The sequence below is a fragment of the Alcaligenes aquatilis genome (assembly GCF_003076515.1).
Lineage (GTDB): Bacteria > Pseudomonadota > Gammaproteobacteria > Burkholderiales > Burkholderiaceae_B > Alcaligenes > Alcaligenes aquatilis.
The window spans coordinates 3,675,633-3,719,891 of record NZ_CP022390.1 but is presented as its reverse complement, the minus strand read 5'-3'; the positions used below and the strand labels follow the sequence as shown (position 1 = coordinate 3,719,891).

General features: G+C 56.8%; 32 protein-coding genes (1 of these 32 cut by a window edge). 10 read left to right on the top strand and 22 right to left on the bottom strand.

Features of this window, described 5'->3' with window-relative positions; translation table 11 throughout:
* The coding region (locus CA948_RS16970) for an alpha/beta fold hydrolase (RefSeq protein ID WP_108728622.1) at positions 1-631 on the bottom strand (631 nt) is incomplete at its 3' end.
* A gap of 86 nt (positions 632-717) precedes the next feature.
* Positions 718-2,976 carry a xanthine dehydrogenase family protein molybdopterin-binding subunit gene (locus CA948_RS16965; protein WP_108728621.1) on the bottom strand — a complete coding sequence of 753 codons (2,259 nt, stop codon included), beginning with the start codon at positions 2,974-2,976 and terminating at the stop codon, positions 718-720.
* A 399-nt stretch (positions 2,977-3,375) separates the two neighbouring features.
* On the opposite strand from CA948_RS16965, the gene CA948_RS16960 reads away from it, so the two are divergent.
* Together CA948_RS16960 and CA948_RS16955 are read left to right on the top strand one after the other, a co-directional pair.
* Positions 3,376-3,852 (top strand): (2Fe-2S)-binding protein, encoded by a 477-nt coding sequence (locus CA948_RS16960; RefSeq protein ID WP_094197613.1) that lies wholly within the window; start codon positions 3,376-3,378, stop codon positions 3,850-3,852.
* Positions 3,849-6,689, top strand: a complete 2,841-nt coding sequence (locus tag CA948_RS16955) for a c-type cytochrome (RefSeq protein WP_108728620.1) — start codon at positions 3,849-3,851, stop codon at positions 6,687-6,689. The genes CA948_RS16960 and CA948_RS16955 overlap by 4 nt, the downstream gene beginning before the upstream one ends.
* Positions 6,690-6,978: 289 nt before the next feature.
* Here the strand turns inward: CA948_RS16955 and CA948_RS16950 are convergent, their stop codons facing one another.
* The 5 genes from CA948_RS16950 to CA948_RS16930 all read right to left on the bottom strand — a co-directional run bounded on the left by CA948_RS16950 (position 6,979) and on the right by CA948_RS16930 (position 12,286).
* Positions 6,979-7,527, bottom strand: a complete 549-nt coding sequence (locus CA948_RS16950) for a DUF924 family protein (protein ID WP_108728619.1) — start codon at positions 7,525-7,527, stop codon at positions 6,979-6,981.
* Positions 7,528-7,574: 47 nt separating this feature from the next.
* Entirely contained in the window at positions 7,575-8,345 is a 771-nt protein-coding gene (locus CA948_RS16945; protein WP_108728618.1) for an ABC transporter ATP-binding protein, read from the bottom strand.
* Positions 8,342-9,109 (bottom strand): ABC transporter ATP-binding protein, encoded by a 768-nt coding sequence (locus CA948_RS16940; RefSeq protein WP_108728617.1) that lies wholly within the window; start codon positions 9,107-9,109, stop codon positions 8,342-8,344. The genes CA948_RS16945 and CA948_RS16940 overlap by 4 nt, the downstream gene beginning before the upstream one ends.
* Positions 9,106-11,001 carry an ABC transporter permease gene (locus CA948_RS16935; RefSeq protein ID WP_094197618.1) on the bottom strand — a complete coding sequence of 632 codons (1,896 nt, stop codon included), beginning with the start codon at positions 10,999-11,001 and terminating at the stop codon, positions 9,106-9,108. The genes CA948_RS16940 and CA948_RS16935 overlap by 4 nt, the downstream gene beginning before the upstream one ends.
* A 67-nt stretch (positions 11,002-11,068) precedes the next feature.
* A complete protein-coding gene (locus CA948_RS16930; protein WP_094197619.1) occupies positions 11,069-12,286 on the bottom strand; it encodes an ABC transporter substrate-binding protein in 1,218 nt (405 codons plus the stop codon).
* Positions 12,287-12,759: 473 nt separating this feature from the next.
* Between CA948_RS16930 and CA948_RS16925 the strand changes: the two genes are divergently transcribed.
* Positions 12,760-15,192 carry a penicillin acylase family protein gene (locus tag CA948_RS16925; protein ID WP_094197620.1) on the top strand — a complete coding sequence of 811 codons (2,433 nt, stop codon included), beginning with the start codon at positions 12,760-12,762 and terminating at the stop codon, positions 15,190-15,192.
* Positions 15,193-15,265: 73 nt separating this feature from the next.
* Here the strand turns inward: CA948_RS16925 and CA948_RS16920 are convergent, their stop codons facing one another.
* Positions 15,266-16,378 (bottom strand): GGDEF domain-containing protein, encoded by a 1,113-nt coding sequence (locus CA948_RS16920; RefSeq protein ID WP_108728616.1) that lies wholly within the window; start codon positions 16,376-16,378, stop codon positions 15,266-15,268.
* A gap of 115 nt (positions 16,379-16,493) precedes the next feature.
* Positions 16,494-17,408, bottom strand: coding sequence for a LysR family transcriptional regulator (locus CA948_RS16915; RefSeq protein ID WP_108728615.1), 915 nt, complete (start codon positions 17,406-17,408; stop codon positions 16,494-16,496).
* 106 nt (positions 17,409-17,514) lie between these two features.
* On the opposite strand from CA948_RS16915, the gene CA948_RS16910 reads away from it, so the two are divergent.
* Both CA948_RS16910 and CA948_RS16905 read left to right on the top strand, forming a co-directional pair.
* Positions 17,515-19,104: a sulfatase family protein gene (locus tag CA948_RS16910; RefSeq protein WP_108728614.1), complete on the top strand. Its 1,590-nt coding sequence runs from the start codon at positions 17,515-17,517 to the stop codon at positions 19,102-19,104.
* A gap of 37 nt (positions 19,105-19,141) precedes the next feature.
* Positions 19,142-20,113 (top strand): Bug family tripartite tricarboxylate transporter substrate binding protein, encoded by a 972-nt coding sequence (locus CA948_RS16905; RefSeq protein WP_094197624.1) that lies wholly within the window; start codon positions 19,142-19,144, stop codon positions 20,111-20,113.
* 455 nt (positions 20,114-20,568) lie between these two features.
* Here CA948_RS16905 and CA948_RS17875 read toward each other — a convergent pair whose 3' ends face one another.
* From CA948_RS17875 to CA948_RS16890, 4 genes are all read right to left on the bottom strand, one after another.
* Positions 20,569-20,703, bottom strand: a complete 135-nt coding sequence (locus CA948_RS17875; protein ID WP_275263380.1) for a hypothetical protein — start codon at positions 20,701-20,703, stop codon at positions 20,569-20,571.
* 509 nt (positions 20,704-21,212) lie between these two features.
* Positions 21,213-22,187: a Bug family tripartite tricarboxylate transporter substrate binding protein gene (locus CA948_RS16900; protein WP_094197625.1), complete on the bottom strand. Its 975-nt coding sequence runs from the start codon at positions 22,185-22,187 to the stop codon at positions 21,213-21,215.
* A gap of 22 nt (positions 22,188-22,209) precedes the next feature.
* On the bottom strand, positions 22,210-23,103 hold the full coding sequence (locus tag CA948_RS16895) for an MBL fold metallo-hydrolase (protein ID WP_094197626.1): 894 nt from the start codon (positions 23,101-23,103) through the stop codon (positions 22,210-22,212).
* Between the two features lie 179 nt (positions 23,104-23,282).
* Complete coding sequence (locus tag CA948_RS16890; protein ID WP_108728613.1) at positions 23,283-24,029, bottom strand: GntR family transcriptional regulator; 747 nt, start codon at positions 24,027-24,029, stop codon at positions 23,283-23,285.
* A 195-nt stretch (positions 24,030-24,224) separates the two neighbouring features.
* Here CA948_RS16890 and CA948_RS16885 point away from each other — a divergent pair, with 195 nt between their 5' ends.
* Entirely contained in the window at positions 24,225-27,836 is a 3,612-nt protein-coding gene (locus tag CA948_RS16885; protein ID WP_108728612.1) for an ATP-binding protein, read from the top strand.
* 93 nt (positions 27,837-27,929) lie between these two features.
* On the opposite strand, the gene CA948_RS16880 is transcribed toward CA948_RS16885, so the two are convergent.
* On the bottom strand, positions 27,930-29,534 hold the full coding sequence (locus CA948_RS16880) for a phospholipase D family protein (RefSeq protein ID WP_108728611.1): 1,605 nt from the start codon (positions 29,532-29,534) through the stop codon (positions 27,930-27,932).
* A gap of 152 nt (positions 29,535-29,686) precedes the next feature.
* Between CA948_RS16880 and CA948_RS16875 the strand changes: the two genes are divergently transcribed.
* Positions 29,687-30,610 carry an EamA family transporter gene (locus CA948_RS16875; RefSeq protein WP_094197630.1) on the top strand — a complete coding sequence of 308 codons (924 nt, stop codon included), beginning with the start codon at positions 29,687-29,689 and terminating at the stop codon, positions 30,608-30,610.
* A gap of 3 nt (positions 30,611-30,613) precedes the next feature.
* Here CA948_RS16875 and CA948_RS16870 read toward each other — a convergent pair whose 3' ends face one another.
* From CA948_RS16870 to CA948_RS16835, 8 genes are all read right to left on the bottom strand, one after another.
* Complete coding sequence (locus CA948_RS16870; RefSeq protein ID WP_108728610.1) at positions 30,614-32,098, bottom strand: NAD(P)H-hydrate dehydratase; 1,485 nt, start codon at positions 32,096-32,098, stop codon at positions 30,614-30,616.
* A gap of 188 nt (positions 32,099-32,286) precedes the next feature.
* Positions 32,287-33,309, bottom strand: a complete 1,023-nt coding sequence (locus CA948_RS16865) for an XdhC family protein (protein ID WP_108728609.1) — start codon at positions 33,307-33,309, stop codon at positions 32,287-32,289.
* 15 nt (positions 33,310-33,324) lie between these two features.
* Positions 33,325-35,001 (bottom strand): TRAP transporter large permease, encoded by a 1,677-nt coding sequence (locus tag CA948_RS16860; RefSeq protein WP_094198425.1) that lies wholly within the window; start codon positions 34,999-35,001, stop codon positions 33,325-33,327.
* An 11-nt stretch (positions 35,002-35,012) separates the two neighbouring features.
* Positions 35,013-35,621 carry a TRAP transporter small permease subunit gene (locus CA948_RS16855; RefSeq protein WP_162988186.1) on the bottom strand — a complete coding sequence of 203 codons (609 nt, stop codon included), beginning with the start codon at positions 35,619-35,621 and terminating at the stop codon, positions 35,013-35,015.
* A 255-nt stretch (positions 35,622-35,876) separates the two neighbouring features.
* Positions 35,877-37,064, bottom strand: coding sequence for a xanthine dehydrogenase family Fe-S subunit (locus CA948_RS16850; protein WP_108728607.1), 1,188 nt, complete (start codon positions 37,062-37,064; stop codon positions 35,877-35,879).
* A gap of 3 nt (positions 37,065-37,067) precedes the next feature.
* On the bottom strand, positions 37,068-37,904 hold the full coding sequence (locus CA948_RS16845; protein WP_108728606.1) for an FAD binding domain-containing protein: 837 nt from the start codon (positions 37,902-37,904) through the stop codon (positions 37,068-37,070).
* Entirely contained in the window at positions 37,901-40,303 is a 2,403-nt protein-coding gene (locus CA948_RS16840; RefSeq protein ID WP_108728605.1) for a xanthine dehydrogenase family protein molybdopterin-binding subunit, read from the bottom strand. Before CA948_RS16840 ends, CA948_RS16845 begins: the two co-directional genes overlap by 4 nt.
* Before the next feature lie 24 nt (positions 40,304-40,327).
* Entirely contained in the window at positions 40,328-41,425 is a 1,098-nt protein-coding gene (locus CA948_RS16835) for a TRAP transporter substrate-binding protein (RefSeq protein ID WP_094197637.1), read from the bottom strand.
* A gap of 380 nt (positions 41,426-41,805) precedes the next feature.
* Here CA948_RS16835 and CA948_RS16830 point away from each other — a divergent pair, with 380 nt between their 5' ends.
* From CA948_RS16830 to CA948_RS16820, 3 genes are all read left to right on the top strand, one after another.
* On the top strand, positions 41,806-42,120 hold the full coding sequence (locus CA948_RS16830; RefSeq protein WP_094197638.1) for a non-heme iron oxygenase ferredoxin subunit: 315 nt from the start codon (positions 41,806-41,808) through the stop codon (positions 42,118-42,120).
* A 29-nt stretch (positions 42,121-42,149) separates the two neighbouring features.
* A complete protein-coding gene (locus CA948_RS16825; protein ID WP_094197639.1) occupies positions 42,150-43,427 on the top strand; it encodes an NAD(P)/FAD-dependent oxidoreductase in 1,278 nt (425 codons plus the stop codon).
* Between the two features lie 66 nt (positions 43,428-43,493).
* Positions 43,494-44,259, top strand: the 5' portion of a protein-coding gene (locus tag CA948_RS16820; RefSeq protein ID WP_094197640.1) for an aromatic ring-hydroxylating dioxygenase subunit alpha. 524 nt of this gene lie beyond the right edge of the window; only the first 766 of its 1,290 coding nucleotides appear in the window; the start codon lies at positions 43,494-43,496; its stop codon lies beyond the right edge, outside the window.

The following is a 44,259-nucleotide window of genomic DNA, read 5'->3' as shown; positions in this document are numbered from 1 at the left end:
AATGCGGGAAGTCGACGTGGATATCGTCGGTGTGGAAACCTTCAAAGCTGGCCAGAATCGCAGGCTCGTGGCAGGTGTGCAGCCACTGGGCACGCAATTGCAACTGCTCTTCGGTCCAGGTCGGGCAGAAAGCACGCATGTCCTCTGCGGTGCAGCCTTTGCGAGCCATGGCCATGGAATCCACGTACCAGGGCAACTTGGAGGGATAGGCACGACGATCCGGGCCGGAGACGGGAGGATCAACCATCACCAGACGGTTCAGACCATCGCTGTTCTTGTGAGCCGCACGCAAACCGATACGAGCACCCATGGAGTGACCGACCACGATGTAGTCTTTAAGACCCAAGGCTTGAGCCAGGGCGATCAAATCATCGGCCTGTGCATCCAGGCTGTAATCCATGCCCTCGGCGGCTTCACTCAAACCACGACCACGCACGTCCTGAATGTAGGTGTCAAAGTGCTTGCCGAACTGCTCGCCCACAAAGCCCCAGGTCACCGCCGGGCTGGTAATGCCAGGCACGATGATGACGGCAGGACGCTGATCGCGACCCTGGCTGGAACCGCCGTAGCGCAGGTAATGCTGACGAATGCCATTGGCGTGAACATGGCCGCCGTAAAGAAAGGTACTCATTAATCTGTCCTTGGATTGAAACCGTCAGGTCTAAAGCCTGGTACTACTAAAAGGCCCTGAACCCGACCCATGAAAATTGCTGCTGCCTACGCTGTTTGGGGCGTAGCAGCCAGCGCGGCCCGGACCACATCCGGTGTAAAAGGCACCTGCCGAAAACGTCGGCCAGTTGCATCAAACAAAGCATTGGCAATGGCCGAGGCACAGGGCACGGAGGCAGATTCACCCGACCCCATCGGCGGCTCGGACTGCCTGTCCATCAAAATCACTTCAATGGGCGGGATGCGCGGGAAATCAACAATGGGATAGGCGCCCCACTCCGCACTGACCACACCCTGTGCGTTAAAGCGCACCTGCTCATACAAAGTACGGCTCAAGGACTGGATCACATTGCCGTGAATCTGGTGACGCACGCCCGCCGGGTTCACCATCTGCCCGGTGTCCTGGCCCACATAAATCTGCTGAACCTCAATCACGCCCGTCTCCGCATGGACCCGCAGATCCAGCAGCCAGGCTGACCATGCCGCCCCAAAGCCAGGAAACTTGCTGTGTATATAACGGGCGTACGACAAGCCTCGACCGTAGAGATAGCCTTGCTCATCTGGCTGCCCACGAGAACCTCGATGTCCAATCTGCCATTGCCCCTTGTCCGCCACCGCCTGCAGCAGTTCCTGGGCACGCTCATCCTGATCCAGATAACGCAGGCGATAGCTCAAGGGGTCTACACCCGCTTCCACTGCCAGCTCATCCAGAAAGCAGTCATGCGCAAAAGAGTTAGGCATGGCCGACACACCGCGCAACCAGGAAGCACGCACAATCGCGGGCATGTCCTGACACACAATGCGCTGCTTGGGATAGCTGTAAGGCGGTACTGCCGTGCGATCTCCCATTTCCAGTTGGCGGGGGGCTGCCGACTCCCGCCCCGTCAGCAAGAGCGCCAGGTTCGGCGCATCGTTGGAGGGGTAATGGGTGACAAAATCGTAATGTCGCAGTTGCCCTTGAGCATCAATCGAGCCTTCTACATCCATCAACTGAGCAGCGCCTTTAGGCTCCCAACCGTGTTCTTGCTCACGCGTCAACTGCACACGCACCGGTGCACCAACGGCTCGGGACAACAGCAAGGCATCCGCACACACGTCATCCGCGCAATTACGGCCATAACAACCGGCTGCTTCGTGACGGATGATCTCCAGACCAGCTTCATCTTCGTCCAGCAATTGACTCAAATGGACACGCAACATATGCGGGTTCTGCGTACCTGACCAGATCCGGCTATGGCCGGGTTTGTAATCTGCCAGCGCACAAGACGGGCCAATGGAAGCATGCAACTGAAAAGGCCAGACATAGCTGCGCTTCAAGCGCTTGCCTTCAGGCGGTAGCTCGTCAAAGCCCGGGCCCGTATCAGTTAGCAATCGCTCCGTCATGGGCTGACGACGAATCAGTTGCTCCAGATTGCTCATGTCCTCCAAGGGGGGAATCACTTTCCAGCGCACTTTCAATTCACGGGCGGCACGCATGGCGTGTTCTTCACGTCGCGCGACCACACCGATAAAGTCACCAATCACCACAACACGCACATCATCGGCAATATGACGGATGGACTCCTCATCCACGGACTCCAGGCTGCGACCGATAAAGTCGCCGCTATCACGTCCTATATAAGGAGGACGCACGACACGACCATGCAACATGCCGGGCACGCGCACATCGTGGACATACACCCACTGCCCCGCGACCTTGCCCGGAATATCGACACGCGCCTGGGCTGTCCCTACAAGACGTAATTGCTCGGCCGGTTTGGTGGGGGTTTCCTTATCCAGATAGGCCCGCAGCTCCAGACCTTCCAGCAATTGCCAGTACGTTAGACTGCGTCCGTCCGGGGCAATGATTGTGCCGTCCTCTACTCGTAGTTGATCTGTACGCAACGTCCAGCGCTCTGCGGCTTGTGCCAGCAGTAATTGTCGAGCCTGAGCCGCCGCCTTGCGCAGCGGCACAGCATGAATCTGAATGGACGCACTGGCGATGGTGGGGCCTTGATTGGGCACAGCATCGGTATGGCCCAGCACCATTTGCACACGCGACATCGGCACATCCAACTCGTCGGCCACAATCTGACTGAGCGCCGTCTGAATACCGGTGCCCAGATCCACGTGCCCATGAAAAGCGCGCACCCAGCCCTGTTCGGATACGGCGACAAAGACATCGTCGTGCGCCTGCAAGTACTCGGACACCACGCCGGGCTGGCCGGGCGAAGGCTTGGGAGGCCGTGCCGGTGCCGCTAAAATCAGCAAGGTGCCAGACGCCCTGAGCAAGTCTTGCTGCTGGTGGCGCGGCGCATCATAAGACATCACACTCTCCTGGCTGGGTTCTATATAAGAGGCGGGAAGCCGGCTTCAGGGACTCGTTCCTGAAAACCTGCCTTAAATGCGCCCTGGCAAAACATCGATTACTAGCGTACACACCCCAATAAAATCCAATGCAGTGCGCTGAAACCCATTTATCGCAACTACTATAAAGAGAAAATCAAGGGCTTAATAATCAGTGTAAACCCTATATTAAATAAGATCAGATCGAATTTTCTGCATCTTCCCAAGTAGGCTTTGATTGATACCTCAAGGGAGTAGTAGAATCTATTTACTCTATAAATTAAAGTGTATACACTTAATTTAAGCATATCAATACCGAGCTGATAAAAGCACCGCACACGCTGTCCGACAACAAGGTGCGATCTCCCAAAGGTGAAACCCATGAACCCTTGTACTCGCCCGCATACCTTGCGGGTCAATCAAGAGACCCACATCATCGAGGTGGAACCCGATACGCCACTGCTTTATGTATTGCGTAACGACCTGGAACTGAATGGCCCCAAGTTTGGCTGCGGCCTGGGTGAATGTGGCGCCTGTACGGTGCTGGTCGACGGTGTGGCCGCTCGCTCCTGTGTTGTGCCTGTCAGTCTGGTGGAAAACCGTCAGATCACCACCTTGGAAGGCTTGGCCCAGGACGGGCAACCGAATGATGTACAGCAGGCATTTATAGATTGTCAGGCCGCGCAATGCGGATACTGCCTCAATGGCATGGTCATGACCGTGCAAGCCCTGCTGGAACGCCATCCGCAAGCCACTGAAGAAGAAATTCGGGACGAGCTGCGTTATAACCTGTGCCGTTGCGGCACGCACGTCGAAATCATGCAAGCCGCTGTACGCGTCGCAAAGGCCCGGCAATGAGTCATTCCGTACAAGACCGTTCCCGAGCACAGTGGCCGGACCTGCCTGAAGGCACCCGCTTGCTGCATGGCGCTGTTGTGCGACCGCCTTATTGGCTCTACGAAAACGGCCAGTATCTGGGCGCCGAATTACAGTCAGTAGACCAACAAGCCGCCCTGCAAGTACCCGGCGTCGTGGCCTGTGTGCATATGGGGAATTTTCTGGGTGTGCTGGCGGTACAAGCCGAGCAGGCTCAACAAGGCGCCGCCTTGCTGGATGCGCGCTGGGCCACGCCCGTCGCTGCAAACCAGGCGGCCCTACCAGCCGATGAGACTGTTGCCACTACGCTTAGCGCCCCCGATCAACGCTATGAGTGGCAATCTGCCGCCGAGCATCAGGAAACCGCTTGGGCCCGTGCTTGTTATCACGACAAGCAGCTTTATGTTTGGGCGCACACGCAGCGCCCCGCTGCCCTGCTGATTGAGCTGCAAGCCCTGAGTGGTCTGCCCAGCGAACAAATCCATCTACAAGATATTGCTGGCAATCAGGCCGATGCCTACGACTGCGCCATGGATGCAGCCGTCATGGCCTTTGGCCGCCCCCAGGCTGTGCAGGTTCGTGCCAGCCACAGCGAAGTCACCATTGGCCTGAGCGTCTATAAAGGCAGCACCGAGCGAAACGACCTGAATGCCTATTTGCGAGCAACCCGCTGGCAACTGAACACCTTGTCCGGTGCGCGCCCTTCTCTGGCCGCCATTCTTTGTGGCCAGCAAGACTTGCCCAGCAGCGGCCCAACCGTAAAGAGTGATTACTTTTCTGCACCCACGCCTAACTATGATGGCGCGGCCGCCAGCAGTGACCCCGACAGTCTGGCCCAGGCCACAGTCTTTGCCCAAGAGTCGCAGTTCGATCAGGACTGCCACAACTTGGGGCTGGATCCTTTGGAGGCACGACTGGAACACGTCAGCAGCCCCCAAGGTCGAGAACTGCTGCAACGGGTTGCCGAGCAATCAGACTGGTCCGCGCCCTTGCCCGCCCATCAAGGCCCTTTGCGCAAAGGTCGCGGGCTGGCCTACAGCCATATTGTGGAACACATCCCCGGACAGGCTGCACGTGAGCAGTGGTCCGCCTGGGCCGTGGATGTCAGCGTTGATACCCGTCAAGGCACGCTCAGCATAGACAAGCTGACCATTGGCCACGACAGCACAGAACTGAACAATTCCGAACACGCTCCGGAGTCTGCGCCCGCCTTGGCCGACCGACTGGGCCGTTGGGCCCAGCAACTGCTGAACAATGGCGTGGGCAAAGGCGGCGAAGGTAGTAGCGACAGCCCCGTCCAAGAAACAGGCGACAAGCTAGCCGTCCAACTGGTCAAGCGGGAGTCTGCCGTCGGCCAGCCTTTGGCCTGGAACCAAGGCGTGGAACTGCCAGCCGCAGCCGCCATTGCCAATGCGATTTTCAACGCCAGTGGCATCCGCCTGACCAGTGCCCCTTTTAGTGAACAGTCTCTGGCACTGGGCTATCAGTCCGATAAAACGGCCAGCAACAAAAAACGCAAAGCCTGGTGGGGAGCCTTGGCCGCGGTCGCCACCGGCACAGTCTTGAGTGCCCTGCCCTGGCGGCCCGCCATCGCGCCCGTCGGCCAAGTGGATACGTCCATCTTTTCAGAGCTGGCGATTGAGCGTGGCCGCCTGGTTGCCATTGCTGGCGACTGCATGGTCTGCCACACCGCTGAAGGCGGTACGCCCAATGCGGGCGGTCTGGGCCTGGATACACCGTTTGGCACGATCTACACCACCAACATCACGCCAGACAAAGAAACCGGCATTGGCAGCTGGAGCTACAAAGCCTTTGAACGCGCCATGCGCGAAGGCATCCATCAGGACGGACGCCACCTGTACCCGGCCTTCCCTTACACGGCCTTTGCCAAAATCAGCGACGAGGACATGCAGTCCCTGTACGCCTACCTGATGACGCAAGAGCCGGTGAAGTCTGAGGTGCCTGAAACCAAGCTACCCTTCCCCATGAATATGCGGCCCTTGGTGGCAGGCTGGAATCTGCTGTTTCACCGTGATCCGAATGCCTATGTGCCGGACCCGACGCAAACCGTGCAATGGAACCGGGGTGCCTATCTGGTCAATAGCAGCGGCCACTGTGCGGCCTGCCATAGCCCGCGCAATATGCTGGGCGCAGAAAAAGGCGGTAAAGCGAATTTCCTGGCCGGTGGTTTTGCGGACAACTGGGAAGCGCCTGCGCTCAATAGCTTGTCCAAAGCTCCCATCCCCTGGACCGAACAGGAGCTGTACCAATACCTGCGTACCGGCTACTCGCCCCGTCACGGCGTAGCAGCCGGGCCGATGGGGCCGGTAGTAGCAGGCTTGGCAGAACTGCCTGAATCCGATGTCCGTGCCATGGCGCACTATCTAAGCAGCCTGAACCCGGTCGAAAGCAAGCAAGAGCAAACGCATGCCGCGCAGGCCGCTCGTCTGGAGCAAGACAGCCGCAGCAATAAGGACGTGATGGTGATGCCAGGCGAAAACCTGTTCAACGGCGCTTGTGCTGTTTGCCACGACCCGCGTGGTGGGCCGGTGCTATTTGGCGCACGTCCCTCTTTGGCCTTGAACAGCAACCTGCACAGCGAACACCCGGACAATACGATTCAGGTGTTGATGCACGGCATTACCCGTCCGGCGCAACCCACCCTGGGTTCGATGCCCGGTTTCAAAAACAGCATGAATGACGAGCAAATGGAAGATTTGCTGAACTATATGCGTGCACGTTTTGCACCGGACAAACCGGCCTGGACAGGGCTGAAAGACAAGATTGCGACCATACGGGAGCAAAAGGGGCACTTGTAGACGGGGCTTGCCCGCCGATAGTGTTTAGATACGCGGCAAACGAAACAAAGGCGGCTTCAAGTTTTCACTAGGCCGCCTTTGTTGTATGGTGCATCGCTTTCAGACTTGGTTAAACCAGAAACTCTCAAACCAGGTTCTCGGCCAGCACTCTGAAGGACTGATCGGAAGCTTGCGTTCCTACCCAAGCCCGAGAGCAGGCCCAAATCAAAACTATCCAGCCCGAGGTCTAGGCACAGTCCAAATCAAGATCAAGACTCGGCTTCCGCTGCAGATCCAGACTCAAAACCCATCAACCGGAAAAACCACCGGCCTCCAGAAATTTCTGTTCGTCCGCAGTGGTGGTACGCCCCAGAATCGAGTTGCGATGCGGGAAACGGCCAAAGCGTTCCACCACATCCAGATGCTCCTGGGCATGATCCAGCCAGGGCCGACCAATCTCCTGATTCAGGCGCACGGCCTCTTGCTGATCGGCCAGATTCTCCGCATGGGAATACGGCAAGTAGCAAAACACACGGCGTTCCACCGGAATCTGTTTATCCAGCCCCTTGGCCACCATTTCCTTGGCAATCCTCAAACCCTTCTCATCGGTCGCGTACATGCGCGGGGTATTGCGAAAGGAGTTGCGCGGGAACTGGTCCAACAAGATCAGCAAAGCATAGGCCCCTTCTGCAGTCTGTGCCCAGTCATCCAACTCGCCCCTGGCCGCACGTTCGTGCCAGTCCAAAAACCGCTCACGAAATTCCTGGTCGAAGTCATCGGACTTACGAAACCATTTCTCTGGCCCTGACTCAACCCAGAAATCAATCACAGTCTGGGGATTGGGACGTGCATCTGCCATGGTGCTCTCCTGGAACCGATCCGGCCTGGCTCGCTGCCGGCCCGAAGTTAAACAGACAGGTAAGTGCGCCGTACGTGCTCGTTGGCACTTAATTCCTGCATGGCGCCACTGTACCGTATTTGCCCTTTTTCAAGCACATAAACCCGATCCGAGACCAGTTCGGCAAAATGCAGATTTTGCTCAGACAGCAAGATACTGACACCGGCTTGCTTGAGCTCCAGAATCATCTGCACCATCTGCTCCACAATCACCGGCGCCACACCCTCGGACGGTTCATCGAGCAAGACCAGATAGGGGTTGCCCATCAAGGTACGCGCTACTGTTAGCATTTGCTGCTCGCCCCCACTCATCTGTCCGCCGGGTCTGTCCTGCATCTGGCCCAGATTGGGAAACAGGCTGTACAAACGTTCAGGCTGCCAGTGCGGGGCTGCTGCGCCATCCGGCCAGCGCCGTGCTGGTTGACGGCCTACTTCCAGATTCTCCGAGACACTTAAATCGCTAAAGATACGCCGCTCTTCGGGCACGAAGCCCAAACCGGCACGTGCAATCTCAAAAGGCTGCTTGTCGTGAATGGCCTGACCCATGAACTCGATATGCCCATTGGATCGCTCCATCAAACCCATAATGGACTTCAGCGTCGTGGACTTGCCGGCACCGTTGCGCCCCATAAAGGCGACCACTTCACCGCGCTGCACCGTCAGGGACAGATCAAACAGAATATGCGCGGCACCGTACCAGGCATTCAAGCCATCCACCTTCAACAATAGCTGCTGGTCAGTTGCGGCCCGCTTGGCACCGGCTACTCCATCCTGCGTCATGCTGACTCCTTGTTCTCAAATGTCTTGCCTGTGCCAAAGTAGACCTCCTGCACCTTGGGATGCTGGCGAATATAGTCCGCATCGCCTTCTGCCACCAGCCGACCACGAGCCAGCACCAGCATGCGGTCCGAGTGCTCGAACACCACGTCCATGCTGTGCTCGGTAAACAGCACACCCATATTGCGTTCGATCACCAGTTTTTTGGTCAGGCGCATCAGCTCATTACGCTCTTTGGGGGCCATACCTGCTGTGGGTTCGTCCATCAACAAAAGACGGGGATCGTTGGCCAGTGCAATCGCCAGCTCTACCCGCTTCACATCACCGTAGGCCAGCTCGCTGCAAGGCCGTTCGGCCTGGGCCAGCATGCCCACCTGATCCAGCAGATCCAAAGCACGGGCCCGCTCGAACTGCGCCGCCCGACGCCAGAAGGAAAACAGTTTTTTCTGATGCGCCAACAAGGCCATCTGCACGTTTTCCACTACCGTCAAGGAAGCAAACGTCGCGGCGATCTGGAAGGTACGGCCCACGCCCATGGCCGCAATTTTGCGTGGCGCCAAACCCACCAGCTCTTGGTCCCCCAAACGCACCGAGCCCGCCGTTGGCGTCAACTGCCCGCCCACCATATTGAAGGTGGTGGTCTTACCTGCTCCATTGGGGCCAATCAAAGCCAGGAATTCCCCGGCCTGCACATCAAATTCAATACCATCTACGGCCAGATTGCCGCCAAACGCTTTTTTAAGACCTCGTACTTGCAGCAAACTCATGACGATGCCTCCGGTGCGACACGACGATGCGCCCAACGTTTGAAAAACCCAGCAATACCCTGTGGGAAAGCCAGAACCAGCAACAGAATCACGCCGCCAAACAAGGCGCGCCAATACTGTGTGATACCCAGGAAAAAGTCCTGCAGCAAGGTGAATACGGCTGCGCCCACCACTGGACCGACCAGGGTTTGCAACCCACCTAGCAAGACCATGACCAAGCCATCCACGGACTTGTTCACCGCAATCACCTCAGGCGAGACACTGCCTTTTGAAAACACAAACAAGGCACCAGACAAACCAGCAAATGTACCCGCCAAAATAAAGGTCAGCCACTGTACACGCTTAACGGGAATGCCGATTGCCTCAGCCCGCAAGGCCGAATCCCGACTGGCACGCATGGCGTAGCCAAAGGGTGAAAACAAGATGCGACGCAACAAGAAAGCGGCCACCACGACAACACTTAACGCAAAATAATAGTAGCGATCTCCCGACAGCCACTCGGCAGGCCAGATGCCGACCACACCATTGGAACCACCGGTAAAACTGTCCCACTGATAGACAATTGACCAAACAATCTGAGCGAACGCCAAGGTCAGCATGGCCAGATACACTCCTGACAGGCGCACACAGAACCAACCAAAGATCAGCGCACCCAAACCGGCCACAGCGGGAGCCAAGACCAAAGACCAGCCCATGGACAAGGCCGCCGTTTTGAACAGCAAAGCCGCCGCATAAGCGCCCAAACCGAAGTAAGCGGCATGACCAAAAGAGTTCATCCCTCCTGGTCCCATCATGAAATGCAGACTCAACGCGAATAAGGACAACACCAGAATATCCAAAGCCAGCACAGGCGCGTACGGGAACCAATCGCTCATCAAAGGCAAGGCCGCCATCACCCCCAGAACCACCAGCACCATGATCTGGAACGCTCCGCTACCGGCACGCAGGGGCGCTTCAATCGGCGCCGAGTTACGGCTGACGGCTTGCGCTCGCCCAAACAAGCCCCAGGGCCGAAATACCAGCACCACAGCCATGAAGATAAACTCCACGACCAGCGTCAATTTGGGAAAGGCAAAGTCCACGCCAAAGAAAGTGACCGTACCCAGAGCAATACACAATGCTTTCAATTCCGCGACAATCAGGGCAGCCACATAAGCACCGGGGATAGAACCCATGCCACCGACCACCACAATCACAAAGGCATCCCCAATCACGCTCAAGTCCAATAGCAGATTGGCGGGCTGACGCGGCAATTGCACGGCTCCCCCCAAACCAGCCAGGAACGCCCCCAAAGCAAAGACACCCGTAAAGAGCCAGGCCTGATTCACACCCAGCGCACCCAGCATCTGTCGGTCGTGGGTCGCGGCGCGCACCAGCACTCCCCAACGGGTACGGGTCAGCAAGAGCCACAGCAAACCCAGCACCACCGGGCCGATCACGATCAGCACCAGGTCATAAACCGGAAAAAAGCGCCCTGCAATGGAAATAGAACCGCTCAAGCCTGGAGCCAGCGGCCCCAGCAGATCTTCCGGCCCCCACACGGCCAAGGCCCCGTCATTGATCACCAGCACCAAAGCAAAGGTAGCCAATAGCTGGAACAACTCGGGCGCTTTGTAAATGCGCCGCAACAGCACGATTTCCAGCAAGGCGCCCAAGGCGCCAACCAACAAGGCCGCCACAATCAAGCCTGCCCAAAATCCCAGTGCCGACCCACCCATGAATTGCACGGTGGAATACGCCATGTAGATGCCCAGCATATACAGGGAGCCGTGTGCAAAGTTGACGATGCGTGTCACCCCAAAGATCAGGGACAAACCCGCCGCCACCAGGAACAAAGACGATGCCTCGGCCAGTCCGTTAAGGAACTGTACCCATAAACCCGATAAGGCCATTACTGCCTCGCGTCAGAAGTGGCGCGCCAGACGGCGCGCCGATCTACAAAATACTGCGTTCTTGGAATTATTGATTAGCCGCGGCAGGGCGCCACTGGCTGACTTGCTCATCCGTAGGCTGTACCTCTTTGCCATCCACATAACGGATATGGGTCATGATGCCCTTGCCGTCCTGCTTGGCCAGCACACCCACATAAGCCCCCTGCGTGGATTGCTGATCTTGCGTGCGGTACGTGATGGGGCCAAAAGGCGTGACCACATCCAGACCACGGAAGGCTTTGATCATGGCTTCCGTGTCGGTAGAGCCGGCTTTTTCAATGCCAGCGGCAATCGACACAATGGTGCTGTAGCCAATAATCGTGCCCAGGCGAGGGTGCTCGTTGTACTTGTCCTGATAGGCTTTCAAAAAGGCATTGTGCTCGGGCGTGTCGATGGCGTACCAGGGGTAGCCCGTCACAATCCAGCCTTCCGGCGTTTCCTCACCCAAAGGGTCCAGGTACTCTGGCTCGCCGGTCAACATGCTGACCACCGGCAAGGCAGGACTGAAGAACTGACGCTGATTGCCAGCACGAACCAAACGGGCCAGGTCAGACGCAAACAAGACGTTAAAGACCGCATCCGGTTTGGCATCGGACAAAGCCTGCACCACGGCACCCGCATCGACCTTGCCCAGTGGCGTGGCCTGTTCAGCCACGAATTCGATATCGGGCTGGGCTTGTTTCATCAAGGTCTTGAAGGTGGCAACGGCGGACTGACCGTACTCGTAGTTGGGGTACACAATCGCCCAACGCTTCTTGTTCAGCTTGACGGCGTCGGGCACCAGCATGGCGACCTGCATATAGGTGGAGTTGCGCAGGCGGAATGTATAGCGGTTGCCATCGGCCCAGACGATCTTGTCGGTCAAAGGCTCGCTGGCCAGAAAGAAGACTTTTTTGTGTTTGGCGAAGTCGGTAATGGCCAAACCGATATTGGACAGGAAAGTTCCGGTCAGCACATCCACCTTTTCCCGCGAGATCAGTTCCTCGGCAGCGCGTACGGCATCGCCAGGGTTGGAGTTGTCATCCTTGATGATCAACTCCAACTGCTTGCCGTGAATCCCCCCGGCCTGATTGATCTGCTCAACCGCCAGCTCCATCCCGTTTCGATAAGGCCCTAAAAAAGCGGGCTGGGATTTATAGCTGTTCAGCTCCCCAATCTTGATCACCCCTTCGGCGGCGGCGGTGGCCCCCAAGGTTTGCAACATCATCGTTCCTGCTAGTGCTACCCCTGCAAATGTCTTGTTCATTGTCTTCTCCGTGGGCTTGTGAGGCGAAACACGACTCAGCAACTTGTCTTGTTTTAGTGATTTAAAGTGTACACATGGTATTTTTGCGAGTAAATCGGCCAAGACCTAGGGATATACCCTTGAACACTTTAAACATAAAACACAGCAAGTCAGGCAGAAAGCCATTCAAACAAGGAGATCAAAAAGAATGAGCAGAAAAAGTGGATAGCCCGAAAAGTAGAAAACCGCCGATATACAGTGACTACACTTAATAAGCCCAAAGATTAAAACGCAACCACCCCGCCTGGTTCCTGCACGCGCCGAATCATGGATTTCATAAACTGCTCCATCATATCCGGCAAGCCGCTTTTGTACTGGGGAAATCCTCTAGAAGTTTTCATCTGGAAATATCAATACCTAAAGAACTTTGACGTTATATTCTCAAGAGATAAAAAAACGGTAGCCCCTACGGCTACGCTTGAGGAGACAAGATATTGAACTTCCCCCGTCGCTTCCCATCCCGACTGACCCTTGGTGTACTGACCACCAGCGTCTTGCTGGCCGCCTGTGCCAGCACTTCTGTCAATGATCGCAGCGTCACCATCAAGCGCGACAGCTATGGCACGCCGCACATCTATGCTGACAGCACCTATGGCTTGTTCTATGGCTATGCCTATGCCGTGGCCACAGACCGTCTCTACCAGATGGAAATTGCCAAACGTTCAGGCTGGGGAACGGTGGCAGAAGTTCTGGGGGCGGATTTCCTGGAGCTGGATAAAGTCACCCACAGCAATATCGACCCGGACGCCATTCGCAAGCAATTGGCCGCCCTGTCCAACGAAGACCGCGCCATGTTTGAGGGCTATGCCGCTGGTTTTACCCAGCGCGTGCGCGAGGTGAAAGCCCAGCGCGATACCTTGATGCCCAAGGAGTTTCTGGACCAAGGCTTTGAGCCTTCTGAATGGCAGCCCGAAGACATTGCCATGGTCTGGGTCGGCTTGATTCTGAACCGCTTTTTTGCCGGTACGGCGGAAGTGGCCAACCTGAATCTGCTGGAAACCTTAAAGGCAGACCAGGGCTCGGAACGAGGCGAACAGCTCTACAAACAACTGCGCTGGCTGAACGACCCGACCGCGCCCACGATCATTGCTCAGCCTGAAGCCCGGACCGCCCTGGCCGATTTGCCTACGCATTTGCAGGCCCTATCCACACAAGCCGCACAGGACTATCTGCACAAACAAGCCGTGGCGCTAGGCCCCACTGTGGCCGCCGGCACACCGACGGCCAGCAATGCCTGGCTGCTGGGCCCCGAAAAGACGACTCACGGCCATGCCGTGTTGTACAACGGCCCGCAACAAGGCTGGTACACCCCATCCATTACCTATAGCGTCGGCTTGCACGGTGCCGGCTACGACCTGACCGGCAGCACCGCTGTTGCCCTGCCCGCCATTCTGTTCGGCACCAATGGCCAGATTGCCTGGGGTTCCACAGTGGGTTCACTGGACACCAACGACGTTTACCAACTGCGTTTGAAAGACGGTGATCCGCATAGCTACTGGTACAACAATGCCTGGCGCCCCATGGAGCACAAGCAGGTGCGCATCAAAGTGCGTGATCAGGACGATGTGACGCTGGACGTCTACCGTGCGGCTCAAGGTTATGTCAGCAGTTGGGATACGAAAAACAACACGGCCTACGCCAACCGCCGTAGCTGGCAGGGCCGGGAAATTGAAACCCTGCTGGGCTGGGCCCATGCGGCCAAGGCCAAGAACTGGGATCAATTCATGGCCCAGGCAGCCCGCGTCAGCGCCTCCATTACCTGGTTCTATGCCGACACCCAAAACAATATCGGTGCCGCTGCCTTGGGACGGTTGCCCCAACGCCCGACCAATCAGGCCATCCAGTTCCCGGCCGCAGGCGACGGCAGCATGGAATGGCAAGGCTTTCTGAGCTTTGAGCACAACCCCAAAGTGCTGAACCCACAGCAAGGCTATATCGCCAGCTGGAACAACAAGGCCTACAGCGCCCTGCTGGCTGACAATGCCAACTTCTCTTACGTGGATCGAGTGCAGGAACTGCTGGCACCGTTACAAGCCAAGCAGCGCCTGAGCGATGAGGAAATCTGGGGCATCGACTCCCTGGGTGCGCGCTCGGATCTGAATGCGCGCTACTTCGCCCCCATCATCCAGCAAGCCGCCAAGCTGCCACGTGCCAGTGCCCTGGCCCGTCAGGCTGCCGAGCAGTTGAAAGGCTGGGACTACAAGCTGCACGTCGCCAGCAACGGCAAGCATTACGAAGGTAGCGCCCCGGCTGTGATGCAGGCCTGGATGCAAGCCGCAGTCCCTGTATTCCTGAAAGGTCGTTTGCCTGACAGCGTCTACCAGACCTACACGCAAGGCCTGTACCCGGCCATGAATGACCCGCGTAGCGCCCAGCCAGCCGCTGCGGCCAAGCTGATCTGGAACGCTATCCAGGGCCCGGCAGCCGGGGTGCCACAAACGATTGATTTCCTGCAAGGTCGTCCCGCCCAGGAGCTGGTGCTGGACGCACTGGAACAAGCGGCCGCCTCCTTGCAGAAATCACAAGGCGCGCAAGCCCAGCAATGGCGTGCCCCCTCTGTTTCCATGCTGTTTGCGGCACGCAATGCGATTGGGGTGCCCTGGTCCGACCCTGCGTACGAGCGCCGCATCATGCCTTATCTGAACACCGGCAGCGCCCGCTTCCAGTACGTGCTGGACCCTGCTGGCGTGCGTATGTGCTCGGTGATGGCGCCGGGGCAAAGCGGTTTCATCAATCCCAAAGGCCAAGCCGACGTCCATCATTCGGATCAGCTTGAGATGTTTGCGGCTTTCAAGTGCAAGAGTGATGCCATCAGCGCTCAGGACATCGACCAGGCCAGTCAGGGCAGCCAAACCCTGCGCTACTAAGTATTCCATCACAAACGGGGCCTGGAGCATTTGCCGCTCCAGGCCCCGTTTCTTTTTACGCAGTCCGGCACGCCTAATCCTTCGTCACCACCTGATTGCGACCAGCGCGCTTGGCGTCATACAAGCGCTGGTCAGCCTGAACCAGCGCCTCTTCAATGACCTGACCGGGTTGGCACACCGCCAAGCCCATACTGGCCGTAATCTGGAAAGACTCGCGGTCATGGTTGTAAAAGGTTTGTTCCTGCACCTGACGCAAGAGCCAATCCGCAAAGCGCAAAGCCTGCTCATCACTACGCCCGGCCAGAATCAACACGAACTCCTCGCCACCATAACGAGCCGCCAAGTCATGGGGTCCCAGATGCGCCTTGAATAAAGACGCGGTACGCGTCAAGACATCATCCCCTACCGAATGGCCGTGGGTATCGTTGATCTGCTTGAAATGATCCAGATCCACCATCAACACATGCAGTTTTTCCTGGACTGGCCCCTGCCCCAACTGACGACTGACCGCGCCCCGGTTCAGCAAGCCGGTCAAGGTATCGTGGGTAGCTTGTCGATATAAACGCAACAAAAGCCCCAGATGAAAATAATTGGCGGTCAAGGCAACAGCCAGCAAGGCACTCAACAGCCAAAGATCCTGCAAACCTTTCGCGGTCATCCAGGTTCCCGAGCTGACGCTGGCCAAAATCTGCAAGGCAATCAACGCGCCCCCTACCAACGCAGATTCCAGCAAGGTAAAGGGAAAAATACTTAAGGTCGCGACCAACAGGAAAGGGATAAAGCCGTAACCCAGAACCACGTAATGCCCAGCCCCCGAGAGCGTCAGCAGCATATACGCGTAAAAAGAGGCTGGCAAAATAAAGACCAGGCCACTCAACACATAAATACGGGTAATGCGCTGATGGCCATTAAACGCTAGCCATACACACGCGGTCAGTCCCCCCAGGCTTAACACACGCACCGCCATTAAATGTGTAGGCCAGCCGGGCAAAACCAGCCAATCCATCAAAGTCCAAAGGGGAGTCAGCAAGGCAAATAGCAAGCCAACTAATACGACACGGCTGCGTAAATATTCCATTCGGGCATGAATGAAGTCACGAGAATGGTATTTCCCGCTCAGTGTGTCGCGCACCGAGCTGATACTGATCGCTTGCAAGTTTTTCCAACCTTCCAGAACAGTTCCCATCAATCAATTCGCCAAAAAGAAACAAAATAGCATGATGGCAATTTTTAGTTACATGCATTTAAAAAACAAGCTGTCAGTTCTTTCAGGGTCAGCCCATGCTGACCCCGGCTTACCATCACACCGTGTGAGGCTGCTTGCTCATCCAGCTAATGACCTCCTCCAACATCGGTTCACCCGAATCCTGGGGGCGCCACAACAAACCGAGCTGACCATGCAAACGCGGGTCGCTCCAGTCCAGCTCCAAGATACACAGCTCCGGGTAGACCGGCACCATGCTGCGCGTCATGGGCACTAAGAAATCACTGCCCACGGCTACACGCGCATTGGTATGCGCGTAGGCAGACTCGATCGCACAAGTGGGATACGGCAGGCCTTTGGCATCCAGGCTCAGCTCGAAACTGCGCCGCATGGGACTGTTTTTGGGGGGCAATATCCAGGGATACTCCAGCGTCTGCTCCCAGGTCACTTCATTTTGCCGGGCCAAAGGGTGCTTGCGGCAAGCGGCCACCCCCAAAGGCACCATCCCCAACGGCAAATACGCCATCGCCGGGTTGCGACCTGCTTCGTCCACACGGCCAATGACCAGATCCAGCTCACCCTGCTCCAGATTGCGGCTTAACACATCCAGCGTACCTTCCTGAATCCGGATATGGCACTGCGGATCGCGCTCGTGCAGATACACCAGCAGTTGCGGCAAATAAACCGCGGCCACCATAGGCGATATACCCAAGGTAAATTGCTGGCGAAATCCCTGCCTGTATTGCTCCAGCGTCGCGTTCATGCGGTCAAGGCGATTGAGCACCCCTTGGGCCTGGGAGACCAGCGCCAAGGCCGCCGGCAAAGGCTCAATACCACGGGCATGGCGCTCGAATAAAGGCATACCGATACTGTCTTCAAAGTCCTTGAGCCATTTTGACAAAGCGGGCTGGGTCATATTGGACTGCCGGGCCACATCGCTCATGCTTTTCTGTTCGCACAAACGAATTAAAACCTGCAGATGCTTTAAGCGAATGCGTTCACTCCAGCTCATGACTTACCTATATGAAAGAAGTATATATACCTGCAAGTTATTCAATTTAACATTATGGCTACTGCTTCCATAATGGGTATACCCGAAGCTACAAAATAGGCACGTCATGTCTCAGTCAGTACCCAATTTTTTATTAATCATTGCGGATCAACTCCGTGCGGACCATTTGGCGTGTTACGGCAATAAAGACATAAAAACGCCCAATCTGGATGCCTTGGCCGCCCGTGGTTGGAGTGCTGAGCGATTTTACGTCGCCACGCCGATCTGCATGCCCAACCGTGCCTCCCTGATGACAGGCCGCATGCCTTCTGTACACGGCGCTCGTCACAACGGCGTTCCCCTACCGCTGGACTCCACCACTTTTGTCGATGTACTGCGTCAGGCAGGCTGGCGCACAGCGTTAGTGGGCAAGGCACATCTGCAAAATATAACGGATACCCCCCCGCTCTACCCACGCCCGGATGATCCGCCGACCAAGGGTGAAGCCCGCCCCCCCCTGCCAACCAACGATTACGGCCAGGAATGTGGTCAATGGTGGCGCGATCGCGCCGATCACAGTGTGCAACTCCCCTTTTACGGCTACGAGCACGTGGACCTGGCCATCGACCACGGCGATCAGGTCTGGGGCGACTATGGTCGCTGGCTGCAAAATGAACATCCTGACATTGACGCCCTGTCCGGCCCTGAAAACGCCATCCCAACTCCCGACTACGCGCTAAGCCGCATTGGCCAAGCCTGGCGTACCCGTGTGCCAGAAGAGTACAGCACCACTGCCTGGATTGGTGAGCGCACCCGCGCTGTGCTGGATAAATATGCCCTGGAACAACAGCCTTTCTTCATTCAGTGCTCCTTCCCCGACCCCCATCACCCCTACACGCCGCACGGTCAATACTGGGATATGTACAAGCCTGAAGAAGTCAGCCTGCCCGACTCCTTCCACCTAGGCCCACATCCCCTGCCCGCACACCTGCAATTGCTGCACCAGTTGCGCGATGAAGGCAAAGCGATTAAACACACTCCCACCCTGTTTGCCTGCTCCGAACGCGAAGCCCGCGAGGCGATTGCCTTGAACTACGGTTCCATCACGCATATCGATGCCGAGATCGGGCGCATTCTGGACCATCTGGAGCGCACCGGCCAGGCGGAGAACACCATCGTCATGTTCATGAGTGATCATGGCGACTTCATGGGCGACCATCAACTCCTGTTGAAAGGCCCTGTGCATTACCAAAGCATTATTCGCAGCCCCTTTATCTGGTTTGACCCAAAGGATGCGAAAACTCAAGGCACAAGTGGAGAAGTCTGCTCTACCATTGACGTTGCACCTACGGTGCTGGAGCGCGCAGGGCAGTTGCCCTACAACGGCATTCAGGGTCGCTCCTTACTGAAAGTGATGCACAAAGAGCCTGTGAAATGGCGTCAAGGTGTACTGATCGAGGAAGAAAACCAGCGCAAGCTGTTCAATACGCCTATTCGCACCAAGCTGCGCTCGCTGGTCACACAGCAGCATCGTCTAAGTCTGTACGAGGGCGGTCAAATCGGAGAGCTGTACGATCTGCAAGCCGATCCACTGGAACAACATAATTTGTGGAATGAACCTGACGCGCAAACGTTAAAAACAACGCTTTTGTGTCAATTGATCGACACCATGATGGCTCACAGCGAAACCAGCCCCCTGCCTTTGGCGATAGCGTGAGATAGATACTGTTACTTACCCCTATCTGGAGACCTCTATGCCCATCTTTTCCTTGCTGCGCAACGTAAGCATTTGTGCGCTGATCTTACCTTTGGCTACGCCAGTCCAAAGTGCCGAGGTGGCCACACTTGTTGTCAGCTCCGCTGCAGGCGGCCCGCTGGATGTCCTGGGTCGCATGTTGGCCCGCGAAGCCACGGCAACCACCGGCCAAACGATTGTGGTAGAGAACCGCGCGGGCGCAGCAGGCATGATTGCAGCCGAGGCGGTGGGCCGGGCCAAACCCGACGGCAATACCTTGTTGCTGACACTGGACACCGTTGCCACGGCCAATCCGCATATTTACGTCAACAGCAAATTCAAGGTTGGGGAGTCTCTGGACCTGGTGTCTTTGCTGGGCACCTTTGACCAGGTTCTGGTGGTTCCCAGCAAGACCGGTATCACAACACCTGCCGAGTTTCTGGAGCGTGCCCGCGCCAAACCCATGAATTACGGCTCTGCCGGCATGGGCTCGCCAGGGCATTTGATGATGTCGGCCTTGACACAAGATAGCGGGATCAAGCTGGATCACATTCCATATCGCAGCAATAGCGCTGTGGTCAATGATATGTATGGCGAGCGTCTGGACAGCGGTTTTCTGACGATTGCCGGTGTTTTGGGGCCGATCAAGGAAGGTTTGCTCACGCCATTGGCGACTTCTGGCGGCAAACGCAATCCTTTATTGCCTGCAGTCCCTACATTGGCCGAAGCAAAGTTACCAGGCCTGGAAAACTTTAACGAGAGCTTCTCGTACCTGGTTTTCACCACCAAGGGTTCGCCTCCAGAGAAAATCAAAGCATGGAACGACTTGCTGAGCGATATCGTGAAACGTCCCTCTACCGCCGAGACTTTGCGGATGCTGGATATTCAAGCCTACGATTCGTCCAAGGTTTCTCCAGCCCAATGGGTGCAGCAGCGTAATGCGCGCTGGGAGCAGATTGTGCGGGATAACAATATTCGCTCTGATCAGTAATTGTTGGAATTACAGCCCCTGGTTTCAGGGGCTGTTTTTTTTGGGGCTGCGTAGGTGTTGCTGAGGGCAGGCTCAATGCTTGATGGCGAGGCAGCTCGCAAAAAGAAGGGAGCAGGAGCAGGGAGCCGGTTAGTGCAGGTGTAGCAGTGGTCGGGCTGAGCACTTGCCGGTGCTGCGCACCGGTGCCCTTGTCAGGAGATAGCTACGGGCGCATCCTGAACTCGCGGGGTGGTTCGTCCCCCGGACGATCCACAAGCGCCCCGCTCAAACAGCAGGATGCTTGCACCCCTACGCTATCTCCTGACCGCGGCAAGTACTCTGATCCGCCCGACCACTGCTACACCTGCACCAACCGGCAGACTCACACTACTCTGTTCCCTTCTTTTTAAGAGCCAACTGAATGGCTTAGTGCGGTATGAGATTTACTGTTTTTATGTCCCGTTGATAGTGCGAGGTCAATGGCGCCAGAAGTGACCACCGACAACAACAACAACAACAACAACAACAACAACAACAACAACAACAACAACAACAACAACAACAACAAATACCAAAGCCAAAGCCAAAGCCAAAGCCAAAGCCAAAGCCAAAAAGAGTAGCGCCCAAAAAACTTAAAGCCCCCTCCGGCATCATAAAAAAGCTACTTAACCCCCACCCACTTTTTCTTCAACTCCAATCACCTCGCCTATCACTCACGTATTCAAACCAAGCTCAAGGCCTGCCTGAAGCATCCCAAAAAACACGAAATCACCGTTCAACAAATCCAAACCTTTTCTCCTCTCCAGTGCTGTTTGAGGAGCACGCTTGCGGTTTGTACGGGGGACAAATCGCGCTCCGAGTTCACGACCCGCCCGCCCCGTCACACTGACAAGGGAACCCACGCGCAGCGTGGGCAAGGGGCCCGCCAAGACAAGCCGGACACGGGCCCCACAAGAAAACCCTCTCGCTCCCCCGCAGAGCCCAAACAGCACGATCAGAAGAAAGCCGCTGCATCGCCACAGCCCCAGTCACCTAAGTTCTGCCATGCCGCCGCCTTTTAGCTCATCAAGGTAATGACGCCCTTGTGAACCAACAGCAACAGCAGAACCAGAAGCCAGCCTTAATCCAGGCTGATCCCCGCCCGAGTCACAATGTCATGCCAGTAATCCGCCTCTGCAGGCAGCCCCTTCCGAAACTCCTCGGCCGACACCTTGGACAGCAAATACCCCTGATCCAGTAACTTCTTACGAATCTCGGGATCAGCCAGCACTTTTTCCAAAGCCCCTTCAATCTTGGCAACGATCTCTGTATCCGTCCCGGCAGGCACAGCCAAAGCCCACCAGTTGCTGATCACCACATCCTTGTAGCCCAGTTCCTCCATCGTGGGGACATCAGGCAAGGCCGGGAAACGCTCCGGCAGGGCAACAGCCAAAGCCTTCAACCTCCCCTGCGGCAGGAAAGCCGCCCCCAAACCATAGCTGCTGACAAACATCTGCACTTCATTGCTCAACAAAGCCTGTATCCCCGGTGCCGAGCCTCGGTAATGAATCCCCAACATATCGCCTTCCAGAACCGCAGACAACTTCCAGGCCGATAGCTCGGGCGTCGTGCCTGCCCCCGGCGTCCCGTAGTTCACTTGCCCTTTGCGCTGCTGCACATAATCCCTGAATTCAGCCATATTCTTGACGGGCAACTCTCCATTCACATAAACAAACGCCGCCGCATCCGCCACCTTATTGATCACATACAAATCCTTGAATGGGTCATAGCCCATGTTCTTGTACAAGAACTGATTGATCACAAAATTATTGGTCGCCGAAAACAGCAAGGTGTAGCCATCCGGCTTGGAGCGCGCCACCATTTGCGTGCCGATATTGCCACCTGCGCCAGTCTTGTAATCCGTAATCACCGTCTGTCCCAACTCCCGAGACAGCTCAGGCTGCAAGATACGGAAAATAATGTCACCCGCCGCTCCTGGAGGGTAAGGAATCACTACCTTTACAGGTTGCTCGGGATAATCCGCCCAAGTCGGCCCTACCGTCGCCAGGCCAAGTGCCGCCGCAAGGCACGCCACAGTTTTCTTAATTACTTGCATCTTGTCTCCCTCCACGCGCCTTTTACAGGTCTATGCGCATCAAATCCGTTGCCAAGCGCAAATCGCCTTTGTAGCTTTTGCGAATATCCCGAGCTACTTCGTCCAGGCGTTCAGGCCCCATTAAATCAACCGGCAAATGATTACCCGCCGCACGTTTAATCACCGGACTGGTGGAGTCATAATGCCCAAAATGAGTGGCCACTAAACTCTTCACATTGGCTTTACAAGCGATTTCACCCAACTGCAAAGGGCTGGTATGCGCAAACGTTCCTACCCCTGATTCCTCACGATGCTTCAGGAAAGACTCGGGAAAGGTGCATTCATGTATCAGCAAATCGGCATCCTGCGCCAGCCGTATCATGGACTCACAAGGAGCCGTATCGCCACTGAACGCCACCACTTTGCCCTCGGCCTCCATACGAATACCAAAACAATCCGTAATTTCGGTAGGAATGTGATCCACCACATCAATATAGATTTTGACGTCCTCATCCTCGTACATCAGGCCGGGCTCCACCTCGAAGACCTCCGGGCGTACGGCAGCCATGTTTTTTTGACGAGCCGGATAAGCTGCCCGAGCTTGAATATCCACACGAAACGCCCCGTTCTCGAAAGAATGATCCACAAAGTCCTGAGTCCCCTTGGGGCCAAAAACCTTCAGCCTGCCTTCGCGGTTGAAAACCCAGCTAGACAAGACAAAAAACGGCAAACCGCAGACATGGTCATAGTGCAGGTGACTTAGAAACACCCAAGGCACATCAGCCGGATTGATATTGGCCTTCACCATCTGACGCGTGGACCCTTCGCCGCAATCAAACAGGTAATTCTTGCCGTTATCCAGCGTCACCAAAATGGACGACTGGGCACGGTCCGGATCAGGCAACGCAGCGCCGGTGCCAAGCATGGTTATCTTCACGTAAAGCTCCTTCAAGCAGATAAAAACATCCGGCACCAGAACAGTGCCTCTTCGATAAAGTCATAAAGTTCTATTTTTAGGACTTTATGAAAAAAGTGTACACCTCGCCACTCAGCGGAATAACTTGGTGTTTTTACCTAGGAGTGTCGTAAAGGTGCGTTGCGCTTGCGATGACAGGCTTAAAAGCCAGGGGCCAGTTCAGTCTGGATACTGAGATATTTAGCGGGATAAAAGACCTGCGCCGCATAAACCAGTTGATTCGCACGGTTCATGATCAGGCGAATCACCCGCACGACCGGCATACCAATATCCATGCTCAAATGGCGCGCCAGATCGGCATCGGCTACCCGCACGGTAAGTGTTTGACGAACCGTATGAATCTGCTCACGAGCCAGACGATTCAACACCAGCAGCACAGGTTCCTGGCTCAATTCAGGTTGCAGTGTCTGAGCCAAGGTATTTAACACGTAGACCGTATTCAAGCTGTACGCCACACCATCGGCGTAATTGACGCGGCTGGTCCACCAATATTCATCAGGCAAGGACTGGCCCGTAATCTCTATGGGCAAGGCCCCTGTCCCGTGGCCCAGCTCCACCATGACCGAATCCAGACGCGTCAAATGCTCGATCAGAGCGTCCCAGTTGGTGGGTAGCATCAGCCAATGATCCTGAGCTACATCGCCAATGACAAAGGTCCCTTTGCCACGGGTGCGTTCAATCAGGCCTTCATTTTCCAGCTCGTCCAGCGCCGCCCGCACAGTTGCACGCGAGACGCCGTATTCCTGCATCAGCTCCTCCAGCGTAGGAATACGCGTCCCCATCGTCCATTCGCCACGCTCCAGGCGCGCTCGCAAGGTATATTTCACCTTGAGCGACAGAGGCAATTTGGACTGTTTGCGCAGTGAAGAACGTGTGGGATCAACCATACAAAAAGGCAACCGAGCACAGGAAAGTGACAAGTTCACATCATAGCCTGCGAGGCGAGAAGCCGGAGATATCCCAAAAAGGTTTAATCTTGAACAAGCAAGGCGTTTATTTTCGCAAAAGTTGGCAAACGGAAATTAAACGGATCGGATACATTATCCCAATCATTGCTTAACTCTTGATACGAGCCCGAGCCCATGGATGTTTTGCCTTCCTCTGCCTCGCACTTGGCCCAAATTTACCTACTCGGTTCCTACCGACTCCTGGTTCAAGGACAATGCCGCGCACAAATCATTAATTACGATAAAGCGCGTATTTTATTGTCCATACTGGCTTTAGCGCAGGGAAAACCAATCAGCCGCAGCCGTCTGGCCGAAACGATCTGGCATGAAGACCCCATCAGTGTAGGCCGTGCTCGTTTGCGCCACGCGCTGCATGCCTTGCGCCGCGCCTTTGAGGGGTGTGACCAGGCCCTGCACATTACCAACGACACCCTGGCCCTGGACCCCAATCGTGCCCAAGTGGATGTGCTCAGCCTGCTGCAACACCCCAGCCAGCCTGCCCTTAGCGATCTGGAGCGTCTGAATCTGTATCAGGGCCCCTTGCTGGGACAAGTGAAACTGCATCATGGCGAACAGTTGCAAGACTGGTTGCAGGATACACAACACACTATTCGGCAAACCCTGTCTCAATGTCGTGACCGGTATATACAGTCCGGTCTGAGATCTTTGCCCACACCACAAGCAATCAGCTACCTTAAACGCTGGCTTGTGATCTGGCCTGAAGAAGAAAAACTGCACCAAGAACTAATTCGTCTGCTCAAACAAGAGGGCCAGCACGAAGCCGCCCTGCATGCTTACGAACAATGCTCCGTCTTGCTGGCCGACCGTCTGGGCTGCGAGCCCAGCGCCCAGACGCGCAACTTGGTGGATCTGCCCGTGCGCTCGGCGTCCAGCCCGGTCAAATCCTTGTCGACGAAAGTCAGCCTGCAGTTGCGTCCCTTGGCGGCAGTGGGTTTGTGCCTGCGCTTTGAACCCAGCCACCGCCACGCCCGCGAAAGGGGAGGTCAACTGCTGGAGCAAAGCCGCCAGACGTTGCGACATTTGATCGAACAACATGGTGCCTGGCCCTGTGAAGCTGGCCCCAATCAGTTGATCGCTTATTTTGGGTATCCAGAATTGCTGGAGTCACCCATCACTCAGGCGGTCGTATTGGCACGCGTTGCCGCGACCCTGCGCCTTGATGAGCACATTACGCTGAGCATCGCCCTTCATGCCGATCTGGCCATGGACGATCAAAGCGCCTGCCCAGACCCCTGGGGTCAATTGGCACAAGTCGTCTTGCCCTTGAGCTGGCAGGCCGCTCCCGGTGCACCACGCATCAGCGCACAGGCTGCCCTACGTCTGGCCAGCAAAGATATTCAACCCTCTGCAGGTCGCCAAAATGAGGCCCTGTGGCTGAACCTAAGCCCCTCCGACACAGACCACGCGCGTTTGACCAGCCGCGTTTATGGTCGGTCACAAGAGTTCGATCATCTGGTGCAAGCCTGGTCACATATCGGCTCGAATCGCACCTTGCATCACATCGCCATTCATGGTCGCGCGCATATTGGCAAAAGTCTGCTGGTGCAGTCTCTGGCGGACTATGTACAAAAAACCGCCCACCCCTGCATTATGCTCACTTGTCGTGAAGACAAGCGTCGTGTGGCCTGGCACCCGATTCGCCTCTGGCTGCACGAGCAAATTGCCGATTACATCACCTCGCAAAATGGCAAGCAGCACGATCCCTTTTCCGTTCAAATCTTGCAAGAAACGCTGGAAATCAGCCCCAAACAGGCCCAGTCCCTGCACCAATGGTTAAACCATGGCCCTGAAGAACAAGAACTAAACGAGCCATCCACCGCTCACATGGACTTGCTGTTCAACCTGCTCAGTGGCACAGGCAATTCGCCTCGCCGTCGCTTACTGATTATTGAAAACGTGCAATGGGCCGACCCGCCTACACAACGCCTGATCCGCTTGCTGGCACACACGGCCCCCCGTCACCCGACACTATTACTCACGACCAGCCGCAAACCTGGTCACGGTCTGGAGCGTGCCGAGCACCTGAGCTTGCCTACGCTGGATCGCTCCAGCATCAACAGCTTGCTGAGCAATCAGCGCGGCCAGCGACTGGCGCGTGATAAACGCAGCCGCCTGGTTAAGTTAAGTGCGGGCAACCCGGGCCACGCCCATGAGCTGCTGCGCTGCCACGAACTCAATAGCGAATGCAACGATGCCTTGTGCCTGACCGACCTGATCTGTACCCAATACCACAGCCTCTTGCCCGCAACACGCCACATTCTGACCAGCATTGCCTTGCAGGAGGAACCCATCGCCATTGACGAGCTGGCCCTGATGTTGCGTCTGGAGGGCACGACCTTGAGCGGTGGCCTGGATACGCTGGCTACGCTGGATTTGATCGATGTACATGACAAGCAGGTATCCTGTCTTCCCCTGGTGTCCCAGGCACTGAAACGCGTGGCCATGCACGAAGAGTTGCGCCAGGCCCACTACGCCATTGCCCAGCACGGTATACGCCGTCGTCATGCACCCGAGCAAATTGCTTGGCACCTGTGCGAGGCTGACAGCGCGGAGGCCGCATTTTGGTGGCAACGTGCCGCCCGCGAAGCCTTGGCACAAGACGACCTGCGTCAGGCCAGCCAATATCTGCAACGCTGCTTGAACCGCAGCGACCTGATCGACGACCTGCAGGTACGCCAAACCCTGCAGTTTGAATGCCGCATGCTGCAAGGTGCCATTGAATCGTCCCTGTATGGCCCGGCCTCAGCGTCTACCGCCATGGCTTATGAATTGGGGCATGGCTTGCATGACGAGCATGACTCCGATCAGGTCATGATCAGTTTATGGACAGCCTGGACGGCCTTTCAAGCCCAAGGTAATTTTGAACAAGCTTTGCAAAAAGCGCGCCAACTGCTGGCCCTGGCCAATGAAACCAGCCACGATCAAAACCGCAGTTGGGCTTTATATGCAATTGGTCAGCACGAGCTATGGAAGGGAAATGTCACCAATGCCATCCAGACACTGAACCTGAGCCTGGCCGTCTTTGATGACCTGAAGGAACAGAACAGCCGTCAAGCCATTGCCCAGCACTTCCCGCAATCCATTACCTTTGGCACCCTGAGTGTGGCTCTGGCCTTGAAAGGCAATATGGAAGCGGCACAGCAGCACACTCATCTGGCCTTGCAAAGCCTGCGTTCAGACACCGCATTTTCCCTGCGCGCCATCACTCATTTGTTCGTGATGCAGGCCCACTATCTGATGGAACAGCTTGAACACTGTCAGCAAGTGGCCGAGCTGTCCTTGCAAGAGCTACAAAGGTCGCATAACCCCGAGCCATGGTCTGCCCTTAGCCGCTCTTACCTGCACTATTGCCAGGTGATGCTGCATGGTCGGGAAACCAGCCTGCAATCACTACTCGATTGCGTACAGACTGCACAGTACGGGCTGCCCATCAGCACCGATGGCCTGATGTGTCGAATTGCCCGCGCCATGATCCGCCTGGGACGCAGCAATGAGGCCATGCCCTGGCTAGACAAGGCCGCCGCTCAAGGCCTGCGCTATGACACAAACAGTTTGCGTGCCGAGCTGCACTGCGTACGTGGTGATGCCTGGATGGCGCTGGGTGAAAATGCACAAGCCTTGCAGGAATGGAATCTGGCTGAACAACACATGGAAAAATACGGCCTGCACCGCTACACAGACTGGATTCAGACACGCAGACAGGCAGTGCAAAGGCTCAAAGTCTAGTTAGCAAAAAATGCAGCCTGATTTACATGCCCCCAAGGACTTCGCCTTGTCCTTGGGGGCATGGCACATCAATAGTCGATAAACAAATCTGGCTTACAGCAGCCACTCGATCGGCAGGACAGACAAGACTCCGACTCCGGCTCGCCGCCAGATGCTGGCATTGGGCTCGGAGGTAAAAAAGCGCTCAGTACCGTCTTCGTTTAACTGAATCCATACCAGGTCGCCATTATCATCCAGTTCGACACGATAGCTACGGTAAGGCAAGACTTCCTCAAAGCTCCTGGACAAGGCTTGCGCCATTTCAGGGCTTTCGATAATAAAGCCCAGTTCCGTATTCAAATTGACCGAACGCGGATCGAAATTAAAGGACCCCACAAACAAGCGTTTGCCATCCACGGCAAAAGTCTTGGCATGCAGGGCCGAGCCCGAACTGCCAAATGGCCCCGAGCCATGACGGGTAGGTTTGTCCGTGGTGGGCCGCAGCTCCAGCAACTGCACCCCTGCCTCCAGCAAGGCTTTGCGTCGCTTCGCATAGCCCGCATGCACCGCAGCTACGTCCGTAGCCGCCAGAGAGTTGGTCAAAACACGCACCTTCATGCCAGGCCGTTGCATCATCGCCTCAAAAGCGCGTACGCCCGCCGCCGTAGGCACAAAATAAGAGGACACCAGATCGACCTGACTGGTGGGTTTGCCCAGCACATGGTCCATTTGCCAGACCATCAACTGTTCCGGATTGACCGGGCCCAAAGCCTTGGCCGGGTCATCACTGATCATGGTGGTACGCGCCCACTGGAAATCCAGCTCGCCGCGCACCAGATGGCTGACCAAATCCGATTCACGCAGCACCTGCTGATAATCCTTGGCGCGTGGCTGCTCCTGAGCCTCTTGCAACTGCGCCTGAAACGTCACCAGTGCTTGCGAACCACCTGTTTTGATCAGAGTATCGACCGGATAGGCCGACTGACTGGCCCAGTAGCGGTCGAAATCCTTGGAGACATCCTGTACCACGGCACCAATGGCCATCACGTCCAGGTCTGCAAACAACACGTCCTGGGTCGCGCCGAAATACTCATCACCCACATTGCGTCCACCAATAATGGTGACCTGGTTATCGACGGTAAAGGACTTGTTGTGCATGCGCCGGTTCAGACGGGAAAAATCCATCAGGAAGCCCAGGGATTTAGGCCAGCGCAACACAAAGGGGTTGAACAGGCGCACTTCGATATTGGGATGGGCATTCAAGGCAGATAAAGAATCATCCAACCCCGTAATGCCATTGTCGTCAATCAACAAACGTACGCGCACGCCACGCTCCGCCGCTTGCAACAAAGTGCCCAGCATCAAGGTGCCAGTGGTATCACCCCGCCAAATGTAATACTGCACATCCAGCGTTTTCTGGGCGGCAAAGGCCAGCAAGGCGCGGGCGGCATACGCGTCGTGCGGATCAAACAAAGGGTAAATGCCGGACAAGCCAGGATGCTGCTGAACCATGGGAGTCACCGCCTGGCCAATCATAGTGTTCCGGGCCTGATCCAACGGCAAAGCCTCGCTGTGGCTACGGCCCTCCAGCGAGGGCAGAGCGCAGCCTGTCAGGCCGGCCAGCAAGGCTCCACCCGCCATCAGGCTGCGCCAGAAAAAGGACGGAGCCTGGCCCGTAGAACGGGGTATTGTCGGCTTGTTGGCGGGGTCGATTTTCATGGGAGCATCTCTGTGGTCATGGACATCGCTCCACATAGTAGCACCGCCCACCCAAGGCATATTGACCACGATATGCAAGCAATACTTGCAGCCAGTGACAGAGCGGACAACAATAAAGCAACCCCTCGCACTTTAAACTTGAAATAAGCAGCATGCCCCCCGCCACATCCCCTACCTTACTGCCCCGCCACCTTGCCATTATTTTGCTGTTAATGCTGGGCAGCTCCTTTGCCGCCAACCATATTGCAGCAAAAGTCGCACTGGACCATGGTACCGGGCTGATCATCTCGGTTATTTTCCGCTCCGCCGTGGCTACTCTGGCCTTGAGCATGCTGCTCATCTGGCGCAAACAAGCCTTGCATGTGCCGCGTCAATATCTGGGCTGGCAACTGTTGCTGGGCGCGCTGATCACCATGCAGTGCATGCTGATCTACTCTTCCATCGCGCGTATCCCCGTGGCCCTGGCCTTGCTGGTGGCCAATATGTACCCGATTCTGTTGGCCTTGTTGACCTGGATACTGGGCGGGCACAAACCGACTCGCAAGACCTCCATCATCATGGTGGCCATTCTGATTGGCCTCTTGCTGGCGCTGGACACCCCCAGCCTGATTCAGGGCGCAACGCTGGATGGGCAATGGGTGCTGGGTGTGGTGTGCAGCCTGCTGACGGCCCTGACGTTTGCCATGGGTCTGTGGGTTACAGAAAATAAACTGGCCCCTCTGCCCGGTCTGGTGCGCAGTTTCTGTACCATCAGCCAAACGCTGGTCTGCCTGATTGCGCTCAGCCCCCTGGGACTGCTGCCCGGTGGTTCTGCCTTGCCCCATGACGCCACAGGCTGGATTGCCCTGTCACTGGTCTGTGTGCTGTACACCACGGGCTTTGTCACCCTGTTTGTGCTGGCTCCCCGACTGGACATGACACGCAATGCCCCCTTCATGAACATGGAGCCGGTGGCATCCCTGATTCTGGGCTGGCTGATTTTAAAACAGACCTTGAACTCCACTCAATTGCTGGGTGGAGCGGTGGTGCTAAGCGGGATTGTGGCGCTGGCCTACCAACGCTCCCCACGCAAGTAAGCCTTAGGCCCTGGATAAAAGGCGCTGCCAAACACGCGGCAGCACGGCGATCAAATCCTCCGGAATCAGGCCGGGACCAAACTCCAGGGCGGCTTGTGAATGCAGCCAAACAGCGGCACCCGCTGCCTCAAAAGCAGGCATGCCCTGGGTCAGCAGACCGCAGACAAGGCCTGCCAAGACATCCCCGCTGCCCCCAGTGGCCAGCCAGGGCGGTGCGCAGGCATTGATCAAGGCCCGCCCATCCGGCGCAGCAATGACAGTATCCGCACCCTTCAGAACCAGCACGGCACCGCATTGTCGAGCGGCCAAACGCGCCGCCTCCAACCGATCCGGTGCAGTTTCAAAGACGCGGGCGAACTCTCCTGCATGAGGGGTCAGTACACACTGCTCATGCAAGGCATCGAGCAATTCCTGCGGCTGCTCTGCAAAGCTGCTGATGGCATCGGCGTCCAATACACAAGGCCGCTCGGTAGCCAGCAAGGCCAGGGTCAGGCGACGGGTTTGCTCGCCCAAGCCTGCCCCCGGCCCGATCAGCCAGGCGCGAATACGCTCGTCCGTGGTCAAGGTGTCATCAAGGGGAGCCACCATGATGCTGTCCAATGCGCCGGCATACACCGGCCAGACCGAAGGTGGCACGGCCATGCTGACCAGCCCTGCCCCTGCGCGTTGCGCGGCACGCGCTGCCAGACGGCTGGCTCCGGTCATCTGTTCGCCCCCGACCACCAAAGCATGCCCACGCGTATACTTATGGCTCTGGGCCCCCAACTGCGGCAGATGAGCCTGCCACAAGGCCGGTTCATTCAACCAGGTATTGGCCTGTTGCAAGGCTGGCGCTGGCATACCGATGTCGGCCAATTCCAACTTGCCGCATAGGGTTCGCCCCGGATACAGAACATGGCCCGGCTTATAACGGACAAAGCTGACCGTCACCGTGGCAGGGGCGAGCACACCGCGTACCTGCCCGCTGGCACCATCCAGACCCGAAGGCACGTCAATGGCACAAACAGGAACCTTGGAAGCCGCCAGGGACTGGATCAAGGCGGCGGTGTCGCCTTCTACGTCGCGGTCCAAACCCGCACCCAATAAACCATCGACCACCACGGAAAAACGTCGGAAATCCGGACATTGTCTTTCCCAGCGGCCTTGCCACTGGCTTTGCGCCCAAGCTGCTGTCCCCTGTCGCACGGACGGGTCCACCAGGCTGAACACGGAAACCACTCGCCCTTGCTCCCGCAGAATCTGCGCGGCCACCAAGGCATCACCGCCGTTATTGCCCGGCCCGCACAAGAACAGGACGGCTCCTTGCGGCCAGTGTCGCTGCACGGTACGCGCCACTGCACTGGCAGCGGCCTGCATCAATTGCTCGATAGATACCCCAAAACCCGGTGCCGCCGCATCCATGCTGGCGCACTGTGCCGGGTTGTACAGAGCCTCCTTTCCTGGGGGGGCACTCAGGGGCAAAAAACCATACTGGGACACAAAGGGCATGAGGGGCTCACAAAGACAGAAATCAAAACGTCCCTACGCTGCACGGGCTTGTCACCCGCTGGCGGCCTGCTGACAACAGCAGGCGTCAGGTCCTGGGCGGCCCGGAGACAAAAAAAGAACGGGTCGCCGCCCGTTCTCTTATCTTAGTGCGAATTGTCTGAATGCAGAACTGTCACGCAAGCCCGTCTCTAGGCCGACAACTGCTCTTGTCTATCCTTGACAGAGCCTACTGACAACTCGCGTGGCACCTGCACCCCATTCTTGACCGCAATGATCTCGGCCATGATGCTGACAGCAATCTCCGCCGGGGTCTTGCTGCCTATGTACAAACCAATCGGGCCTTTGAGCTTGTCGATCTCCTGGGCCGTCAGGTCAAAGTACTCGGCCAGGCGCTCACGACGACTTTGGTTATTACGTCGTGAGCCAATCGCCCCCACATAAAAGGCACTGCTTTTGAGCGCCTCCAGCAAGGCCATATCGTCCAGCTTGGGATCGTGCGTCAGGGCCACAATAGCCGTGCGCCGATCCGGCACGCAGGCAATCACCTCGTCATCCGGCATCCCGCTGACCACGCGTACCCCCGCCACGCTCCAGCCTTGAATATGCTCACGGCGCGGATCGCAGACCGTCACATCAAAGCCATTGAACAAGGCAATGGTCGCCACGTATTCAGACAGTTGCCCGCCGCCGATCAACAAGAGTCGATAAGACGGCCCAAAGGTCACAGACAGACAATCCTGGCTAAACTGCAAAGCCGCCGGAACACGGGTGGCACTGCCCCAGGCACGGCCAGTGTGCAGGTCCACATGGCGTTGCACCAGATGACGTTGCTCCAGCAAACCGAGCAGGTCCGACAGCGCTTGGGGGCAGGGATTGAACTCCACCAGCAGCCGGATCGTCCCACCGCAAGGCAGGCCAAAGCGATGCGCCTCATCCGCACTGACGCCATACGTCAGCAACTGGGGACGGCCATCACCATGCAGGCGTTTATCCGCCCCGTCCGGGTCGTGATAGGCGCGGATCAGATCATCCTCGATACACCCGCCTGAAACCGATCCGACCACCGCCCCGCCCTTCTCCAGAGCCATGATGGAGCCCTCTGGACGGGGGGACGAGCCCCAGGTCTGCACAACCGTGACCAGGATCGCATCACGTCCTTGTGCGCGCCACGCGTGCAACTGGCGCAATACCCTGACATCCAGACTCTCCATAGGTGTCTCCTGTGTTTACTTGAATACCGGCATACCGCCGCCGTCACCCGAATCACCAAACGGATTCAAGTCCGCACCGTATTCAGCCTGCATCTCGATCTTGACCGTGCTAGGGTCCACGGTCACACCCGTGCCCTTGTAATGCGTCACCATGCCTGGGAATAGCAACACCACGGCAATCATGACAATCTGGATGCAGATAAAGGGTACGGAGCCCCAGTAAATATCGCCTGTGGCCACACCTGGAATCTTCTTCTGGGTCACTTTATCGACGTACTCATCCTTGGGCGCCACCGAGCGCAAATAAAATAGTGAGAAGCCAAATGGTGGATGCATAAAGGATGTTTGCATATTAACGGCTAAGAGCACACCAAACCAGATTAAATCGATGCCCATCTTGTCGGCCACCGGCCCCAACAATGGCACGATGATAAAAGCCAGCTCGAAGAAATCCAGGAAAAAAGCCAGTACAAACACCAGCACACTGACCAGAATCAGAAAGCCGTATTCACCGCCGGGCAGGTCAAGCAGCAGGTGCTCCACCCACAGATCGCCATCGACACCCCGGAAGGTCAGCGAGAAAATGGTGGAACCGATCAGAATGAACATCACAAAGCAAGACAGCTTGGCGGTGGTATCCATGGCTTGCTTGAGCAGATCAATACTCAAACGACGACGGCTGACCGCCATCAGGATCGCACCCACCGCGCCCATGGCCCCCCCTTCGGTTGGCGTTGCGATACCCAGAAAGATGGTCCCCAGCACCAGAAAGATCAGGCCCAGGGGTGGAATCATGACGAACACCACGCGTTCGGCCAACACCGACAGCAGGCCCAGCTTCAGCCATTTGTTGATCAGCGCCATTACAAAGGCCACGCCGCCCACCAGCAAGATGCAAATAACGACCTTCTCGTCTACCGGACCATTGGGATCAACCCAAAACTCATCCAGCACATAACCGGCCACCAGCGAGATCAACAACAGCACGCACAAGGAGCGTGTACCCGAACGGCCATTGGCCTGCGAGTAAGTACGATGTTCGGCAGGAATCGGAGGCACGTCCTTGGGGCGCAAGACAGCCAGAATCAAAACATAAAGCAGATAAGAGCAGGTCAACACCAAGCCTGGCACCATGGCTCCACGGTACATATCGCCAACCGAGCGACCCAACTGATCAGCCAGCACAATCAGCACCAGAGAGGGCGGAATGATCTGCGACAAAGTCCCTGACGCCGCAATTACCCCGGTCGCCAACCGTCGGCTGTAGCCGTAACGCAGCATGATGGGCAAGGAGATCAGGCCCATGGAAATAACCGACGCCGACACCACCCCCGTGGTGGCAGCCAGCATGGCCCCCACAAACACCACAGCAATGGCCAGGCCACCCGGCATGGAGCCAAAGAGCTGACCAATCGTATCGAGCAGGTCTTCGGCCATGCCCGACCTCTCCAGAATCAGCCCCATGAAAGTAAAGAAGGGAATCGCCAGCAAGGTATCGTTGGCCATGATCCCAAATACCCGCAGCGGCAAGGCCTGGAACAGGGACCAGTTGAACAGGCCCATTTCCACGCCGATCAGACCGAACACCATCCCGTTGGCGGCCAGCGCGAAGGCCACCGGAAAGCCCAGCAGCAAGAAAACAATCAGTGATGCAAACATCACCGGCGCCATATTAGCGATAAATAAATCCATCATGATCGGGTTCAGCCTTTGTGTTGATGCGCTAACTTGGCCTGGGCTTGCCGTGCAATTTCTTCAGCCAGCAATTCTTCAGACGTTTTGTTCTGCAACTTCTTGTTGGGGTTGGGACAAGCGCCACGCAAAAAACCAATGCACTTGATCAGATGCGAGATCCCCTGCAGCGAAATCAGGGCAAAACCAATGGGAATAATCAATTTGGCGGGCCAGCGAATCAAGCCACCGGAGTTGGAAGACACTTCCTGAGTCAGGTAAGAGTCCATGAACACCGGCCAGGACAAGATCATGATGGCAAGACAGGCAGGCAACATGAACAGCACCACACACACGGCTTCGATCACTATTTGTTTGCGCTCGGACAGGCGTGAGGCCAGCACATCGACGCGTACATGCTCATTGCGCAAGAAGGTGTAGCCGCCCGTCAGCAGAAAAAGCGCACCGAACAGATACCATTGCACTTCCAGCCAGGCATTGGAGCTGATATCGAAAAATTTGCGCGCAAAGGCGTTATAGGAGCTGATCACCACAACCAGCAGAACCACCCACATGACCACTCGGCCACAGAGCTGATTCAGGCTGTCGATCGCCCTTGATAGTTTGAGTAGTAATTGCATCAATCCCCCAGATTTTCTGCGTTGAAATAAGGGTCTGTTCACACGATGTAAGCAAAGCGCGTTAACAGGCCCTAGTTGGTATCCACCAAGACCGAAACGGGTGGCGCACTCTTGTAGGGCTTGGCCGGCCATACCCCAGGCGCCTGACAAGCAGGCGACCCCGATTGACAGGCGCCTGCGCCTGCCCACAGCGATACGCCCCGCCCTCTCTTTCCTTGCCCCCGTTCTATTTATCGTCTTGCGTCGTCTACGCACTTAGGCGCGCCGGAAAAGTCCCTTGAAGCGGTCCCACAAAATGCTGAAAAACATCTTGACCGGATTGAACTCGGCCACGACGGGCTCCTCGCCTTCTGCCAGCGGTTTTTCCAGGCGCAGGTTTACGTTCTTGCCGAACTCCGCAATCATGCGGCGCACGAAATCCTGAACCAGCCCGGAGCGCGAAAACTGCGCCAGTGGCCCTTGCAGCGAATACACCAGTTCCACTTCCACGCGGCTGCGCTCTGGGCCATCCGGATTGACCTGAAAGCTGACATCGCCACGCGCACGCGATTGGCTCAAGGAGTCCACGCCCTCACCGCGCAGCACGGCGGCACGGCGTTCGTTGTCTTCTTCCAACGCGGCATTGCCCTTGAAGGCAGCCGACATGGGGCCAAACTTGATGGCGATCTTGCCTTGTACCGTGGCCCCTTCCTGAGACTCGATCATCGCGCCGGGCAGACAGCCCGCCACTTTGGGCAAATCCTTCATGAAAGCCCACACCTGATCAGCCGGGAAACGGGCATCAAAACCACCTTGAATGGCTTGGCCTTTGCCCTTATCGGCACGACCGGACGCGGCGGGTGCTGCAGCGGCCACCGGAGCGGGTGCCTGCACGTCTTCCTGGACAGCGTCAAACGTCGTAAAGCCGTTCTGGTTCCAGTCCTGCTGCACGTTTTGCACCACAGCGGCGCGCAAGGCGTCTACCTGGGCATCGGGCTGATCGCGCAGGGCTTGCAGCACGGACAGAATGGCAGCCGTAATGCCTTGATAGCCGGTGCAGCGGCAAATATTGCCGGACAACTCAATGCGCACACGGGCCTCGTCCGCGTCGGGCAAACGCAGCACGATATCGCGGCTGGTGGCCAACATGCCAGGCGTACAGAAGCCGCATTGCAAAGCATGTTTTTCCGAAAAAGCGGTACGCAGACGGCTCATGATCGGGTCGTCGTCGTAGCCCTCTACGGTGGTGACTTCGTGGCCATCGCAAGCACCGGCAAAGGTAATGCAGGAGCGCACCGGACGACCATCCACCAGCACCGTACATGCACCGCACACACCGTGTTCACAGCTCAGGTTGGTGCCGGTCAAACGGCTTTTCTCGCGGATGAAATCACCCAGATGGGTACGCGGTTCGGCCTCGTGCTTTTGCTGGCGACCATTAACTTGAATCGAGATTTCTGCCATGTCTTACCCTTTCACGCCCAGCGCTTGCTTCAGGCTGCGCTCTACGACCGTACGGAACAGCACCTGATGGGCCTCGTCCCGTTGTGCCAGATACGGCTGCAGGGCCGCTTCAATCGTGTCCCCTTCCAGGACGGCGGCCCCTTGTGCAGCCACTTTCACGGCCAGCTCGGGTAAGGAGCGCGGTGCGCCTTCCATGGCACCAATCACTACGCGCGCCGTGCGCGTGGCCGGGTCGAAGTAACAGGCACAACTGGCATCGGCAAATTCACCCACTTTGCGGGTGAATTTGTAGTAACCCCAGCGGGCCGAACCGGACACCTCAGGCACATCCACAGACTCAATAAACTCACCAGCTTCCAGCACCGTGGTGTAGGCGGCCAACATGAATTCGCTCATGGGAACAGTGCGGCTGCCTTGGGTTCCACGCACATTGATGCGTGCGCCCAAAGCGACGCAGGTCAGCACCCAGTCTGCCGCCGGGTCCGCATGGGCCAGGCTGCCACCCAAAGTGCCGCGATTGCGTACACCCCGGTAAGCAATGCGGCCCGCCACTTTCTGCATCATGTGACCGCGCAGCAATTCGTAAATACCATCTTCAATCTGAGCGTGGGTCACGGCTGCGCCGATACGCACGTGTCCTTTAATGGCTGTGACCTGACGTAGCTCGGGCACGGCCGATACATCCAGCACACGACCTGGACGCACCAGCCGCAAATTCAACATGGGGCCCAGGGACTGGCTGCCGCCCATCAGGCGCAGCGCTGAAGGGTCGCTGCCATAGGCATCCTGGATCTGTTGCAGGCTCTGGGCCTGTTCGTATTCAAACTTGGCGGCCTTCATGCCTGAACCTCCGACACGGGCTGTTTATCTTGTTGATTGACGGGCTGTGCGGCAGCGCGAATGGCGCTTAGCAGTCGATGCGGCGTCACGGGCGTATGCGAGACCTGGGCTCCCGTAGAGCGCAAGGCATTGTTAATGGCCGACATGATGGCAGCGGGAGGGGCAATTGCGCCGCCCTCGCCCATGCCCTTGGCACCAAACTCCGTATTGGGCGACGGGCTTTCCATGTGTTCGATATGAATATTGGGCACTTCGCAGGCACCGGGCATCACATAATCGGCCAAGGTCGATGCCAACGGCTGGCCAAACTCGTCATAAGGCATTTCTTCATACAAGGCGGTGCCAATCCCCTGGGCAATCCCACCAATCGTCTGGCCTTCCACAATCATGGGGTTGATCATGATGCCGCAGTCTTCCACCACCACGTACTTGAGCACTTCCACGCCACCGGTACTCGGATCAACCGCCACCACCACGGCATTGCTGGCGTAGGTGAAGCTGCCTGTATCGACTTTGGGCTTGTAACCGACGGACAGTTCCAGACCTTGCGGGTCCACATCCTCGGGCAAATGCTGCGGGTTGATGTACCAGGCATCGGCCACTTGCGCGATGCTGATCTGCCGGCCATCGGCACTAAAGGTATCGCCTTGGTGCTGCATGCGGTCCACATCCGTTTTCAGCATATGTGCGGCAATCTTGCGCACGCGTGGCAGCAGCTCTTTACAGGCTTTGGACACCGCACCGCCCGACATCACCAGGGAGCGCGAGGCGTAAGTGCCAGTAGAAAAGGGCGTGCGGCCCGTATCACCGTGCACCACTTTGATCTTGGCCACGGGAATACCCAGAATTTCGCTAGCGATCTGGGCAAACGAGGTTTCCATGCCCTGACCGTGCGAGTGCACACCCACACGCACTTCCAGACCGCCGTCCGGGGTCATGCGTACAAACGCCTGATCGAAACCAGGAATCACCGCTGTGCCCCAACTGGCGAACACGGAGGTGCCGTGTGCGGACTGCTCGGTATAGGACGCCACACCCAAACCAATCAAACGACCATCGGGCTCACCCTTAGCCTGACGAGCCAGCACGGCATCCACATCCACCGCAGCTAAAGCGCGACGCAAACTTTCTGGATAATCCCCCGAGTCGTAATGCTTATTGGCCACGTTGATGTAAGGCATTTGCTCGCCTTGCACCAGATTCATCAAGCGAATTTCCCAGGAGGGCTTGCCGACCGCCAACGCGATCTGATCCATCATTTGTTCAATGGCCAGGCAGACACCCGTACGGGCAACGCCGCGATACGGCATAAAGCCAGGCTTGTTGGTGCCCACACCGCGTGTGCGGCAACGGTAGCCACGGAAATCGTACGGACCGGGCAAGTTGCCCAGGGCCTGGCCTACTTCCAGACCCACGGTAAAGGGCCAGACGGAGTACGCGCCGCCATCAATATCAATCTCGGCATCCAGTGCCAACAAGCGGCCTTCATGGCTGATGTGTGCTTTCAGACGATATTGGTGTTCACGGGTATTGGCGCCGGCAATCAAGTGCTCGCGACGGTCTTCCATGAAACGGAACGGTTTGCGGAAGGTCTTGGCCAACCAGGCCACGCACAGCTCTTCCTGATGCAGCACACATTTATAACCAAAGGCGCCGCCCACATCGGGGGAAATCACACGCACCTGAGCCTGATCCATACCCAGAAACTGGGCAATGCCAGTACGGTGCATGTGTGGGATCTGACTGCCGCAATACACCACCAGTTGATCAGCCTGGAAATCCCAATAGGCCAACACCGCCTTGCCTTCCATCGGCAACATGCACTGCCGCGACAGGCTGACAGAATGCTCGATTACGCGGTCAGCACGGGCGGCGTGCTCTTCAAAGGCCACGTCCGAGCGCAAGGTCACAAACACATTGTCCTGCCAGCCTTCATGCAACAGATCCCCCTGCGCGGCCAGCGAGGCCGGCACACTGCCATAAACCGGCAGCTCGTCATACAGGGCTTCGATCTCCTCCAGAACGTCCTCGGCCACGGCGCGGCTCTCACCAAAGGCCAAGGCAACCGGTTCGCCCACATAACGCACACTGCCCGAGGCCAGCGGCGGCATGCTGGAGGCCTGATAGCTGGGCAAGGTGGACGCGGCGTAAATATCCTGACAGTCCGGCATATCGACGCGGGTAATGACCTGTGCGCGTGCGCTGTCTTCAATATTGATCTGACGGATGCGGGCATGCGCCATGGGGCTGCGCAAGAAGGCGACTTCCTGTAGCCCCGGCATGGTCATGTTTCCGATGAAGTTGCCCTGGCCATTGAGATGGCGCGCATCCTCCTTGCGAAGGATACGCGCACCCACTCCTTGGCCACCCGGGCGTGACGGGTGACTGTGCTGACTCATTTCACTACCTTAATAATGTGCTGCTTAACTGCGCTTGCCCAACTCGCTAAAGGTGAAGTTGTCCAGGGCGCTTTCGGCAACCCGGAACCAACTGGCCTCCTGCTCCTGGAAGGCTTTCCAGCCTGGATAGATCTTGGCAAAATCAGCGTTGCTCTCCGACAGTTCCTTCCACAGCTCCTGAGACTTGTCGTAAGCGGCCTTCATGACGTCCTTGGGGAAGTAACGCAGCTTGGCACCATCGGCCACCAGCTTGCGCAAGGCACTGGGATTCAAGGCATCGTATTTGGCCAGGCTCAGCATGGTCTGCTCGTTACAGGCAGTCTCGAAAGCAGCCTTGAAATTGGCAGGCAGAGCCTCCCAGGCTTCTTTGTTCACCATGGAGGTCAAGGATGCACTGCCTTCAAACCAACCGGGGGAATAGTAAAAAGGAGCGACTTTGTTCAAGCCCAGCCTTTCATCGTCGTAAGGACCAATCCATTCGGCAGCATCAATCGTGCCTTTTTCCAGCGAGGAGTAAATATCGCTGGGGGGAATCTGCTGAGGTACGGCACCCAGTTTGGACAGCACCATGCCACCAATACCGCCAATACGCATTTTCAGACCTTGCAGGCTTTCCAGGTCTTTGATTTCCTTACGAAACCAGCCCCCCATCTGCACGCCCACATTCCCAGCCACAAAGTTCACGATGTTGTATTGGCTGTACATATCGCGCAGCAATTCCAGACCGCCACCGAAGTGGATCCAGGAATTGTGCTGACGGGCGTTCATGCCAAAAGACAGGCCAGTGTCAAAGGTCACGGCGGTGTTCTTGCCCACAAAAGCGGTACTGAGCACGTGGTTACATTCGACAGTGCCATTGCTGATGGCATCCATATTCTGCGCGTAAGGCACCAGTTCACCACCGGGGAACGCGCGAATTTCAAATTTGCCCTCGGTCAGTTCGCTGACACGTTTGCACAATGCTTCGGCCGAGCCGTAAATAGTGTCCAGACTTTTGGGCCAACCGGTGGACATGCGCCAGCGCACGGTGGGGCTGCTTTGTGCGATTGCAGGGGCAGCGACCGCTGCCAGACCTGCACCTGCGGCCGTTGCCGATTTCAGCAGAAAACTACGACGCTCCATCACTCACCTCTTTGTATTTTTTAGTGTATTGACACCCCTTGCTCGATAGGGGCCTGGGTAGCTGCCCGCCAGTCTGACCTTATGCTCGGACAACTGCTGTCTGAACCTTGCCAAACCGTCCCCCCAAGGGGCCAGACGGACGTTCAAAGCAGTGTTGCTACGCTGTAAAATTCACAATCACCGCCTCAATAATAGTAAGTGTGCTGATTAATTAATTTTTGGTCAAGCAGGGAAACTACTGACGCATGTCCTTGATGAGATAAAGGAAAGCACCATCAATAGCTTAAACCTAAACTAGCGCAATCCCTTATAAAAACGATATTTTATTTTATAATTTATACAGTATACTGACTAATTGAAAGCACAACCTGGAGACAGCTTTGAACTGGATAAAAATTTCCGAAACCGATGCCATCGACAACGAAGAGTCCCTGGCCATCGAGTGGGAAGGCAAGAAACTGGCCCTGCACAAACTGGACGACGAGTTCTACCTGACCGACAACGTCTGTACCCACCAATATGCCCTGCTGTCCGACGGCTATCTGGAAGACGGTTGTGTGGAATGCCCCCTGCATCAGGCCAAGTTCTGTTTGCGAACCGGCAAGGCCATGAACGCCCCGGCCACGGTGGATATCAAGGTCTATCCGCTGCGTATTGAAGGCAGCGATATTCTGGCTGACTTTAGCCAGGCCTGAGCTTTTTTCTGCTGACGAGACGCAACATCATGGCACACCACACTTCCGTATTGATCATCGGCGCTGGCCAAGCGGCTTCGGTGCTGGCGCGTGAACTGCGCAGCCTGGGCTATAACGGCAGCATTACCTTGGTAGGCGACGAAACTCATCTTCCCTACGAACGTCCGCCACTGTCCAAAGACGTGCTCAAGTCCAGCGCGACCACTGACAGCGTGTTTTTGCAAAAAGCCGAGTTCTATCAAGAACAACATATTGAACTCTTGCTGGGCACCCGCGTGCTGTCTCTGGATTGCACCGAGCGTCAGGCAACATTGAGCAATGGCCAGACCTGGCGCTTTGAGCACGCCGTGCTGGCCACAGGCGGCGCGGCTCGCGAACTGGCCCTGCTGCCCGCCAGCCAGGCCAACGCCTTGTATCTGCGCACGCTGGACGATGCCCTGAGCCTGCAAGCCCGTCTGCATCCCGGTTTGCGCACCCTGGTTATAGGTGGTGGTTTCATGGGTCTGGAACTGGCCTCTACCGCCAGCGAAACCGGCGCACAGGTCACTGTCATTGAAGCGAATGAACGTCTGCTGGCGCGCAACGCCCCTACCCTGCTGTCGCAATGGTTGCTGGAGCGTTTCGAGTCACAAGGCATCACGGTGCGTCTGGGTCAGGGTGTGCGCCAAGCTCACTTTGTGGCACAGAACGAGCATCCCGTTCAGTTGGAACTGAATGATGGCCAGATCCTGAATGGCGATCTGGCTATTGTGGCAGCCGGTCTGACTGCGAACTCCGCCTTGGCCCGGGCCAGCGGCATTGCGGTAGACGAGATGACGGCTGGGATTATTGTGGATCGCCAGGGTCGCACCAGTGTGGCGGGTATTTATGCCGCCGGTGATTGCGCCACACAAATTTGCCCCGACACCGCCGTGCGCACGCGCACCGAATCCTGGCAGAACGCCAATGAGCAAGCCCGTCAGGTGGCCCACGCCATTGTCGGGCAGGATGCCCCTACTGCACCCATTAGCTGGTTCTGGACGGATGTGCTCGGTTGCAATATTCAGATGCTGGGCCAAGGCAGCCCGGATCTGCACTATCAGGTACGCGGCGTCATGGACAGCCAGGGCGATGCCATCAGTTTCATGTTGCTGGCATTCGAGGGCCAGCATCTGCGCCACGCGATTGCCGTCAATGCTGGTGCAGATCTACGCGCCTTACGCGGTGTCATGGAACAGAACCTGCCTGTCGATCCGGCCATCGTGCTGGACCCGACAACAAAACTGCGCCAGTACGTGAAAGAAGCCGCTCGTACGGCCCAAGTCTAAGAAAGAGAAGCGGCCTGCGCCGCCTCGTCATCACGAATCATTAAAGAGTTATCAGAGGAGAACCACATGTATCAGACGCAAACGGTGATAGGCCAGACGGTCGGGTCCAAAGACCGCCCTGTCGAGCAATGCACCTGGCCCGAGGATGTGCTCAACACCATTCCGGATTGGGTCTACACCAGCAACGACATCTACAACCGCGAGATGGAACGCATTTTCCACGGTGACACCTGGAACTTTGTCGCCCTGGAAGCGGAGATCCCCGATTCGGGCGACTACAAGCGCTCATATGTGGGTTCCACGCCGGTGGTGGTGGCTCGTGCAGAGGATGGCAGCATCAACGTGTTTGAGAACCGATGTGCACACCGGGGCGCCGAGTTCTGCCGCCACAACCAGGGCAACACCAATGAGTTTGTGTGCCCGTATCACCAGTGGTCTTACAGCCTGAAGGGTGATCTGCAAGGGATTCCTTTCAAGCGCGGTGCGAATAAAGAAGGCGGCATGCCGCGCAGCTTCAAGAACTCCGAACATGGCCTGAAAAAACTGCATGTGACCACGCACAATGGCGTGATTTTTGCGTCCTACAGCGACCAGGTCGAACCGATTACGGAATACCTGACGCCTGAAATCCTGAAGGATTTCGAGGCTATTTTCCCCGGCAAAAAACTGAAGATTCTGGGTTACTACCGTAACGAGTTGCCTTGCAACTGGAAGATGTATCACGAGAACCTGAAGGATCCCTACCACGCAACCTTGCTGCATTCTTTCCTGGTGGTATTTGGTTTACTGGTTGCAGGCAACAAGTCGCAAATGTATGTGGACCCTGTGCACG

What these genes read in the sequence shown, in the direction of transcription:
- CA948_RS16965 (WP_108728621.1), bottom strand. Translation starts at nt 2,976, where the DNA reads ATGTCTTATGATGCGCCGCGCCACCAGCAGCAAGACTTGCTCAGGGCG.
- CA948_RS16960 (WP_094197613.1), top strand. Translation starts at nt 3,376, where the DNA reads ATGAACCCTTGTACTCGCCCGCATACCTTGCGGGTCAATCAAGAGACC.
- CA948_RS16955 (WP_108728620.1), top strand. Translation starts at nt 3,849, where the DNA reads ATGAGTCATTCCGTACAAGACCGTTCCCGAGCACAGTGGCCGGACCTG.
- CA948_RS16950 (WP_108728619.1), bottom strand. Translation starts at nt 7,527, where the DNA reads ATGGCAGATGCACGTCCCAATCCCCAGACTGTGATTGATTTCTGGGTT.
- CA948_RS16945 (WP_108728618.1), bottom strand. Translation starts at nt 8,345, where the DNA reads ATGACGCAGGATGGAGTAGCCGGTGCCAAGCGGGCCGCAACTGACCAG.
- CA948_RS16940 (WP_108728617.1), bottom strand. Translation starts at nt 9,109, where the DNA reads ATGAGTTTGCTGCAAGTACGAGGTCTTAAAAAAGCGTTTGGCGGCAAT.
- CA948_RS16935 (WP_094197618.1), bottom strand. Translation starts at nt 11,001, where the DNA reads ATGGCCTTATCGGGTTTATGGGTACAGTTCCTTAACGGACTGGCCGAG.
- CA948_RS16930 (WP_094197619.1), bottom strand. Translation starts at nt 12,286, where the DNA reads ATGAACAAGACATTTGCAGGGGTAGCACTAGCAGGAACGATGATGTTG.
- CA948_RS16920 (WP_108728616.1), bottom strand. Translation starts at nt 16,378, where the DNA reads ATGGGAACTGTTCTGGAAGGTTGGAAAAACTTGCAAGCGATCAGTATC.
- CA948_RS16915 (WP_108728615.1), bottom strand. Translation starts at nt 17,408, where the DNA reads ATGAGCTGGAGTGAACGCATTCGCTTAAAGCATCTGCAGGTTTTAATT.
- CA948_RS16910 (WP_108728614.1), top strand. Translation starts at nt 17,515, where the DNA reads ATGTCTCAGTCAGTACCCAATTTTTTATTAATCATTGCGGATCAACTC.
- CA948_RS16905 (WP_094197624.1), top strand. Translation starts at nt 19,142, where the DNA reads ATGCCCATCTTTTCCTTGCTGCGCAACGTAAGCATTTGTGCGCTGATC.
- CA948_RS16900 (WP_094197625.1), bottom strand. Translation starts at nt 22,187, where the DNA reads ATGCAAGTAATTAAGAAAACTGTGGCGTGCCTTGCGGCGGCACTTGGC.
- CA948_RS16890 (WP_108728613.1), bottom strand. Translation starts at nt 24,029, where the DNA reads ATGGTTGATCCCACACGTTCTTCACTGCGCAAACAGTCCAAATTGCCT.
- CA948_RS16885 (WP_108728612.1), top strand. Translation starts at nt 24,225, where the DNA reads ATGGATGTTTTGCCTTCCTCTGCCTCGCACTTGGCCCAAATTTACCTA.
- CA948_RS16880 (WP_108728611.1), bottom strand. Translation starts at nt 29,534, where the DNA reads ATGAAAATCGACCCCGCCAACAAGCCGACAATACCCCGTTCTACGGGC.
- CA948_RS16875 (WP_094197630.1), top strand. Translation starts at nt 29,687, where the DNA reads ATGCCCCCCGCCACATCCCCTACCTTACTGCCCCGCCACCTTGCCATT.
- CA948_RS16870 (WP_108728610.1), bottom strand. Translation starts at nt 32,098, where the DNA reads ATGCCCTTTGTGTCCCAGTATGGTTTTTTGCCCCTGAGTGCCCCCCCA.
- CA948_RS16865 (WP_108728609.1), bottom strand. Translation starts at nt 33,309, where the DNA reads ATGGAGAGTCTGGATGTCAGGGTATTGCGCCAGTTGCACGCGTGGCGC.
- CA948_RS16860 (WP_094198425.1), bottom strand. Translation starts at nt 35,001, where the DNA reads ATGGATTTATTTATCGCTAATATGGCGCCGGTGATGTTTGCATCACTG.
- CA948_RS16855 (WP_162988186.1), bottom strand. Translation starts at nt 35,621, where the DNA reads ATGCAATTACTACTCAAACTATCAAGGGCGATCGACAGCCTGAATCAG.
- CA948_RS16850 (WP_108728607.1), bottom strand. Translation starts at nt 37,064, where the DNA reads ATGGCAGAAATCTCGATTCAAGTTAATGGTCGCCAGCAAAAGCACGAG.
- CA948_RS16845 (WP_108728606.1), bottom strand. Translation starts at nt 37,904, where the DNA reads ATGAAGGCCGCCAAGTTTGAATACGAACAGGCCCAGAGCCTGCAACAG.
- CA948_RS16840 (WP_108728605.1), bottom strand. Translation starts at nt 40,303, where the DNA reads ATGAGTCAGCACAGTCACCCGTCACGCCCGGGTGGCCAAGGAGTGGGT.
- CA948_RS16835 (WP_094197637.1), bottom strand. Translation starts at nt 41,425, where the DNA reads ATGGAGCGTCGTAGTTTTCTGCTGAAATCGGCAACGGCCGCAGGTGCA.
- CA948_RS16825 (WP_094197639.1), top strand. Translation starts at nt 42,150, where the DNA reads ATGGCACACCACACTTCCGTATTGATCATCGGCGCTGGCCAAGCGGCT.